Raw genomic sequence first — 56941 nt, forward strand, 5'->3', positions numbered from 1 at the left:
GGCCATCGCGTGGCACCTCTCTACGAGTTCCTTGGCGGGATCACGCAGAGACTCACGCGATGGCCTCTCCTACGCGCTACGACGCGCGGAACCGGCCCGGACTTACACCACCAGCAGGGACGTCACCCTTCGCGAGCCCCGCCACCCCTCGCAGACCCCCGACGCGCTTCGCAGAGCCCCGCCACCCCTCGCAGACCCCCGACCACCCCTTCGCAAAGCCCCGCCACCCCTCGCAGGCGCCGCAGCCCCTGCGAGGCGCGCCCAATCCCTGCGAACCGCGAGCCGCGGGGCGGCGACCCGAAGCGGGCCTGGCACGCCGAGCGGGACGGGAGCTGCGCGAGCCATCCGGCGCGGGCCGCAGGAGCCACCGGAACGGCGGGCCGGACAGCGAGGCCCGGCACTCCCCGCCGCTGCGGCAGGCGCCGAGCCGGCGGGCCCGGCCGGCGACCCGCTGCGCCGCCGCGGTGATCACCGAGCACAGCAACCCGTGATCACCCGGGTGGATCGACCCAAGTGATCACCCTGGGCGACGACCCGGGTGATCACCGAGCACGGCGACCCGGTAAGCACCGAGCGGGCCGACCCAGGTGATCACCGGGTGAGCCGACCCAGGTGATCACCGGGCAGGACGACATCCGTGACCACCCCCGCCGATCATCGGCGTGCGGCGACAGTCTCCGCGATCTCGTAGGTGTTGAGCGCTGCCCCCTTGCGCAGGTTGTCCCCGCACACGAACAGCTCCAGCGTGTTCGGGAAGTCCAGCGCCTGGCGGATCCGCCCGACCCAGGTGGGATCCCCACCGACGACGTCCGCGGGCGTCGGGAACTCGCCTACCGCCGGGTCGTCGCGCAGGACGATCGTCGGCTGGGCCGCGAGCACCTTGCGGGCCGCCTCCACCGAGACCTCGCGCGCGAACGTGGCGTGCACCGCCAGAGCGTGCGTGGTGACGACGGGGACCCGCACGCACGTGGCGGACACGCGCAGGTCCGGGATGCCGAGGATCTTGCGCGACTCGTTGCGGACCTTCAGCTCCTCGCTCGACCAGCCGTCGTCCTTCAGCGAGCCCGCCCAGGGCACGACGTTGAGCGCCAGCGGCGCGGGGAACGGCGAGCCGGCCGGCAGGTCGGCCAGCGCATCGCGCACGTCGCCCGCCCGGTTGCCGACGTCCTTGCCCGCGACGGCCGAGAGCTCGGCCTGCAGCCGGTCGATCCCGGCCTGCCCCGCCCCCGACGCGGCCTGGTACGAGGCCACGACCAGCGCCGTGAGTCCGAACTCGCGGTGCAGCGCACCCATCGCCGCCATCATCGACAGCGTCGTGCAGTTCGGGTTGGCGATGATCCCCTTCGGCCGGTCCGCCGCGGCCTCGGCGTTGCACTCGGGCACGACGAGCGGCACGTCCGGGTCCATGCGGAACGCGCCGGAGTTGTCGACGGCCACCGCGCCGCGGGCGGCCGCGACCGGCGCCCACTGCGCGGAGACCTCGTCCGGGACGTCGAAGAGCGCGATGTCCACGCCGTCGAACACCTCGGGCGCCAGCGCCTGCACGGTGACGTCCGCGCCGCGCACTTTCAGCACCTTGCCTGCCGAGCGCGGGGAGGCGATCAGCCGGATCTCGCTCCACGGCACGGACTCGCGCGCGTCGATGATGTCGATCATCGTCGTGCCGACGGCTCCGGTGGCGCCCACGATCGCCAGCACGGGCCCTCCGCTCGCGCGCTCGCTCATCGGCCGGTCCCCGCGTACACCACGGCCTGCTCCTCGCCGCCGAGCTCGAACGCCGCGTGCAGGGCGCGCACCGCGTCGTCGAGCTGCTCCACACGGCAGATCACCGAGATCCGGATCTCCGACGTGTTCATGGTCTCGATGTTGATCCCCGCGTCGGACAGCGCCTCGCAGAAGGTGGCCGTCACGCCCGGGTGGTTGCGCATGCCGGCGCCGACGAGGGAGACCTTGCCGACCGAGTCGTCCAGGATGAGGTCGGCGAACCCGATCTCCGCCTGGACCGCCCGCAGCGCGTCCACGGCGCGGGGGCCGTCCGAGCGGGGCAGCGTGAACGTGATGTCCGTGGTGCCGGCGCTACCGACGCTGATGTTCTGCAGCACCATGTCGATGTTGATCTCGGCGTCGGCGACCGTCCGGAAGATCCGCGCTGCCATGCCGGGGGTGTCCGGCACGCCGGTCACGGTGATCTTGGACTCGGACCGGTCGTGCGCGACGCCGGTGATGATCGCGTTCTCCAACGGGATCTCCTCGATCGAGCCGGTGACGAGCGATCCCGGCCTGTCGTTGTACGAGCTGCGCACCCGCAGCGGGACGTGGTAGCGGCGCGCGTACTCGACCGCGCGCAGGTGCAGGATCTTCGCCCCCGAGGCCGCGAGCTCCAGCATCTCCTCGTAGGTGACGGCGTCCAGCCGCTGGGCGTTCGGCACGATCCGTGGATCGGCGGTGAACACGCCGTCCACGTCGGAGTAGATCTCGCAGACGTCGGCCTCCAGGGCGGCGGCCAGTGCGACGGCGGTGGTGTCCGAGCCGCCGCGGCCCAGCGTCGTGACGTCCTTGGAGTCCTGGCTCACGCCCTGGAAGCCCGCGACCAGCACGATCGAGCCCTCGTCCAGCGCCGAGCGCAGGCGCTGCGGGTTCACGTGCACGATCCGGGCGTCCCCGTGCTTGGACGTGGTGACCATGCCCGCCTGCGACCCGGTGAACGACCGCGCCTCCACGCCGAGCGCGTGCACGGCCATCGCGACGAGCGCGTTGGAGATCCGCTCACCGGCGGTGAGCAGCATGTCCAGCTCGCGCGGCGGCGGGGCGGGGCTCACCTGCTCGGCGAGGTCGAACAGCTCGTCGGTGGTGTCACCCATCGCGGAGACCACCACGACGACGTCGTTGCCCTCCTTGTGTGTGCGGACGATCCGCTCGGCGACCTTCTTGATGCGGTCCGCGTCCTGCACGGACGATCCGCCGTACTTCTGGACGACGAGGGCCACCGCCGACCTCCTGCTTCCCGGCCCGTTCAGCACGGCCCCCCGCGCCGTCGGGCGTTCCTCGCCCGGGCGCGGGCGCTGGTCGGAAAGCCACAGTACCTGTGCGGGCCCGGTCGACCGAAGGGATTGCCGGAGGCCCGGCTGTGGCGGCCGTCTCGGCGCGTTCGTCGCGCGACAGGCGACGGTCACCGACACCACAGCCGCTCGACGCAACCTTTCGACGCGTTACTCGTCCGTGACCTCCCATTCCCGGCCGCTCGTCGCACAGGGCCACGGAGAGGCATCGGAGGACACTCGATCGTGGCTAGTTTCGGTGGCCGGTCCGCTCCCCCCGACGGACCGCGCCCGGCCGGTCCCCGCCTGCCACCGGCACTCCCCCGGGCGCCCGCTCCCCCCTCGGGCAGGCGGAGACCACAGGGAAGAACATGCCCGCACACCGAGCCCGGCACCGTGCATCGACGCCCGCGGTCGACGCCGCCGGTTCCCTCCTCGACGGCCCCACCGACCAGTGGGTCCCCGTCCAGCGCGACCGTGCGCTGCGCAGGCTGACCTACGTCTCCTGCGGCCTCGCCGCCGGCACCGTCCTGGTCACCGCCGGGATCACCGCGGCGATCGCCGACCTCCCCGCACCGGCCACCACCGTGGCGGTCGATCCCGCGGCCGCGGCCGCGCAGCTCGGTACCCCCGCACCCGCCGCGCCCGCGGAGCGCGCGACGACCGCGACGCCGCCGCCGAGAACCGAGGCCAGGCCCGTCCCGGCGCTCACACCGCCGCCCGCCGCACCCGAGGCCGTCCCGTCGCGGAAGGCGGGCGAGCCCACCGCCACGGCGACGCGCGCGAAGCCCACCGCCGCCGAGGACGCCTCCGACGACTCGGACTCCGCCGACACCCGATCGAGCGGCTCGTGACCCGGCAGGCCTCCACGTTTGGGGCTGCGGCCTTCCCAGCACTCGGCACCACCGCCGAGATCCTCGTGACCCGCCCCGGGGCGCTCACCGCCGCCGTCGCGCTGCTGCGAACCGAGCTCGCCGCCCTGGACCGCGCGTGCAGCCGCTTCCGTCCCGACTCCGAGCTCGTCGCGGTCAACTTAGGCGCGGGCTCCGCGGTCCCCGCGGGGTTGGTCCTGCGGCGCGCGGTGCGGGTCGCGCTGGTCGCGGCCGTCCAGACCCACGGCGACGTCGATCCCACGCTGGGCCGCTGCCTGCGGGACCTGGGCTACGACCGCGCCTTCGCCGACCTCCCCGCCGACGGGCCCGCGCGCCCGGTCGCGCACGACCCCGGCGCGTGGCGCCACATCGACCTGGACGACCGCGCAGGCACGATCACCGTTCCCGAGGGTGTCGAGCTCGATCTCGGTGCCACCGCCAAGGCGTTCGGCGCGGACCGCGCCAGCGCGCTCGTCTCGTCCGTCCTCGGCACCGGCGTGCTCGTCAACCTCGGCGGCGACATCGCCACCGCCGGGCCCGCCCCGGCGGGCGGCTGGCGCGTCCGGGTCGCCGATCATCCGCAGCAGACCCGACCGGGCGACCGCGAGCAGACCGTCGCGATCCGCGGTGGCGCCCTGGCCACGTCGTCCACGACGGTCCGCACCTGGACCCGCGGCGGCGTCCGCCACCACCACCTGCTGGATCCCCGCACCGGACGGCCCGCCGCCCCAGTGTGGCGCACCGTCACCGTCACCGCCGGGAGCTGCGTGGACGCCAACACCGCCGCCACCGCCGCGATCGTCGCGGGCGCCGACGCACCCGAATGGCTCGCCGCCGTCGGGCTGCCGGCCCGCCTCGTGTCCGCGGACGGCGCCGTCGTCACCCTCGGCGGCTGGCCCGCCGACGACGTCTCCTTGGCGGCCTGATGGGAGCGCTCCTCGCCGACCCCGGGCTCCTCTGGTACGTCTCCCGCTCGACCGGCGTCGTCTGCCTGATGCTGCTGACGGCCACCACCGCGCTCGGGCTCGCCTCCTCGGGGCGAGTGCGCACGCCGTGGCCCGGGTTCGTCACCCAGTCGCTGCACCGCACGCTCTCGCTGCTCGCCGTGCTGCTCCTCGCAGGCCACATCGCGGCCGTGGTGATCGACGGCACCGCCGCGATCCGGCTCGTCGACGCGTTCGTACCGTTCGTCGGCACCTACCGGCCGCTGTGGCTCGGCCTCGGTGCGATCGCGGCGGACCTCATCCTGCTCGTGGTCGTGACCAGCCTGGTGCGTACGCGGCTGCCGCACGCGCTCTGGCGCGGCGTGCACCTCACCGCCTACGCCCTGTGGCCCGTGTCGATGCTGCACGCGCTGGGCACCGGTTCGGACCCAGGTCGCGTGTGGTTCACCGCCCTCGCGCTGGTGTGCGCGGCGGTCGTCACCGGCGTGCTGCTGTGGCGGCTCACCGCGGCCACCGCGCGACCGGTCGCGTTGCGGGTCGCGGGGGCGGTGATGATCGCCGCGGCGCTCGCGGGCATCGCAGGCTGGGCCGAGAGCGGGCCGATGCGGCCCGGGTGGAGCGACCGCGCGGGCACGCCGGTACCAGCACCCGCTCCCGTGGACCCCGTGGCGGTCGAGGTGGGCGGATGAGCCGGTCGACACCCCCGCCGATCCCGGCCGACACCACCCGGCCGCTCCCGGTGCTCCGGGAACCCGGTCGGCACCGCGATCGCCGTGGCGACGGCGTCCCGCGCCCGCGGGAGGCCGCTCACAGCGGCGGGCTCCCCGCGGTCCGCCGGCACGAGGCGCCCGGCAACGGCCCGGCCGGCCCGGCCGGCCCGGCGACCCGGACCGGCGGCCACCGCGTGGCCGACGCCCCGCGGCACGCGGCGGCGCCGGGGCGGCCCGCGACGCGGACGGGCGAGCACCCCGTGGCGCGGCAGGCGGCGGCACCGGACCGGCCGGTCACGCGGACCGGCGGGCACCCCGTGGCGCCGGCGGTGGCTCCGGTCGCCGGGCTCACCGCGTTCGAGGGCCCCGTGACCGAGCGCCGCGGGGCACCCGACGGACCGGCATCGCGGACGGGCGGGCACCCCGTCCATCCGGGCGCGCTCCCGCTCCCCGACGGCCCGACCGGCACCGGCGGCATCCCCGCCCGCACCGGCGAACACCGCGTCCCCCGGCCACCCGGCGACCGGCTCCACGGACCCGTCACCCGCACCGGCAGCCACCCCGTCGCACCCCGCCCCGCCACACCTCCCGACCGGCCGGCCACGCGCACCGGCAACCACCCGCTCCACGCGCCGGTCGACGGACCGGGATCACGGACGGGCGGCCACCCCGTCCACCCGGGCGCGCTCCCGCTCCCCGACGGCCCGACCGGCACCGGCGGCATCCCCGCCCGCACCGGCGAACACCGCGTCCCCCGGCCACCCGCCGACCGGCTCCACGGACCCGTCACCCGCACCGGCAGCCACCCCGTCGCACCCCACCCCGCCACACCTCCCGACCGGCCGGCCACGCGCACCGGCAACCACCCGCTCCACGCGCCGGTCGACGGACCGGGATCGCGCACGGGCGGGCACCCCACCCACGCCGGGAGCCACCGCGTCCCGCGACCCGCCGACCGGCCGCACGGCCCCGTCACCCGCACCGGCAGCCACCCTCGCGTCCAACAGGTCGATCCCGACATCCCGACGCCCGCCCACGGCGTGGAGCAGGCCCCGCCGGAGACCGCGGGGCAGGAGACCGACCCGGCGCCGTCCACCGGGGTGGTCCGGACGTGCGGCTGCGAACCGGTGCTGACGGCCTCCTTCCGCACCGACGGGACGGCGGCCTCGCTGGCCGAGCACCGCGAGATCCACGGCGACCAGCCGCGGATGCGCCGCGGCGAGCTGACCGACCTCGTCGAGGCCGCGCTGATCCGCGGCCGGGGCGGCGCCGGGTTCCCGCTGGCGGACAAGCTGAAGGCAGCGGCCGGAGCCCGCAAGGCGCCGGAGGTCCTGGTGAACGGCGCGGAGAGCGAGCCGGCGAGCGTCAAGGACCGCATGCTGCTCAGCCGCGCCCCGCACCTCGTGCTGGACGGTGCTCAGCTGCTCGCCGACGAGATCGGCGCCCGGGGCATCACGGTGTGGGTGCACGACTTCGCGGCCGCCGACACCCTCGGCCAGGCGATCGGCGAACGCGACGACCCCGTGCCCGTCACGGTCGTCCGGGCCCCGGACGGCTACCTCGCCGGGGAGGCGACGGCGGCGCTCGCCCATCTCGGTGGCCGCGCGGCCGTGCCGGCGTTCACGCTGCGCCCGGCCGCGGAGCAGGGCCCCTACGGGCGGCCGGTCGTGGTGTCGAACGCGGAGTCGGTGGCAGCCGTGGCCGCGCTGGCGGCCGACGGCCTCGAACGGCACCGGTCCTTCGGCACGCCCGACGAGCCGGGCACCCGACTCCTGACGGTGCACCGCGCGCCGGGTGACCCGGTGCTGGTGGAGGCCGCGACCGGGGTGACGGTGCTCGACGCCCTCGCCGCGGCGGGCGCGCCGACAGGCGTGGCGGCGGTGCTGGTCGGCGGCTACTTCGGCCGCTGGCTGGACCCGGCCACCGGCCTGAACGCACCGCTGTCGCACGCCGGTCTCGGCGCGGCGGGCGGGACTCTCGGCGCCGGTCTGGTCATCGCCCCGGAGCCGGGGTCGTGCCTGCTGGGCGAGGTCGCGGAGGTGGTCGACCACCTCGCGGGGCAGAGCGCCGGCCAGTGCGGCCCGTGCCTGAACGGGCTGCCCGCACTCGCCCGGACCATCGATGCCATGGTGGCCGGGGACGCCGGCCCGCAGGAGGTGCGCAGGGTGCACGAGCTGGCCGCGACCGTCGCCGGGCGGGGCGCGTGCAAGCACCCGGACGGCGTGACGATGTTCGCGGCGAGCGCGGTGGACGTGCTCGCCACCGAGGTGGCGGCGCACATCGCCGGGAGCTGCACGTTGCCGCAGCGTGGCTGGCTGCCGCTGCCGGAGCCGTCGGAGGTTCAGGAATGAGCGGCAGGTTGGTCGTCGACCCGGTCCGGTGCACGGCCGCCCGGCTGTGCGCCGAGCTGCTGCCCGAGGCGGTCTCGCTCGACGAGTGGGGCTACCCGGTGGTGGACGGCCGCGCGCTGGACGGCCGCACCCTGCGGCTGGCGCGCAAGGCGGCCGCGGCGTGCCCGGTGCGGGCGCTGCTGCTGCTCGACGTGCCAGCGCCCCGCGCGGCCGCGGACTGACCGACCGCTGCCCACCACCCGCGCGTCCCTTCCGAGCGAACGGGGACGGCAGGTGAGGTCAGAAGCGCCGCACGAGCCGCGTGACCACCGTCGTGATCACGAGCCAGACGACGGCCGCGATGCCGTAGTTGAGCGCGACGGCGACCTTGGGATCGGGCTGCACGAACAGGTCGGACAGCCCCAGGTCGAACAGGTTGGCGAGGTAGGTGACCGCCTGCGTCAACGGGTTGGCCGGGTTCGCGTCCAGCACCGTCAGCACGATGAAGAGCACGAGCACGGCCACGATGAACAGCCCGATCGCCCGAAGCAGGCTCGCCAAGACGGGTCCGCCCCTGGTCGCCACGGCCACAGATCACCTCCGTCGGGGGGATGCCCGCCATCCTGGCATGCAGCGGGTGACCGCGCTCGGCACGACGTCTCACCCGATCGGGTGTCGTCTATGGACCTCCGCGCCCCCGAACACGATGTTGTCAGCCCGTCCGGCCGCGGCGTAGCGTCGGCTGTCCACGCGGCGCCGGAGCCGCCCGGGCCGCGCAGGCACCAAGGGGTCTGCCGCATGTCCGTGAACGCCGACGCGATCTTCGTCCAGCACCGGCGCAAGACCCCCGTCGTCTCCCGGTCGGCGTACGTCGCACCGAACGCGGTGCTCTGCGGTGACGTCGTCGTCGGCCCGCACAGCCGGATCCTGTTCGGCGCGGTCGTCACGGCCGAGGGCGGCCAGGTGGAGATCGGCGCGAACTGCATCGTGATGGAGAACTCCGTGATCAGGGGCGTGCCGGGCCATCCGGTGCGGCTCGGTGACCATGTGCTCGTCGGCCCGCACGCCGCGCTCACCGGCTGCCGGGTGGAGGGCGAGACCCGCATCGCGACCGGCGCCGTCGTCTTCAACGGCGCCCTGCTCGGCCGGGGCGCCGAGCTGGATTTCCACTCCGTCGTGCACGTCGACACCCAGGTACCGGCCGGGACGAGGGTGCCGATGGGCTGGTTCGCGGGCGGCGACCCGATGCAGCTCGTCCCACCCGGAGACGCGGAACGGATCGCCGAGATCGTGGGTACCTCGGGCTGGGAGGGCATCGTGTTCGGGGTGGGCCGGGGTGAGGCCGGAGCGTCGATGCCCGACATCACCAGCCGCTACGCACGCGGGCTCGCGATCCACGCCCGCGACCGGGTGCTCCCGGCGCGCCAGCACGACATCGTCCCCGAGCCTGCGGCGAGCGGCTGAGCACGCTGGACCCGGGGCCGCGACGCCTCGGGTGTGGCCTTCCCGACACCGCCTCGCGGAAAGGGCGGTTGCGGACGGCCCCCGCCGAGGGGCTACCCTCGGGTGCGTGGTGCACCTGCTCCTTCGCCGCCGCGGCGGGGTCTGACCGACCGGCCCCTCGTCGCGGGTCCTGGCGTGCGCCGGTCTCCCGCACCGGCCCACCCACAGGAGCACGAGCAATGACGACGTCCTCTGACGCGTTCACGTCCACCGCGGTCACCCGCCTGCACACCCCGTCCCGGCCCGCGCCGGACGACCAGCCGCCCTGGAACCGCCAGCGCGGCTCGCACATGGCCGTCCACCGCTACCGCCCGTTCCACGAGCTGGTCGAGCCGGTATCCCTGCCGGATCGCACCTGGCCCGACAAGCGGATCACGAAGGCGCCGCTGTGGTGCGCGGTCGACCTGCGCGACGGCAACCAGGCTCTGATCGACCCGATGAGCCCCGCCCGCAAGCGGCGGATGTTCGACCTGCTGGTCCGCATGGGTTACAAGGAGATCGAGGTCGGCTTCCCGGCAGCGAGCCAGACGGACTTCGACTTCGTCCGCGAGATCATCGAGCAGGACGCCATCCCGGAGGACGTCACGATCCAGGTCCTCACCCAGGCCCGCCCGGAGCTGATCGAGCGCACGTACGAGGCGTGCGAGGGCGCGCCGCGCGCGATCGTCCACCTCTACAACTCGACGTCGATCCTGCAGCGGCGCGTGGTGTTCCGGGCCGACCGCACGGGCATCGCCAAGATCGCTACGGACGGCGCCGAGGACGTGCTGCGGTTCAGCGAGAAGTACCCGCACACGGACTGGCGTTTCGAGTACTCCCCGGAGTCCTACACCGGCACCGAGCTGGAGTACGCCGTCGAGGTCTGCAACGCGGTGAGCGCGATCTGGCAGCCACGCCCCGAGTCGCCGATGATCGTCAACCTGCCCGCGACGGTCGAGATGGCCACCCCGAACGTCTACGCGGACTCCATCGAGTGGATGCACCGCAACCTGGAGCGCCGCGACGCCGTCGTGCTCTCGCTGCACCCGCACAACGACCGCGGCACCGCCGTCGCCGCCGCCGAGCTGGGCTTCCAGGCCGGGGCGAACCGCATCGAGGGGTGCCTGTTCGGCAACGGCGAGCGCACCGGCAACGTCGACCTGGTGACGCTCGGGATGAACCTGTTCACCCAGGGCATCGACCCGCAGATCGACTTCTCCGACATCGACGAGATCCGCCGCACCGTCGAGTACTGCAACCAGCTCGACGTCCACGAGCGCCACCCGTGGGGTGGCGACCTGGTGTTCACCGCGTTCTCCGGCAGCCACCAGGACGCGATCAACAAGGGCTTCGCAGCGATGCAGGCCGCGGCGTTCGACGCGGGGATGGGCGTCGACGTCTACCCGTGGGAGGTGCCGTACCTGCCGGTGGACCCGAAGGACATCGGCCGCACCTACGAGGCCGTGATCCGGGTGAACTCGCAGTCCGGCAAGGGCGGCGTCGCCTACATCATGAAGACCGAGCACCAGATGGACCTGCCGCGCCGGCTGCAGATCGAGTTCTCCCGGGTGATCCAGGAGACCTGCGACGCGCAGGGCGGCGAGGTCTCGCCCAAGGAGATGCACGACACCTTCGACGTCGAGTACCTCGGGCGGGTCACCCCGCTGAAGCTGATCCGCCACCGCCTCACCAGCGACGGCGAGGGCACCGACGAGATCGTCGCGACCGTGCGCGTCGAGAACGACGTGCACGAGATCCGCGGCAGCGGCAACGGCCCGATCGCCGCGTTCGTGGACGCGCTGGCCGGCATCGGCTTCGACGTGCGGGTGCTCGACTACCACGAGCACGCGCTGTCCTCCGGCGACGACGCCCGCGCCGCCGCCTACGTCGAGTGCGCGGTGGAGGACACCGTGCTCTGGGGCGTCGGGGTGGACTCCTCGATCGTCAGCGCCTCGCTCAAGGCCGTCGTGTCGGCGGTGAACCGGGCCATGCGCTGACCGCCGCCCGCACCCGGTCTCGCGCGAACGGCACGTACGGGAGCTAGGTTCTCCCGTACGTGCCGTTCGCGCGGTGTGGCCGGCACTCGGCACATGCGCATCGCTGTCCACCTTCCGAGGGTCACTCGATAGAGTCCGCCCACGTCACATCGGGCTGGGAGGGCGCCGTGGGGCCGATCGACTGGGGCAGCGAGTGGCTGACCAGCCTGCTGTGGATCTTCGAAGTCACGGCATACGTGCTGATCGGCTTCGTCGTCGTGGCGTGGATGCTGGTCACGCGCACTAACTGGGGCCGCCAGTTCTGGCGGATCTCCGGCGCCTACTTCACCCTGGACCGGCGGGACCCGTCCACCTGGCGACCGCTGCTGCTCGTGGCACTGCTCCTGCTGTTGACGGTGGCGTCCGTGCGCCTGGACGTGGTGCTGTCGTACTCCTCCAACGGCCTGTACACGGCGCTGCAGCAGCTCGATCCCGAGTCGTTCTGGCTCTACGTCGGCATCTTCTGCGTGCTCGCGACGATCCACGTCGTCCTGTCGCTGGTCACGTTCTACTTCGCCCAGCGGCAGATCCTGCAGTGGCGGGAATGGGTCAACGAGCGGATGCTCGACGACTGGCTGGCGGGCACCGCCTACCACCGCGGCCGCTTCGTCAAGGATCCGGTGGACAACCCGGACCAGCGCATCCAGGAGGACATCACGTCCTTCGCGAACGTCTCGCAGTCCCTCGCGCTGGGCGCCGTGTCGTCGATGGTGGCGCTGGTGTCGTTCACCTTCATCCTGTGGGAGCTCTCCGGGCCGCTCACGATGCTCGGTGTCGAGATCCCACGGGCGATGGTGTTCATCGCCTACATCTACGTGATCATCGCGACGGTCATCGCGTTCCGGATCGGCAAGCCGCTCATCCGGCTCAACTTCCTGCAGGAACGGCTGAGCGCGATCTACCGCTACTCGCTGATCCGGCTGCGGGAGAACTCCGAGAACGTCGCGTTCTACCGTGGCGAGCGCGTGGAGAACGCCGGCCTGATGTCGCGGTTCGCGAACGTCATCGCCAACGCGTGGGCGATCGTGTTCCGGAGCCTCAAGTTCCAGGGCTGGAACCTCGCGGTCAGCCAGGTCGCGGTCATCTTCCCGCTGATCATCCAGGCACCGCGGTTCTTCGCCCAGCAGATCACCCTCGGCGACGTCACGCAGACGGCCACCGCGTTCGGCCAGGTGCAGGCCGCGCTGTCGTTCTTCCGCACCGCCTACGACGACTTCGCGAGCTACCGCGCCGTCCTCATCCGCCTCACCGGCCTGCTCGACGCCGACGAGCAGGCTCGCGCCCTGCCCGGCGCGGACGTCACCGAGAGCGACGACGGCCTCGGTATCGACAGCCTCACCGTCAACCGCCCGGACGGCGCGCCGATGATCTCCGACCTGGACCTGACCGTGCCCTCGGGCTCGTCGCTGCTGGTCAAGGGCCCGTCCGGGTCCGGCAAGACCACGCTGCTGCGCACCCTCGCGGGGCTGTGGCCCAACGCGACAGGCACCATCGCGAAGCCGAGGGACGCCGTCCCGCTGTTCCTGCCGCAGCAGCCCTACCTGCCGCTCGGCACGCTGCGCGCCGCGCTCGCCTACCCCGACCCGGCCGGCGAGCTGGACGACGACGCCGCCCGCGCGATGCTGCGCGACGTCGCCCTGCCTCATCTCGTGGACCGGCTCGACGAGGAACGGGACTGGGCGCGCACGCTCTCCCCCGGCGAGCAGCAGCGTCTCGGGTTCGGCCGCGTGCTGCTCACCGAGCCCACCGTGCTGTTCCTCGACGAGGCCAGCTCCGCCCTCGACGAGGGCATGGAACGCACCATGTACGACCTCGTGCGTGATCGGCTGCCGGAGACCACGATCGTCAGCGTCGGGCACCGCACCACCCTGGAGGCGATGCACGACCAGCAGCTCGCCCTGCTCGGCGAGGGTCGCTGGGAGGCCTCGGCCATGACGCACTGAGCCGTGGGCCCGGCAGGTGGCGACACGTCCCCTGATCAAGCCCGCGGTAGCGTGCGCGCCGTGGCCGCGGACTACGAGTTCCTGACGGTGTGGCGGGTCGCCGGGACCGTCGACGAGGTGAAGGCGGTGCTCGGCGACGGCGCCTCGCTGCCACGTTGGTGGCCCGCGGTCTACCTCGACGTCGAGACCCTCGCACCGGGCGACGAGGACGGCCTCGGCTCCACCCTCGACCTGCACACCAAGGGCTGGCTGCCGTACACGCTGCGGTGGACGCTGCGGATCACCGAGCCGATCACCGACGCGGGGTTCGCGCTGACCGCGACCGGCGACCTGAACGGCACCGGGCGGTGGACCTTCGAGCAGGACGGCCCCGAGGTCGTCATCACCTACGACTGGCGGGTCAGCGCGGACAAGCCACTCCTGCGGCGGCTGACGTGGCTGCTGCGCCCGGTGTTCGCCGCCAACCACCGGTGGGCGATGGATCGCGGCGAGGAGAGCCTGCGGCTGGAGCTGCGCCGCCGCCGGGCCACGTCCGACGCCCGGCGCGACCGGGTCCCTCCCTCGCCCCCGGCGACATTCGCCTGGTTGCCGGGGGGTCGGCGGCCCGCCTGACCCGTGGCCCGGGTGCGGTCGGGCACGCGCAGACCCACACCCCGCCCCGCCCCGCCCCACCCCGGCCCGGCCTGGCCCCGGCCCCGGCCCCGGAGGCTCGAACACATGTGCGAGTGCCGACCCGACCTCGCACACACCGCACGGTGCTCACACACACCGCCGGCGGTATGTGCGAGTACCACGAGACATGTGCGAGCACCGAACACATGTGCCAGCGCCGACCCGGGAACGCACGCGGGCGCCGCGTCGGACGCGGGCCCGCCACCGCCACCGGCACGTTCGCCGGGCTGGCGTGTCGGCGTCCCGCCGAACCCGCGGCCCGGGCGCCGGTCGGGCACGCGGCGCAGACCCCGGGGCCCTCGCACACACCGCATGGTGTTCGCACATACCGCCGGCGGCATGTGCGAACACCACGGAACATGTGCGAACACCACGGGACACGTGCCAGCACCGAACACATGTGCGAGCGCCGACCCGAGCGCGTCCCGGAAGCTCCAACGTATGTGCGAGCGCCGTCCCGACCTCGCACACACCGCACGGCGCTGGCACACACCGCCGGCGGCATGTGCGAACACCACGGGACATGTGCCAGCACCGAACACATGTGCGAGCGCCCACCCCGGCACCCGCCACGGGCGTCCCGCACCGCACAGCGGCCCGCACCGCACAGCGTCCCGCCCGCCGGATCGGCCCACCCGCCGGATCGGCCGCCCGGCCTCAGCCCGCGGCGGCGCGCCCCTCGGCGAAGAACGCGGCCACGGCGTCCGCGTCCGGTAGCTCGGTCAGTGGGCGCAGCGCCCCGAACGGGGCGTTCCAGAAGCCGCCGCTGCGCCCGGTCATGTCCCAGGGGCCGACGTAGGCGTACGGTGCCGGATGGCCGGCGTCGCCGGGCGAGACACCGTAGTTGACCTCGTCCACCGCGATGCCGACGTCGAAGTGCTCGGGCCACAGCACGGGTGTCTCGGACGGGGCGAAGGCCCGCATCGCCGCGTCCCCCCGGGCGAAGGCGTCCTCGATGACGGCCGCCGCGGCGGCGTCGACGGCCAGCTCGTGGTCGGCCGGCAGGTTCGGCGAGTCGTGGTAGTTGCCGGACGTGCCGAGCTCGACCCCCGCCGCGGCAGCGAGCGCCCCGAGGGTGCCGGTGAGCGGGGCCCGGCCGCCGTCCCACACCAGGTCGGTCCCGTCGACCCGCAGCGGCAGCTTCACCCCGCCGAAGCCGCCGGGTGTGACGGCGAGCCGGATCGTGCCGTGCGCGCGGTACTGCGGTCCGGCGATCACGCTCTCGCCGACCCCGTGCAGGGACAACCGCGTGGCCGTGAGGGTGTGCTCGTCCATTTCGCACCTCCGTGTAACGCCGGGCGGGCGCCGCGGCACCGACATCGCGCAGGAGCCGTGTCACCGAACCCCCGGAGCGTTACATGGAACCCCACCACATCCCGGTCGCGCGCTGGTCCGAGATTCCCGACTCGACCCCGACGGGCGCCGAGGCGGACGGGATCGACCTGGTCGTCGTCCGCCGCGGGAGCGAGGTCTCGGTGTTCGAGGGGCGCTGTCCGCACCGCGGCGCGCTGCTGGCCGACGGCCGCGTCGAGGGCGAGAACCTGATCTGCGGTGTGCACGGCTGGGACTACCGGCTCGACTCCGGGATCAGCGCCTACAACCCGGCCGAGCGGCTGCACAAGTTCACCGCGCACGTCCGCGACGGCGAGGTGTGCGTCGACAAGGCCGAGCTCGCCGACTACCGCGCCGTGCGGCCGGAGCGGCGCGTGAAGTCCACCTACGACCGGCTGTTCGACGACCCCCACCAGGACACCGCCGAGGAGCCGTTCGTCTCCGAGATCCACGCCCTCGCCAAGCGTGGGCTGGTGGGGGCGCACGGGAAGGTCGCGGCGATGGGCGTGCCGCGCACCGAACTCCCGACCTGGGACGACCTGCAGGTCCTCACCGCCCAGTTGCACCGCTTCCCGCTGCTCGACGGCGCCCCGGTCGACACGTCGGTGGTGATCGGGCCCGTGGCCGCACGGCCGCTGCGGCTGGACATCCCGATCTTCGTCTCGGACATGAGCTTCGGGGCGCTCTCGGAGGAGGCGAAGGTCGCGCTCGCCCGCGGCGCCGAGGGCGCGGGCACGGCGATCGCGTCGGGCGAGGGCGGGATGCTGCCCGAGGAGCAGGCCGAGTGCACCCGCTACTTCTACGAGCTAGCCTCGGGCCGGTTCGGCTGGGACGAGATGCACCTCGACCGCGTGCAGGCCCTGCACCTCAAGCTGGGTCAGGGGGCCAAGACCGGTACCGGCGGGCACCTGCCGGGCAACAAGGTCGTGGGCCGGATCGCGGAGGTCCGCGGGCTGCCCGAGGGCACCTCGGCGGTGTCCCCGCCCCGGTTCGTCGACTGGACCACGCTGCTGGACGCGCGCGCCCTCATCGACCGGGTCCGCGAGCGCTCGGGCGGCATCCCGGTCGGGGTGAAGATGTCCGCCCAGCACGTGGAGGCCGATCTCGACGCCGCGCTCGACCTGGGCGTCGACTACGTCATCCTCGACGGGCGCGGCGGCGGCACCGGGGCCGCGCCGACGATCTTCCGGGACACGATCAGCGTGCCCACGATGGCCGCACTCGCCCGCGCCCGCCGCCACCTCGACCTCGCCGGTGCCCGGGACGTGACGCTGGTGGCCACCGGCGGGTTCCGCCGCGCGCAGGACATGGTCAAGGCCCTCGCCCTCGGCGCGAACGCGATCGCGGTGTCGAACGTGGCACTGCAGGCGATCGGCTGCGTCGGCATGCGCGCCTGCCACACCGACAACTGCCCGATGGGCATCGCGACGCAGAAGCCGCACCTGCGCGCGCGGCTGCCCGTCCAGCGGGCGTCCGAGCAGCTGACCCGCTACCTCGGGGCGGTCACCGAGCTGATGGTGGTGCTCGCGCGCGCCTGCGGGCACGACTCGCTCGGCCACTTCACCCCCCGCGACCTGACGTCGTGGAAGCGCGAGGTGGCCGAGCTGGTCGGCGTGAGCTACGCCGGCGTGCGGTAGTGGGCTACCGCCCGTACGGGTGCGGCCACAGCGGGATGCGCTCGCCGACGACCGGGATGACCGCAAGCGCCCAGGACAGGTAGAGCGCGACGATGCCGTCGAGGATCAGGACCCAGCCGCCGGCCAGCGCGAGCCCCGCCGAGCCGGTGAACTGGGCGAGCCCCAGCAGCAGGTACGCGAGCGCGAGCAGGGCGAAGGCGAGGAACGCCGGCATGTTGACGTGCCAGGCCGCCCAGGACAGACCCACCGTGAAGACGAACCAGAGCAGCAGCCACGTCCCGAAGGCGGGCGCGAAGTCCGCCCCCATCGGCTCGGCGTAGAAGCGGAGCATGATCGCGGTGGTGAGCAGGAACGCCGAATAGGCCAGCGCGAACGTCCCGCCGAACACGTTGTTCGCGCGAAGCTCGTACAGGCCCCCGATCCCCAGGCCGAACGCGCCCGTGCCGAACGCGACGGCCGCGAAGATCGCGGCCGCGCCCGGGGGGATCAGCCCCGCGGTGGGGAACCCCAGCATCAGTACCGCGAAACCGAACCCGCCGACGGCGAGCGGGGTGCCGATCCCGGCCTGGGGCGCGAACCCGGCGGCGGGCGCCGCCTCGGCCGGAGCGGCATTCGTGGACTCGGTCGACATGGCAGTCCTCCTAGCTGTCCAGAAGCTCCTTGAGTGCGGCGTCGATGAATGCGGTGTCGGCCGGGTTGGCCCCGCCCCCGGCGAAGTGGCCCCACACGCCGGGGATGACCCGCAGCTCGGCGTTCGGCATGTGGGAGACGGCGAACTCCTCGTCCTCCGGCGGGAAGTAGAGGTCCTTCTCCGCCGGCATGACGATCGCCTTGGCCCGGATCGAGGCGAGGGCCTTGACCTGGTCGCCGTCGAACCCGGGGGTCTTGCCGATGTCACCCTGCTGCCACGTCCACAGCATCGTGAGCAGATTGTTGGCGTCCTTGGCCAGGAAGAAGCCCTCCCAGAACCCGACGAGGAAATCCTCCAGCGTGGCGAAGTCGAAGGGGTCGCGCTTGTAGAGCTGCTGCCAGTAGAAGGCCTGCGAGAGCCCCCAGCCCGCGTACACCCGGCCCACCGCGCGCAGCCCCTTCACCGGCTGCTTCTCATACATCCCGTCCTGCCAGGCGGCGTCGGTGATGATCGCGTGCTTCACACCCTCCAGGAACACGATGTTGTGCTCGGAGGTCTTCGACGAGCCGCAGAACGGCATGATCCGCTTGACCATGTCCGGGAACGTGACGGCCCACTGGTAGGTCTGGCCCGCACCCATCGACCAGCCGGTGACGAGCTCGAGCGTCTCGATCCCGAACCGCTCGGTGACCAGCCGGTGCTGCTGGCGTACCTGGTCGTAGAACGTCACGTCCGGGAAGCGCGGCCCGTTGTGCGGCGGCGGGGTGTTGCTCGGTGACGACGAGAGCCCGTTGCCGAGCATGTTCGGGACGATGATGAAGTACTTCGCGGGATCGAGCGCCATCCCCTCGCCGATGAGCCACTCGTTGTCGTAGTGCTGCCCCGAGTACCAGGTGGGATAGACGATCGCGTTGGAGCGGTCCTCGTTGAGCGTGCCGTAGGTCTTGTACGCGAGCGTGGCGTCGCGCAGCGTCTGCCCGGTACTGAGCCTGACGTCGCCCAGCGGGAACAGCTCGTAGTCCATGATCAACCCCTCCACGTGGCTCGCTGCCGGATCGTGGCCCGGACGTCGACGGCTCCCCGGCTTGGATTCTGCACGGTTAAGATTCCGACGGGAATAGTTTTCCTTGAAACAATTCTCTGTCAATCCGCCTCCGGGCGTAACGCCGCACGGCATGGCCGACACCACGCAGGCATGACGACACGCTGGCACCGGATCGACGGGGAGCTGGACGACGGCCGCGTCCGCACCGTCGTGGTCAACGGCCGCACGATCGCGCTCAGCCGCTGCGGCGGGCGCTACGGGGCGCTGGACAACCACTGCCCGCACCAGGGCGGCCCGCTGGGCGAGGGCTCGATCGAGAACGGGTGGCTGCGCTGCCCGTGGCACGGCTACGACTACTCGCCACTCACCGGGCGCCCCCCGGAGGGCTTCTCCGATGCCCCGGACGCCTATCCCGTCGAGGAGCGCGTTGACGGCGTGTACGTGGCCGTGCCCGACCTGGACCCCCGGCCACACACTGTCTCCGACGTGCTGGTCGAGACCCTCGTGGCGTGGGGGATCGACACGGTGTTCGGGATGGTCGGGCACTCCAACCTCGGGTTCGCCGAGGCGCTGCGCCGCGCGGAGGAGCGCGGCGACCTGCGCTACGTCGGCATCCGCCACGAGGGCGCGGCGGCGTTCGCGGCGTCCGCGTACGGCAAGCTGACGGGCCGGCCTGCGGCGTGCGTCGCCATCGCGGGGCCGGGTTCGACGAACCTGCTCACCGGCCTCTACGACGCGAAGCTCGACGGTGCGCCGGTCGTCGCCGTCTCGGGACAGGTGCCGTCGTCGGTGCTGGGGCGGGGCGCGTTCCAGGACCTCGACCTGTCGGCCGTGTTCCGCGACGTGTCGGTCTCGACGGTCACCGTGCACGCCGGCTCGAACCACGCCGAGCTCGCCGCCACCGCCGTCAAGCACGCGATCGACGGGCGCGGCGTCGCCCACCTCGTACTCCCCGACGAGGTGCAGGACCAGCCGTCGGACGGCGCGGCGATGCAGCCGTCCGGGCGGCGGGCCGACCTGCGCACGAGCCCGTCGCGGGAGTCGATGGACGCGGCGCTCGCGAAGCTCGCCGCCGCCCGCCGGCCCGTGATCATCGCCGGTCAGGGCGCGCGCGGAGCGGTGGCGGAGCTGCGCGCGCTCGCCGAGCACCTGAACGCGCCCGTGATGACGACCTTCCGCGCGAAGGGCCTGGTCCCCGACACCCACCCGCTGGGCGCGGGCGTGCTCGGCCGCTCCGGCACGCCGGTGGCGTCCTGGCTGATGAACGAGGCCGACCTGCTGCTCGTCGTCGGCGCCTCCTTCGCCAACCACACCGGGATCGCGCCGTACAAGCCGATCGTGCAGGTCGACGACGCGCCGTCGGCGATCGGGCGGTTCCACGGCGTCGAGGTCGGCGTGCTGGGCGATGCGGCGGTCACGCTGGCGGCACTGCGCTCCGGGCTGGGCGCGACGGCCGCCGTCGACCAGCGCCCGGACGTCGCGGCCCGGCAGGCGATCTGGCGCGCCGAGAAGGCCCGCCGCGCCGCCGACGACCGCGGGCGCGGGGTGGCCTCGGCCGCCGTCTTCGCCGCGCTCTCGGCGCACTGCCCGGCCGACGCGGTGATCGCGGTCGACGTCGGCAACCACGCCTACTCGTTCGGCCGGTACTTCGAGAGCGCCGGCCAGCCCGTGCTGATGTCGGGTTACCTGGGCTCGATCGGGTTCGGCTACCCGGCCGCGATGGGGGCGTGGTGCGCCCTGCGCAGCGCAGGCGGAGCAGGCAGCGACGCGGACCCGGCGCCGGTCGTGGCCGTGACCGGCGACGGCGGGTTCGGCCAGTACCTCGCCGAGGTCACGACGGCGGTGAAGTACGGGATCGGAGTCCGCCACGTCCTGCTCGACAACGGCGCCCTCGGCAAGATCTCGAAGGAGCAGCTGGCCGGGCGCCTGCCCGTCTGGCAGACCTCGCTGGTCAACCCGGACTTCGCCGACTACGCGCGGCTGTGCGGGGCCACGGGGATCTCCGTGCGCCGCGCCGACGAGCTCGACGACGCGATGAAGGCACTCTTCGCCGCGGACGGCCCCGCGCTGCTGCACGTGCACGCCGACGGAGAGCTGGTGTGAGGTGTCCGGGTCGCTCGTGACGGTGCTGGCCGTCGCCGCCCTCGTCCCGCTGCTGCTCGGACTGGTCCCGCGGCTGCCGCTGCCCGGGCCGCTCGTGGAGATCGTGGCGGGCGTCGTGCTCGGGCCGTCCGTGCTGGGCTGGGTGCACGCCGACGAGACGGTGTCCGCAGTCGCCCTGCTCGGCCTGTCGTTCCTGCTGTTCCTGGCGGGGTCGGAGGTGGACCTGCGTCGGTTCCGCGGGACGACCGGGCGCCGCGTGGCGTTGTCGCTGCTGATCTCCGTCCTGGCCGCCGGGCTGGTGTCCGGAGTGCTCGTCGCGCTGGGGGTGGGCGGGGCACCGCTGCTCGGGGTGGCGCTGCTGGCCACCTCGCTCGGGCTGGTCGTGCCCGTGCTCGCGGACGCGGGCCGCCTCGCCGACCCCGTCGGCAGGCTCACCATCGCGGGGGCGTCGGCGGGCGAGATCGCGGCGGTCGTGCTGCTGTCGGTGGGGCTCGCCGGGATGGACACCCCGCTGGCCGGACGGCTGCTGCTGCTCGCGCTGCTGGTCGTGGCACTCGCGGCGATCGGGCTGACAGTGCTGGGTGCCGAACACTCGATGCGGATCACCGCGCTGATCGAGCGGCTGGCCGACACCAGCGCCCAGATCCGTGTCCGGCTCACCGTGCTGCTCGTCGCGGGGCTCGCGTTCGCCGCGGCGGCGCTCGGCTTCGAGGCGATCCTCGGCGCGTTCCTCGCCGGTGTGCTCGTGCGCGCGCTCGACCCCGAACCGGAACGGACCCACCCGCTCTACCCCGTCAAGCTCGACGCCGTCGGCTACGGGCTGCTGGTCCCCGTCTTCTTCGTGACCAGCGGGCTCACCCTGGACCTCGGCGGACTCGTCGAGCACCCGACCGCGCTCGCCCTCGTGCCGGCCTTCCTCGCCGCGCTGCTGCTCGTGCGGGGGCTCCCGGCGCTGGCTCTGCGCGGGCTGCTGTCCGGGCGCGAGACGGTCGCGGTCGCGCTGCTGCAGGCGACGTCGCTGCCGTTCCTGCTCGCGGCCACGGAGATCGGGGAGCGCACCGGCGTCCTCGATCCGGCCGTCGCCGCCGGGCTCGTCGCGGCGGGGCTGGTGTCGGTGCTGGTGTTCCCGGCCGCGGCGCTCGCGCTGCTCGCGCGCTCGCCGCGGGCCGCAGCGCCTGTCGGCGGACCGTAATGTCCGCCGCTGCGGGTCTGGCACCGAGCGGCAGTACGGTGCCCCGGTGCTGCCGCAGGATGCGGATCTGGTGGTCCGGTTGCAGGACGGGGACGAAGCCGCGTTCGTCACGGTCGTGCGGGCCTGGTCGCCGGCGATGCTGCGCGTGGCCCGCGGCCACGTCCGCACCCACGCCTCCGCCGAGGAGGTGGTGCAGGAGGCGTGGCTCGCCGTCGTCCGGGGGCTCAACGGGTTCCAGGGCCGTGCCTCGCTGCGCGGCTGGGTGCTCACGATCGTCGCCAACATCGCCCGCCGCCGCGGCCGGGCCGAGGCCCGGATCATGACCCTGGAGCACGAGCTGGCCGTCGACCCGTCCCGGTTCCGCGGGGAGGACGACCCGTGGCCCGGTCACTGGCGCGACGAGGCTGCGCCCATCGAGTGGGGACCCGAGCCCGCGCTGCTGTCCGCCGAGTTCCGTGCTGTGCTGGAGACCGCGCTCGCTGCGCTCCCGGCCCGGCAGCGCAGCGTCGTCGAGCTGCGCGACGTCCACGGCCTGGATGCGGAGGAGGTGTGCACCCTGCTGGATCTCAGCCCCGCGAACCAGCGTGTGCTCCTGCACCGGGGTCGATCCCGGCTGCGGTCCGCGCTGGAGGCGGTGATCGCATGACCGGTACTCGCGACGTGGCGTGCCGCGAGCTGGTCGAGCTGATCACCGAGTACCTCGAAGGCGCCCTGCCCCGCGACGAGGTCGCGGCGATCGAGGCCCACCTCGTGGACTGCCCCGGCTGCCAGGCCTATCTCGCCCAGATGCGCACGACGATCGCGGCGACCGGCAGCGTGGAGGTCGAGACGCTCCCCGACGACGTCGTCGACGCCCTGCTGCGCGCCTTCCGCCGCTCCCGCGACTGACCCGCGAGTTGCGCATCTCGTCAGCGCGAGTTGCGCATCTCGTCAGCGCGAGTTGCGCATCTCGTCAGCGCGAGTTGCGCATCTCGTCAGCGCGAGTTGCGCGTCCTGCCGCCGTCCTCGACCCGATCGAGGGCCGCTACGGGTTCAGGCCGCGAGTGCCGCCCGGACCTCCGCGGCCGTCGCGACCCGCCCGCCCGCGTCCTCGATCCGCCGTGCGGCGTCCCGGACGAGCTGCTCGTTGCTCTCCGAGCAGCCGAACGGCGCGTCCTCCAGCCCCACCCGGACGTGCCCGCCCAGCTCGACGGCGTCCGGGATCAGCGGGCGCACGTCCACCGCGAGGCCCGCGATCATCCACTGGGCCCCGGCGGCCGAGTCCGCGAGCAGCCGGCGGTGCGCCTCCAGCGCGTAGCGCCGCGGCGGGAAACCGAAGTGGAAGCCCTCGGTGAACATGAACCGGTAGACCGGCTCCGGCAAGCCGGGCACGGCGGCCGCGATCGCCGCGCCGAAGCGGGTGAACCCCGGTTCGTAACAGGCGTATGCGGGTCGCACCCCGGCGGCGGCGACCGTCGCCAGCCCGAAGCGGACGTGCGCGTCCGGGTTGAGATAGACGAACCCGTCGCGGCCCGCCGCGAGGTCGTCGAGGTGGGTGAGCGTGGTCGTCCCCGGGTCGACGACCGCCCATTCCAGCAGGCCACGGCGGCACAGCTCGGCAACCGCGGCGAAGCGCTCCTGCGGCGCCATGGGTTCGGGGGCGTCCGGGCTGCCCGCGAGCGGCAGCGTCGGGTAGACGACGGCGTCCACCTCGGCGCGGATGCCCTCGATGATCGGCTGGTAGATGTCGGGATCGTCGCGCTGGCGGCCGGTGGCGACGTCGTAGGGGTGCACGTGCACGATCGCCGCGCCCGCGCGGGCGCACGCGATCCCGTCCGCGACGATCTCGTCGACGCTGATCGGGATCCCCGGCTGCCGGGCCCGCGACCACGGACCGTTCACCGCCGCCTCGAGCCACACCGCCCGTGCCGCACCGCTGCCCGCCATGGGCCGATCCTGCCGCGCCCCGGCCCACCCCCGCGAGTTGCGCAATCCACCCGCGCGAGTTGCGGAAACCGTCAGCCCGCCCCGCGCAACGCCGCGAGCCGGTCCAGCTCCCGCAGCACCGCGTCCGTCCCCCGCCCGTCCCGCCCGGGCTCGGTCTCACCGAAGTCGGGGAGCTCGAACAGCACCCGGTCGAAGCCAGCCGCGGCGTACGACTCCAACGCCTGCGGCTTCGCCGCCGCCCCGTAGATCGTGACGGGCAGGTGCCCGCGCCCGGTGTCGGCGGCGCGGTGGCGCAATTCCTCGATCCGCGCACCGAAGACGTCCAGCTCGCTCGCCCGCACCCGCAGCGGGATCCATCCGTCGCCGTGCGACAGGACGCGGTCGAGCACCGTCGGCCCGGCCCCGGCGATGAGCACCGGCGGCACGCGCACGGGCTTGGGCCAGCACCAGATCGGATCGAAGTCGACGAACTCGCCGTGGAACTCGGCCTCGTCGTTCGTCCAGATGGTGCGCATGGCGTCGACGTGCTCGAGCATCCGGGCGGTCCGCCGGTCCGCGGCGCCGTGGTTGGCCGCCTCCTCGACGTTCCACCCGGGGCCGATGCCGAGCTCGAACCGCCCGCCCGCGATGCGGTCCAGGCTCGCCACCGCCTTGGCCTGGACGATCGGATCGTGCTGGGCGACGAGCGACACGGCCGTCCCCAGCGCGATCCGCTCGGTGACGGCGGCCATCGCGGCGAGCGCGACGAACGGGTCGAACGTGTGGGCGTACCGCTTCGGCAGGTCCCCGCCCGCGGGCCACGGCGACTCGCGGGAGGTGGGGATATGGGTGTGCTCGGTGAGGAACAGCGAGGAGAACCCGCGCTCCTCGACCGCCCGGGCGAGGACCACGCCGTCGATGCCGTAGTCGGTCAGGAAGGTCACGACGCCGTGCTCCATGACGCAGATCATGCCGCGCGGCACCCGTGCCCGGCCACAGCCGGGTCAGGAGGGGGCCGCGAGCCCGCCGTCCCGCAGCCGGCGGCGGGCGTGGTGGGCGGCGACCTTGCTGCGGTTGCCGCAGAGCTCCATGCTGCACCAGCGCCGGGTGTGGCTGCGCGAGGTGTCGAGGAACATCAGCACGCACGTGTCGCAGTTGGCACACCGCCGCAGGCGCCCGGCGTCCTCGCCCGCGAGCAGCGTCGCGGCCGCGTCGGCGAGCAGCCACGGCAGCGGTCCGGCGTCCGCGGCGAGGTCCACCCGCAGGACGTGCCGCAGGCCCTCGGGTCCGGACCTGCGCAGCTGCGAGCCCGGAGCGTTGCGCAGGATCGCGTTGAGCGTGGCCACCGTCGCGTCCGGTACGGGCTCCCCGACGACCAGCGCGTCGAGTCCCGCCTTCAGCGCGCCGCGCAGGCCGATCGCCTGGGCGTAGACGGCGGGCCCGATCGTGTCGGGCGTCCCGTACCGCGGCCCGAGGTCGGACACCGCGACCCAGGCCGCGAGGTCCCCTGGGGACGTGAGCCGGTCCACGACCTCACCGTTCTCGACCATGACGGTGTTGACGAAGTCCAGCGCGACGTGGCCCCCGAGGAAGAGGAACCGACGCTCGGCGGCGTCTCCGGCTTGATGCTCCACCCTTTAACCTGCAATAGTTCCTGACGACGGTTAACGGCCTCACTCGCGAATCTGGAGACATCATGGCACTCCGCACCGGGCACGTCGGCGTGAACGTCACCGATCTGGACCGCTCGCGCGCCTTCTACCAGGAGGTCTTCGGCCTGGAGCTGCTCGGACAGTCCACCGCCGATGGGCGCAGGTTCGCGTTCCTCGGCAACCCGGACGTCGCGTCGGACGACTTCCTCGACAAGCTCGCGATCACCCTGTGGGAGCAGAGCACGGGCGAGTTCGCCACGGCCACGCCGGGCCTGCACCACCTCGCGTTCCACGTCGGCTCGGTAGCGGAGGTGGAGCGCGTCCGCGACCGGGTACGCGACCTGGGCGCCACGCTGCTCTACGGCGGCGAGATCGTCCCGCACAGCGCCGAGTTCGAGTCGGGCGGCTTCTTCTTCCTCGACCCGGACGGCATCCGGCTCGAGATCTGCGCGCCCGCAGGCGTGGCGCGGGAACGCGCGGTCGCGGGCGCCGCGCCGTCCTGCGGCTTCTTCGCGTAGTCCCGGCTACGCACCGCTGCAGATCTGCGCCAGTACGTCGAACTCCAGCCCGTCCGCCCGCGCCAGGTAGATCCGCTGCACCAAGTGGCGGTCGCGGACGCGGACGACGCCGCGGGGGCCCTCGTAGCAGACGGTGTCGGCCACCTTGCTCATCCGTGGCACGTCGGTGGTGCGGGCCGCGGCGGCGAGCTGCGCGAACAGCGCGAGGCCCTCGTAGCAGGACTCCCCGGGCGAGGTCAGCGCCGGGGCACACGGGCCCATCACATCCACGTAGCGGCGCTCGAAGTCCAGGCCGTGGGCCGTGCCGAGGGTCTCGAAGTAGCCGGCGGCGGCGTAGATGTCGTGGATGTTGGCCGCACCGGTGGCCATGAGCATGTTCTCGTCCATCAGCGGGCTGAACCGGATGCAGCCCTCGTGCAGCCGCTGGTCGGTGAAGGCCCGGTTGAACCGCACCGCGTCCGATCCGAGCAGGAGCATCAGGACACCCTGGACGCGGGCCCGCCGGATCCGTTGCAGGACGTGGTCGAAGTCGGTGGCGGCCAGCGGGACGAACATCTCGTCGCGGATCTCGGCACCGACCTGGCGCGCGTAGCCGCGCGCCGCCCGGGCCGACGCCCGGGGCCAGACGTAGTCGCTGCCGACGACGGCCCAGGTCCGTACGCCCAGCTCGTCGGCCATCCAGCGCATCGCGGGCAGGATCTGGTCGACGGGCGTCTCCCCGGTCAGGAAGAGTCCTGGCGCGCGCTCGCCACCCTCGTAGACGGCGGTGTAGACGTACGGGACGCGCCCACGCAGGCGCGCGGCCAGCTGCCTGCGGACAGCGGAGGTGTGCCACCCCGTGACGGCGTCGACGAGCCCCCGATCGACCATCGCCTCGACCTGCTCGGCGACGCGGGCGGGATGACAGCCGCCGTCGACGGGGTGCAGTCGCACCTCGCGGCCCAGTATCCCGCCGGTCTGGTTCAGCTCGGTGGCCGCGAGCCGGCCGCTCGCCCGGCACGACGGCCCGTAGATGCCCGACGGGCCGCTCGACGGCACGACGAACGCGATGTCGATGACGTCCGCGGCCATCCGGTCCTCCCGTCTCCGGCCCCTGCCGGCATCCGCGGATCGGCGGCGACCGCTCCGATCCGCGTCCCACCGGCGTCAGGGCCATGGTCGGGCCTCGCGGCATGCGGCACAACACACGTCGTCTACTAACCTTTGTATGGCTATGATGACGGTTAGCCGACGAGCGGAGGTTCGACATGGTATTCGCCCGCGGGTTCCGCGCGTAGGCGGCGCGACGTGTCCTCCACCGGGGCCTTCCACGAGGGCGAGCTGCTCGTCCAACGTCGCGCCGAACTCACCGCCGAGGCGGCCCGCCTCGCGGGAATGCTGGGCCCGCCCGACCTCAACGGCGCGATGGGCCGGTTCGCCGCCGAGCGCAGGCTCGCCCTGCTCACCTCCCGGGACGGCGACGGGCGGCTGTGGACGTCAGCCGTCCACGGGCCGCAGGGCTTCCTGCGCGCCCGCGCGGCGACGCTCACCGTGGCCGCTCTCCCGCTCCCGGGCGACCCCCTGCACGAGCTGCAGGAGGGCGAGCAGGCCGGGCTGCTGCTCGTCGACTTCGACCGGCGCAGGCGCCTGCGCGTCAACGGCGTTCTGCGCAGGGTCGACGGCGACGGGTTCGAGGTCGCCGTCGACCAGGCGTTCGGCAACTGTCCGAAGTACATCCAGCAACGGCAGATCCGCGAGACCGCCGCCGTCGCAGAGGCCCGTCCCACCGTCACCCGCCATCGCGAGCTCGACCCCGCGCACGTCGCGCAGGTGCGGCGAGCCGACACCTTCGTCCTCGGCACCGCGCACCCGACGCGCGGCGCGGACACGTCCCACCGCGGCGGGGCGGCGGGGTTCGTCCGCGTCGAGCGCGACGGGCTGTGGTGGCCGGACTACCCCGGCAACAACATGTTCAACAGCCTGGGCAACATCGCGGCGAACCCCGTGGCGGCGCTGCTGTTCCTGGACTTCGGATCCGGGACGAGCCTGCAGGTGTCGGGGCCGGCGCGCCTCGACTGGACACCGCGCGGGGTCGGCGGCGACGACGGCGGGACCGGCAGGCGCGTGCACGTCCGCCCGGAGCGGGTCGTCCACACCGCGGGCCTGCCGATGCGGCTTCTCGCCCACCAGCCCTACGCGGGCAACCCGGTGCTGACCTGAGCGCCGAGGGCTAGGTTCGGCCCATGCGCGCCACACCGCCGTTCCGCGCCGACCACGTCGGGAGCCTCCTGCGCCCACCCGAGCTGCTCGCCGCTCGCGCCGCCCACGCCGAGGGCCGGCTCGATCCCGACGGCCTGCGCGCCGTCGAGGATGCCGCGATCCGCGACGTGGTGGCCGCCCAGGAACGGATCGGGCTGCAGTCGGTGACGGACGGGGAGTTCCGCCGCGCGTCCTGGCACATGGACTTCATCTACCGGCTGGGCGGCGTCGTGCAGACCGACCAGCGCATCGAGGTCCGGATGCGCAGCGACCGCGGCGAGACGGCGTTCACCGCCGCGGGCCTGGCCGTCGCCGAACGGGTGCACCTCGCCGAGCCGATCTTCGCCGAGGACTTCCGCTTCCTCGCCGCGCAGGCGAGCAGCGCCCTCCCGAAGCTGACGATCCCCTCGCCGAGCATGGTCCACTACCGCGGTGGCACGGCCGCGATCGACCGCTCCGTCTACCCGGAGATCGACGGCTTCTGGGACGACCTCTCCGCCGCCTACCGCGACGAGCTCCACGCCCTGTACGACCTGGGCTGCCGCTACCTGCAGCTGGACGACACGAGCCTGGCCTACCTCAACGACCCCGCCCAGCGGGCCGCGTTCGCCGCGCGGGGCGAGGACGCCGACGCCGCCCACCTGCGCTACATCCGCCAGATCAACGCCGCGATCGCGGACCGCCCGGCCGACATGGCCGTCACCACCCACATGTGCCGGGGCAACTACCGCTCCTCGTGGGCCGCGGAGGGCGGCTACGACTTCGTCGCCGAGGCGCTGTTCTCCGAGCTCGCCGTCGACGGCTTCTTCTGCGAGTTCGACGACGAGCGCTCGGGCGGGTTCGCGCCGTTGCGGTTCGTGCCACCGGGCACGATGGTCGTCCTCGGCCTGGTGACCACGAAGAACGGCCGGCTGGAGGACCCCGACGTGCTGAAACGACGCATCGACGACGCGGCTAAGCACGTCCCGCTGGAGCAGCTGTGCCTGTCGCCGCAGTGCGGGTTCTCCTCGACGGTCGAGGGCAACGTCCTCACCGCGGACGAGCAGTTCGCCAAGCTGCGGCTGATCGTCGAGGTCGCGCGGGACGTGTGGGGATGACCGACGGGCCACGCGGCTGGGGCCTGCCCCTGCACACCCACGTCCTGGACGTCACCGGCACCGGCGCGGGCACCGCGCTGCTGGACATCGGGTGCGGGCGCGGCGCGTTCGCGCGCGCGGCCACGGACCGGGGGGCGTCGGTCATCGGGATCGACACCGATGCGGACGCCGTCGCGGCGGCGGCGCGCGACGTGCCCGAGGGGGTGTTCCGAGTGGGTGACGCGGCCGCCCTCGGTGGCCCTGAGGCGGCGTACGACGTCGTCGCGGCGGTGCAGCTGCTCACCCACGTGCCGGATCCGCTCGCGGTGCTGCGCGAGGCGGCACGCGTCGTGCGTCCGGGCGGGGCGGTCGCCGTCACGGTGTGGGGGCGCGAGGACGAGTGCGACGTCCGCGCGTTCGGGGAGGCCCTCGGACGGTGGCTGCCACCGCGCCCTCCGGTGGGCCCGTCCATCAGCGATCCGGATCGGCTGCGCGGCCTCGCCGAACGCGCGGGCCTGACGGTGCGCGGCCTCGACGAGGTCGTGTGCCCGTTCGACTACCCCGACGAGGACGCCGTCATCGGGCCGCTGTTCGCGTCCGGCCTGGCGCGGATGGTGGGCCGGCAGGCGCATCCCGCGGCGGTGCGCGCGGCCGTGCTGGAGCGGTTGGAGCCCCTGCGGACGGTCGGGGGCGGGTACCGGTTGCGCAACCTGTTCCGGGTGCTGGTGGCCTACCCGACCTGACGAAAGGCGCAACTCGCGGACGCGGGATGCGGAACTCGCCGGCGCGGAATGCGCAACTCGCGGACACGGGATGCGGAACTCGCGCTGATGAGATGCGCAACTCGCGGATCTGGAACGGCGCGCCCGGGGAGCCCCCACACCCCGGGCGCGCCCCTCGCTCGGTGGGGAGCGGACCGGGCACCGGGGACGCGCACCGTGCGGCGCCTGCGGTCACCCGGGTCAACGCCGCGGTCCGCCGCTGGTCACTCCCCCGACCAGGGAGACCCCGACCGCACGCGGCCGGTCAGCGGTCCGCGTCCCGCGTCCAGCTGTGCTCGACGTCCAGACCCCGCGCCTGCGGCAGGCCCGTGGGCTCCGGACCGAGCAGCCGCCCGAGCGCGGGCGGGAGCTCCTCGGTGAGGAACCGCCGGGCGTCCTCGCGGGAGTCCCAGACCGCGACGATGCACAGTTTGCCGTCCACCGTGCCGGCGTAGCGGGCGACGAGGCCGTCCGGCTCTGCCGGGAACCCGGCCATCAGCTGCTCCAGGTTGGCGATGGTGCGCACGGGTGCGTCGTCGACGACGGTCACGTAGGTCACGGTGTCCTCCTCGGGTTTCTGGCGGCCGTCGGTGACCGCGGGAGGAACGCTAGGTCGGGGGGAACGGCCGCACATGGGGTGAACTGCTCATCGCGCTACCCGTCCGTCTCCCGGCGTGCGTTCCACGCCGCGATCTGACTGCGAGAGCTGAAGCCGAGCTTGGTGAGGACGTTCTGGACGTGGTTGCCCGCGGTGCGCTCGGAGATCACGAGACGCGCGGCGATCTGACGGTTGGTGAGGCCCTCGCCGACCAGCCGCGCCACCTCGCTCTCGCGGACGCTGAGCCCGCCGTCGCCGCCGCCGAGCCTGCGCCGCAGCTCCGCGCTCGCCCCGAGGTACGGCTCCATCCCCAGCGCCCGTAGCACCGGGTCGCTCTCCGCCGCCGCGCGCCGGGCGCGGTCGCGGTCACCGGGCGCCGCGCGGGCGAGCAGGGCGGCGGCCAGCAGGTGGCCGGCTTCGGCGGCGAACCCGGGCGCCGCGGCGCCGCGGGCGCGATCCAGCGCGACGACGAGGTCGTCGACGGCGGCGTCGAGCTCGCCCAGGGCCAGCGCGCCGAGGCCGAGCGTCAGCTCGACCGGGCCGTGGTAGTTCACCCCGCCGCCCGCGACGTGCTGACCGCGGAAGGCCGCGAGACCGGCCCGCGCGGCGCGCAGGTCTGCCGGTCGGCCGAGCCCGGCGGTGAGCAGGACGGCCAGAGTGAAACCCTGCGCGACGTAGAAGACCGGCCATGTCCAGGACTCCGGGGCGCCTGCCTGCACGTAGCGGGCGGCGGCCTCCTCGGCCCGCCCGGCGCGCAGCAGCAGGAAGGCCCGTGCCAGCTGCGCCAGCGTGACGAACCGGGGCGGCGGCGTCGCGGCGCTCAGGGCGAACCCCAGGCCGGCCTGCGAGGTGCCCGCATGCCGGGCGAGCGCGCTCAGCTGCCCCAGCCGGACGCCCAGCGCGGCGGCGGGCTCGATTGCGCGCATCCGCTCGAACGCCCGCGCCGACGACGCCTCGGCGTCCGCGAAGCGTCCCTGGGCCTGCGCGACGCAGCCGGCGACGCGGTCGCGGTGCCAGGCCGCGACCGGACCGCCCACCCGAGCGGCCGCCCGCCCCAGCGGCGCCACCTGCTCGGCAGCCGACGCGACCGCGCCCGCCTCCATGAGGGCGTCCACCCGCCACAGCCGGGCCCACAGCGCCGGGTAGGCGCCGCCGGTCCGGTCCGCGACCCCCGCCATCTCGTCGGCCAGCCGCAGCCGCTCGCCCACCCCCGCCACCCCCGGGCAGGCGTCGAGACGGGCGCGCAGCGCGGCGACCAGGGCCTCGTCGTCGCCCGCTGCGCGGGCCAGTCGCAGGGCCTCCGCGCTCGCCGTGGCGGTCGAATCGCGATCGCCCGCGTAGAAGGCGAGGCTGCTGCGCAGGGCCAGCAGCCGAGCCCGCGGTGCAGGTGCGTCGCCCGCGACGGCGAGCGCTTCCGTGCACAGCTCGGCGGTGGCGGCGTTGACGGCCGGGTCCGTCACCGCGTCGAGGACGAGCGCGGCCTCCGCGAGCAGGTCGGGCCGCGCGGCAGCACGTGCGGTGCGGGCCGCGGCCGCTGCGGCGGCCACGGCCGCGTCCAGATCGCCTGCGAGGTAGGCCGCGCGGCCGAGCGCGACCTCCGCGCCGTGGCGCTGCACGGGATCGGCCCAGGCGGCGGGCAGGGCGAGAGCCGTGCTGTACTGCCGGGCGGCCTGGTCGAAGGCGAGCCTGCGAGCCGCTTCCGTGGCGGCCCGCAGCACCCACTCCCGCGCGGTCTCCGCCTCGCCGTAGCCGGCCAGGGCGAGGCGGTGACGGGCGATCTCGTCGAGGTGGTCGGCGACGTCGCCCGCGTGCCGCGCCGCGAGCGCCTCGGCGGTCGCGCGGTGCAGGGCGAGCCGCTTCGCCGTGGGCACCGCCGCGACGACGGCGTCGCGGGTGAGCGCGTGGACGAACCGCAGCTCGCCGGTCCCGCCGTCGCGGTCGAGCAGACCCCGGGCCACCGCCTCGTCGACGTCGGCGCCGTCCAGCGGCCCGCCGAGCACGGCCGCCACGAGCGCGGGCGGGAAGCGCGTCCCGACGACGGCCGCGGCCTGGACGAACTCGCGGCACCCCGCCCCGAGCCGGGCCATCCGGGCCGCGACGACGTCGCGGACCGACCGCGGCACCCGGTCCTCGCGCCACGTGCCGTCCGCGACGGCACGGGCGATCTCGCGGACCAGCAGCGGGTTGCCGCCGGTGGCCTCCAGCACCGTCGCGGCCGCCACGCCGTCCGCCGCCCCGAACGCGTCGAGCTGCTCCCGCACGGCCGCGAGGTCCAGCCCCCGCACGTGCAGCTCCTCGGCCCGGGGCGCCCGCAACAGATCGGGGAGCAGCCCGGGAGCGTCCGGCTCCGTGTCGCGCCAGGTCGCACACACCAGCACCGGCACCGTGTCGAGCCGGTCCGCGAGATGACGCAGCACGGCGAGCGACGGCTCGTCGCACCACTGCAGATCGTCCAGCACGACGAGCAACGGCCTGCCGAACCCGGTCACCGCCTCGGCGATGCCGTCGCGGACCCGGAAGCGGTCCTGCGGCGATGCCGCCGGGACGGCGGCGAGCGCCGTCAGCGCGCCGCCGTCCACCGTGCGCAGCACCTGCTGCCAGGGCCAGTACGCGGGCGCACCCTCGTCCTCGACGCACCGGGCCCACGCCACAGCCGTCCCCCGCGCGAGGGCCGCGGCCGCGAGCTCCTGAGCGAGCCGCGTCTTGCCGATCCCCGGCTCACCCGAGCACACCAGAAGCCGGCCGTGGCCGCGGCCGGCCGACTCCAGCCGATCGCGCAGGACGGCGGTCTCCACCGCCCGCCCGACCAGCGCGTCCGGGCCCGGTTCGCTCACGCGCCAGAGCATCCCGCCTGCCCACCGCACAGGACCAGCCCACATGCGACGACGGCCGTGCCCCGTTGCCTGGGGCACGGCCGTCGGGCAGGTCGCGGCGTCACCGCGCCGTGGCGGCCTCCGAGTACCTGCTGTGCAAGAGGCTCTTGCAGTACTCGCCGTTGGACTCCATCCCGATGCGGGTCACGCGGGCCCGGCGCAGGTGCAGCGGCACCTGGGCGGAGGTCACGCGGGAACCGTCGGCGTGGATGAGCAGCGGCGCGTCGTCGTCGTGCGGGAGCCCCAGGGCCGACCGGCGCTGGCGCAACCGGTCGAGATCCTTCGACGGGGGCAGCGTGCCGAGGGTGCGCTCGGCGAGCTCCTCCGGGCCGACACCCGCGTCGACCAGCGGCCGGGCCACCCGGTCCTGGCCCGCGATCGCGGCCTTGGACAGGAACAGCTCCCGCAGCCCGTCGAGCTCTTCGACGGCCTCGCCCGCGAACGTCTGCACGAAGCCGGCGTGCGCGGCGACACCCCCGTTGATCTCGGCGGACGCGTGGTGGTCGGCGAGCTCCACCTCCGCGCGCGCCACTCCCGGGACCGCCGACACCGCGTCGTAGGCGTCGGCGACCATCAGGAAGGAGAAGTTCGGCGCGCAGAAGAAGGTGGGCAACCGCAGCCGGACGGCCGCCACGCCCTCGTCGTCGACGACGTAGGACTCGACGAAGTCCAGGTCGGTGATCGGCTCGTCGATCTCCGGATCGAGCACCGTGCCCAGGGCGGCCCAGACGGCGTCCTGCAACGCCGTCCGGCCCGCCTCCGGAGCGCGGGACTCGGTCACGCCTCCACCAGTTGCTCGCCCGGCGCGGACGGCGTCTCCACGGGCAGTCGGCACTCCGCCGGGACATCGAGGTCGTAGAGCTTGGCGGCGTTCAGACCCAGGATCTTCTTCTTGGTGGCGGTGGTCAGCCGCGGGTAGTCGGCGAACTGGTCGTCGTCGGGCATCTGGTAGTCCACGAAGCCCTCGACCTGCCACTTCGGCGTCCAGATGTTGTAGTCCGAACCGAAGGTCAGCCGGTCCTCACCCACCCAGAACAGCAGCTCGCCCAGCACCTTGGCGAAGAACTTCGGACGGGCGTGCATCAGCCCGCCGATGACCACCGAGCAACCCGCGTACACGTTGGGCTCCTGCACCGCCATGAAGCAGAAGTCCTCGATCCGCGGAATGCCCGCGTGCTCGATGATGAAGTTGAGGTCCTGGAAGTCGGTCGCCGCAGCGTCGACGTCGTCGGCGGAGAACGCGTCCTTGTTCAGCGGCCAGATCGTCGGGCCCTTGTGCGCGTGGATGTTCTTGATGCCCAGCTCCTGGGCCTTCTCCAGGAACCGGTAGGCCTCGGGGTCGGTCAGCTTGTAGCCGCGCGAACCGTTCTCGTGCCACTCGGCGGTGTAGAGCTTGACGCCCTTGAGCCCGTACTCCTTGGCGTCACGCTCCAACCGCTGCAGCCCCGCGTCGCCGTCGCGCGGGTCGAACGCCCCGTTGGCGATCAGCTTGTCCGGGTGCTTGCGGGCCAGCGCGCCGTTGCGCTCCAGCGTGTTGAAACCCTCCGTGTACCAGTACTTCAGGTACGTGGACTGGAAGATGGCGACGTCGACGTAGCCCTCCTCGAACACGTCCCGCATCAGGTCTTCCTCGGAGACCTTCAGGTAGTGCTCGTAGTCCCAGTGCGTCTCCGGCGGGGCGAGCTGGTGGTAGCCGTAGAAGCAGTCGATCCAGCCCTTCGCGTACTGCTCGCGACCCTCGCGCCAGTTCTCGCGGCTCGCGTCCCAGAAGTGCATGTGGGCGTCGACCACGAAGTACTTCTCGCCGTCCTTCTCGTACATGTGGTGGGCCTTTCGCGTCGATGCGACGTCGTTATCGCTGTCGGTTTCCGGTGTCGTTTCGAGTGAAGATCAAGGGACGAGGATCGCCCGCCCGCGGACGCGGACCTGGTCGAGATCGTGGAACGCGTCCAGGGCGTTCTCCAGCGAGTACTGCTTGGTGTGCAGGGTGACCTTGCCGGCCTGCGCCAGCACCATCAGCTCGGACAGGTCGGCGTAGGTGCCGACGATGTTGCCGATGACGTTCTTCTCCCCCGCGACGAAGTCCAGCGTCGGCGCCTTGAACTCGCCGCCGTAGCCGATCACGTACATCGAGCCGTCCGGGGCGGTCATCTGCCAGGCGTCCAGCTCCGCACCCTGCTCGGCCACGAAGTCGAACACCACCGTCGCACCCGCACCGTCGGTGAGGTCCTTGACCGCGTCCACGTGGTTGCCGTCAGCCAGCACGGTGTGGTCGGCGCCGATCTGCTTGGCCAGCGCCAACGCGTCGGCGTTGCGGTCCACGACGATGACGTCGGTCGCGCACAGCGCCTTGAGGCACTGGATGCCGATGTGCCCCAGGCCGCCCGCACCCTGCACCACCGCCGAGGTGCCCGGGTAGAGCCGCGGCACCGCCTTGCGCACCGCGTGATAGGCGGTGATACCCGCATCGGCCAGCGCGGCGACGTCCTGGGGCTTGGTCTCCGGCTTCAACTTCACACACGAGCGGGCACTCGTGCGCAGGTACTCCGCCATCCCTCCGTCGTTGTTCGACAGGCCCGGGAAATAGGCGTCACTGCACTGCATGTCCTTGCCGCGCCGGCACGCCGGACACAAACCGCAGGTCGCCAGCGGGTGCAGGATCACCGTGTCCCCGACCGCGACATTGGTGACCCCCTCACCGACCTCGGCGATCCAGCCCGCGTTCTCGTGCCCGATCACATACGGCAGAGCGGGGTCCATCGCCTCGGCCCAGTCGCCGTTGACGATGTGCAGATCGGTGCGGCACAGCCCGGCACCGCCCACCTTGACGATCACATCCAGTGGGCCTTGGAGCTTCGGCTCGGGAATGTCGTCGATCTGCGGATCCTGGTGGTACGCGTGTACCCGGACGGCCTTCACCGGCATACCTCCTCGACTGCGTTGTACGGCCCCGATCTCAACCCCGGGTGTCGGGGCTCACAACCCACCGGATTCCACGGAGCGATAAAACGGGCAGCTTCGGCGCACGACACCGTCGGCCACCCCGCTCACCTGCGGAGATGTGGCCGGCGCCGTCGTCGCCGTCTCAGATCGAGACCGCGCGAAGGGCTTCTCAGGCGGCCTGGGTGAGTGCTGCGGCCAGCCCGAGCGTCGCCGCCATGACCGCCACCTCCACCGGCGCCCACCGCAGCACGGGGGCCCTTCCGGCCGTGAGCCGTCGCCGCGCGACGCTCCCGAACGCCGCCGCGACGAGCAGCCCGGCCGCCTTGGCGAGCACGAGCGCGCCGTAGCCGGTGGTCCACAGGTCGGTCCACGACGTCAGCCGGACGGCCGCGCTCACCACCCCCGTCACGGCCACCGCGACGAGGCACGCCCCCGCGAGGGCCGAGTAGCGCGGCAGCACGGCGGCGAGGAGCTGGCGGCGCGCCGCGACGAGCACCAGCACCGCGCCCAGCCCACCGACCCACAGCGCCGCCGCACCGGCGTGCAGCGCGATCGCGATCACCGCGACCTGGTGGTCCGGCGAGGCGCTGGCGTGACCCGTGACCGCGGGCATCAGCACCCCCAGCAGGGCGGCCACCAGGGGCGCCCGCGCCGACACCCGCTCCGGGTCCCGCAGGCGGACCGCCACGCATCCGGCGACGACGAGCGCGCAGCACGCGGCGAGCAGCATCCCGCGACCCGCGGCGAGCTGGGTGCTCCAGCGCAGCAGCTGCGGAGCGGCCAGCTCCGTCACCGCGACGCCGTAGGCGTCGGCGGCGCGGAACGCGATGCCGACCAGCACGAGCGCCACCCAGACGCCTGCCGCGACGAGGACCGCCCGGTCCGCCCGAGCGCGCAACACCGCCGACTCCCGCCCACCCGGCAGCAGCACCCCCACCAGGGACAGGCCGACGCAGGCGACCCCCACCGCCGTCATGCCCGCCCGGCTCGACGCCGTGCCCAGCAGCACCCAGACGTCCGTGCCGGCGAGCGCACCGGCGGCGACGCTGGCCACGACGGCCGTCACGAGGGTGAGGAGGAACCATCCCGCGGGGACCCACCGCTCCCCCGTCGGCCGGGGTGCCGTCGCGCGCGTCACGTCAACGGGCCCCGTGCGGGACCGACACCGGCTGCGCGTCCACCGTCACGGGCATGACGGTATCCCTCGCCGTCGGGCCCGGGCACCACGGCGGGTGACGCGATTCTCAGGTGTCGACGCCCAACTGGGTGAGCAGGTCCGCCTCGATGCGGTCCAGCTCGTCACCGATCGCCCGGAACGCGGTGCGCCGCCGGGCGCTCGGCATCTGCTCCGCCGCGCGGACGGCCACCGCGAGATCGGCCAGCCGCGGACGGACGTCCGCCGCGAAGCGGCGTGCCTCGTCGCCCCGCTCGTCCAGCGCTGTGAGCGTCTCCGCGATCCGTGACAGCCGCGCGTGCAGCGCACCCCCGCGGCTGGCGTACGACACCAGCTGGTCCGGGGGCACGCCGAGCCGGGCCGCACGGTGGGCGTCCCAACGGGCCCGCGCGGCGCCCGCCGCGGCCATCGCGTACGGGGCGATCAGCGGTGCGACGGCCGTGCCGACGCCGATCAGCCGCTTCGCCTTCGCGGCGGTGAGGGGTTTGCGCTCCCTCGCGGGCTTGGACGCGCCGACGAGATCGGCGGCGGGGGGCCCGGCACCGAGGCTGCCCTCCGTACCCGGGTCGGGACCGGCGCCGTTCGCTCGCGATCCGGCACGTCGCCGCAGCCCCATCGTCCCGTCCTCCCCGTCCTCGCCGGTCCGGCAGCCGGAGCCTAGTGCAGACGCGGGTCCCGGCGCCCGGGCCGTGGCCTGCCCGTTCGGCGCGTCCTGCCGGTCGGACCCGCCGTGTGGACCGTGAGTTCGACGACGTTGTCGGTGCCGGTCATTACGCTCGCGGCGTGACGGCAGTGACGACGGCGACGGCGGGGGCGACGGCGGGGGCGACAGCGGGGGCGACAGCGGCGGTGCGGGAGCCCTCGAACCCCGCGGCGGGAGGTGCAGGGCGGGCCCGTCCCGTGTCGCTCGACGCCGCCGCCACCACCCGCTGCCGTCGGCGCGTCCACCTCGACCACGATCCGGCGGCCGTCGCCGCGCCCCGGGCGCTCCCCGATCCCGCGCTCGAGCAGCGCCGGGCCGACGCCGCGGCGCACCGCGAGCGGATCGCATCGCGGCTGGCCGAGGCGGTGGGATCCGGCTGGTACGCGGTCCCCACGGCGGGACCGCCCGCCGAGCGGGCGGCGGCCACGGCGGCCGCGGTCGCCGCGGGTGCGCCGCTGATCTGGGGCGGCGCGCTGCCCGCGTACGGGACCGGGGACGCGCCCGGGACGCCGGGAGTCGGCAGGCGCGGGTCCGCTGAGCTGCTCGTGCGGCTGCCCGACGGCGGCTACCTGCCCGTCATCGTCGTGCACCACCGGATCACCGATCCCGGGTCCGGGGCGCACACCACGCCGCTGCCGGACGTCGCGCCACACCGCGCCGGGCCCGACGGCGAGCGGCGGGTCCGCTCCCACGCGCGGGACCTGCTGCGCCTGGCCCACCTGCACCGGATGCTGCGGGCCTCGGGTTGGGCACCCGCCGAGGAAGCGCCCTTCGCCGCCCGCGCCGGTGTGATCGGCCTGGACGCGGACGTCGTCGTGTGGCACGACCTCGCCGCCGAGCACTGGCCCGGCGGGCGCACCACGATCGAGGAGTACGACCTGCGGTTCGCCGACCGTGCGGCCGTCGCGCTCGCCGCGCGGTCCGGTGGCCCGGCGCTCGCGGCCCCGTCGCGGATCAACGAGTGCCGGCGCTGCCCCTGGTGGCCCACCTGCGAGGCGGAGCTGTCGAGTGTGCAGGACGTCAGCCTCGTCGCCCGCGGCGAGTCGGCGGCCGCGCTGCGCGATCTCGGGGTGCGCAGCGTCCGGGAGCTGGCGGAGATCGACCTGGAGGTGCCGCCCGGGCCCGTGCCGGGGCCCCCGTTGGGCGATCTCGTGGCCCTCGCCCGCGCATGGCTGCGCGGCCTCGCCGTCGTCCGGCGGGTGGATCGGGTGCCGGTGCCGCGCGCCGACGTCGAGGTCGACGTGGACATGGAGAGCTTCGGCGAGTCCGGGGCGTACCTCTGGGGGGCGCTGCTGCGCCATCCCGGTGGGCACCGCGACGGCGACGAGGCGGACGGGTACCGCGCGTTCGCCACCTGGGAGCCGCTGCCGACGCGGGACGAGGCGCGCTCGTTCGCGGAGTTCTGGGCGTGGTTCCGCGGTGTGCGGCGGCGCGCCCACGCTTCGGGGCGCACGTTCGCGGCGTACTGCTACAACGCCGACGCCGAGAACCGCTGGCTGCTCGGCTCCGCCCGGCGGTTCGCGGGCCTGCCGGGCGTGCCGCCGGTCGACGAGATCGAGGAGTTCATCGGCTCCCCGGAGTGGGTGGACGTGTTCGCACTGGTCGGCGAGTGGTTCCTGTGCGCGCACGGCAAGGGGCTCAAGGTCGTCGCACCCGTGGCCGGTTTCGCGTGGCGTGATGCGGAGGCCGGCGGGGAGAACTCGATGCGCTGGTACCGGGACGCCGTCGGCGCGGACGGTGCGCCGCCCGACGCCCGGCAGCGGCAGCGGCTCCTCGACTACAACGCGGACGACGTGGCCGCCACCCTGGCGCTGCGGGAGTGGATGTGCTCCCCCGCCGTCGAGGCGGTGCCGCTCGCCGCCGAGCTGTAGCGGCGGGCTCTTACGCCCCCGACGCAACGAGCGGCGCGTTCGTCCAACTCAGTGGGACGAACGCGCCGCTCGTTCGCCCGGCACGGCGGCGGGCGGGGCGTGCGCGGCGGCCCCGGGGCGCGAAGGATCGGCCCATGGCACCCCGCACCCACGAGCGGCGCGGCCCGCACGGCGCAGCGTCCAGCACCCATCACCTCGCCACCACCACCGCGATGGGCGTCCTGGCCCGTGGCGGTAACGCGTTCGACGCGGCGGTGGCGGCGGGGTTCGTGCTGCAGGTCGTGGAGCCGCACATGTGCGGGCCGGGCGGCGAGGTCCCCGTCCTGTTCGTCACCGCCACGGACCCGGCACCGCGGGTGCTCTGCGGCCAGGGCCCGGCCCCCGCCGCGGCGACGATCGAGCGGATGCACGACGAGGGGGTCACCGAGGTACCGGGCACCGGCCTGCTCGCGGCCACCGTCCCCGGCGCGTGGGACGCGTGGCTCGTGCTGCTGCGCGACCACGGGACCTGGGAGCTCGCGGACGTCCTCGCCCCGGCCCTCGGCTACGCCGCGGGCGGCTTCCCGCTGGTACCGCAGATCGCGGCAGCGATCGGCGCCGTGGCCGGGCACTTCCGCACACACTGGCCGTCGTCGGCGGCGACCTGGCTGCCCGGCGGCGACGTTCCCACCACCCGGCACGCGCTCCCCGCGCTGGCCGCCACCTGGAAGCGGCTGCTCGACGCCGCCCGCGGCGCCACCCGAGAGCAGCGCATCGATGCTGCGCGGGACGCCTGGTACCGCGGGTTCGTCGCGGTGGAGATCGGCGCGTTCTGCGCCGGACCGGTCCGCGACGACACGGGCGCCGAGCATGCGGGCCTGCTCACCGCGCAGGACCTGGCGAGCTGGTCGGCGAGCTACGAGGCGCCCGTGCTCGTCGACGCGGGCGGCGGGTGGGCGCTCGCCAAGCCGGGCCCGTGGTCGCAGGGGCCCGTGCTCGCCCAGTCCGTGCAGCTCGTCGGGGAGCTCGGTGTGGACGCCTACGCGGACGGGATCGCCGCCGCGGACACCGTGCACCGGGTGGTCGAGGCCGCGAAGCTCGCGTTCGCCGACCGCGAGGCCTGGTACGGCGACACCGCACCCGTGCCGATGCAGGAGCTGCTCGATCCGGCCTACGCGGCGGCGCGGCGGGCGCTGATCGGGGACGACGCGTCGTGGGAGCTGCGGCCGGGTGCTCCCGGCGGGCTGCAGCCGCGGGTGCCCGCCGCCGCAGCAGCCTCCCCCGCGCGCGAACGGCACGTACGGGAAGACCTATTTCCCGAACGGGCCGTTCGCGCCGCGGGCGGGGCCGGCCTGGGCGAGCCCACCGCGACCACCGCCCCTGCGCGCGAACGGCACGTACGGGAAGACCTACTTCCCGAACGGGCCGTTCGCGGCGGGGGCGGGGGCGGGGGCGAGGGCGAGGGCGGGGGCGGGGGCGGGGGCGAAGTCGGGGGCGAGGGCGGCGGCGACCCGCTCCCCGAGCCGGACGGCCGCCACCGCGGCGACACCGTCCACGTCGACGTGGTGGACGCCGCCGGGAACATGGTGTCCGCGACGCCGTCGGGGGGCTGGCTGATGTCGTCGCCGACGATCCCAGCGCTCGGGTTCTGCCTGGGTACGCGCGCGCAGATGTTCTGGCTGGAACCGGGGCTGGCGTCGTCGCTCGCGCCGGGCCGCCGTCCCCGCACGACGCTCTCGCCCACCCTCGCCCTGCGCGACGGCGAGCCGTGGCTGGCCTTCGGCACCCCTGGCGGGGACCAGCAGGACCAGTGGCAACTCTGCTTCTGGCTCGCCCACACCGCCGGCGGGATGGACCTGCAGGCCGCGATCGACTCTCCCACCTGGCACACGACGGGCTTCCCCTCGTCGTTCGCCCCGCGCGGGTGGAAGCCGGGCGGCCTGGTGGTGGAGTCGCGGCTGGGGGCCGAGACACTTGCCGCGCTGCGCCGTCGCGGGCACGCCGTGACGGACGCGGGGCCCTGGGCGCTGGGCCGGTTGTGCGTCGTGGGCCGCGGCGACGGCCTGCTGCGGGCGGCCGCCGACACCCGCAGCGGGACCGGCGCTGCCGCGGCATGGTGATCGCCGGAACCGTCGGCCACCCACCCCTCAGCCTTGGCTCGCCACCCACTGCGCGAGCCGCTGCTGCGCCTCCTCCCTCGGCACGTCCTCGACGCGCGTCATGATCGCCCACCGGTGCCCGAACGGATCGACGACCGAGGCGAACCGGTCGCCGGTGACGAACGTGCTCGGCTTCTCCCGCACCGTCGCCCCGCGCTCGACCGCCGCAGCGAAGGCGGCGTCGACGTCGGGCACGTACACGCAGGTCGAGGAGCTGACGCAGGCGCGGTCGCCCTCCGGAGCCACCAGCCCGTACTCCGACGAGGGGTCGCCGAGCTGGAGGCGCCCCACCCCGAGGTCGAGCTCGGCGTGCAGCACGGTCCCGTCGGCGCCGTCCATCCGCTCGACGACGGTGGCGCCGAAGACGGCGCGGTAGAACTCGATCGCCTCGGCCGCCGGCCGGCACACGAGGAACGGCGTGAGCGTGGTGTAGCCCTCGGGCCTTCCTTCGATGATCGCCATGGCGTCCAGCGTGGCTACCTGCCGGTGTGGCGTCTTGGACGAACACGACACCGCCGCCCCTTTCCGCCTGCGCGAGTACGGGCGGGCCGAGGCCGTCGCGCGACACCGGGAGTGGCTGCTCGCCGATCCCGAACGGGTCGCGGAGGTCCGCCGCGAGCTGCGCGGGCGGGATCTGGCGTGCTGGTGCCCCACCCGCCCGTGCACACCGTCGGGTGCCGGCACACACCGTGGGCGGTCTGCACGGTGCCGCCGCGGTATGCACGCCCCGGAACGTGTGTTCGAGGCCACCGGGCGGGGCCGTGCGCCAGGATGGGCGTCGTGACGCGGGACGTGGCGTGGGGCCCGGTCGGTGCGCTCGCGGCGGCGTCGACGGCGGTCCTGCTCGCGACGGCGAGCCGCTACGGCTACCACCGCGACGAGCTCTACTTCCTGGAGGCGGGTCGGCATCCGGCGTTCGGCTATGTCGACCAGCCGCCGTTCACCCCGCTGGTCGCGCGGGTCGCGACCGAACTGTTCGGCGAGTCGCTGGTCGGGCTGCGCCTGTCCCCGGCGGTGGCGGCCGGGCTGACGGTGCTGGTGACAGCCCTGATCGCCGGCGAGCTGGGGGCGGGACGGGGCGCGCAGGCGTTCGCCGCGGCATGCACGGCGGCGGCGGCGTTCCCGCTCGCGGTGGGGCACCTGCTGTCGACCTCCACGTTCGACCTGCTCGCCTGGACGGCCGTCTGCTGGCTGGTGCTGCGCGCGCTGCGCGGCTGCTCGTGGCTACCGGTGGGGCTCGTCGTGGGCGTGGGCCTGCAGAACAAGGCGCTGCTGGCGTTCCTGCTCGCCGCGCTGCTGGCGGGGCTGCTGCTCGCCGGGCCGCGCTCGGTGCTCCGCTCGCCCGGGCCATGGCTGGCCGGGCTCGTGGCGCTGCTGCTGTGGACGCCGTTCCTCGTCTGGCAGGCGCTGCACGGGTGGCCGTTGCTGGAGCTGTCCTCGGCGATCGCCGAGGGGAGCTCGGGGTCGAGCGAGCCGTGGTGGCTGTTCGTGCCGTTCCAGCTCGTCCTGGTGGGCCTGCTGCTGGTGCCGGTGTGGGTGACGGGCTGGTGGCGGCTCGCCCGCGAGCCCGATCACCGCGCGTTCGCGGTGGCGTACGTCCTGCTCGCCCTGGTGTTCCTGGTGACCGGCGGAAAGCCCTACTACCTGGCCGGGATGTACCCGCTGCTGCTGGCGGCCGGGGCGGAGCCGGTACTCGCGTGGCTGCGGCACCGCTGGGTGGCGTGGACGGCGGTGGCGGTGACGGCGGTGGCGTCCGCGGTGCTGATGCTGCCGCTGGTACCGGCCCGCGACCTCGCGGCCACGCCCGTCCCGCAGATCTACGGGGAGGCGGGCGAGCAGGTGGGCTGGCCGGAGCTGGCCGCGACGGTCGCGGCCGTGCAGGCGGGCGTCCCGGGCTCGGTCGTGCTCACCGCCAACTATGGCCAGGCCGGCGCGGTGGACCGGTTCGGGCCGGGCCCTGCCTACAGCGGGCACAACGCGTACGCGGACTGGCGCGTGCCGCCCGAGGAGGCGCGGTCGGCGGTCGTCGTCGGGTACGACGAGGCGGGGCTTCGACGATGGTGCGGCGTTGTCGAACCGGCCGCCCGGATCGACAACGGCGTGGGCCTGGACAACGACGAGCAGGGCACCCCGGTGTGGATCTGCCGCGAGCGGGTCGCGCCCTGGGCGCAGCTGTGGCCGCAGGTCCGCCACATCAGCTGAGCAGGCCCGCGAGTCCGTCGAGCAACCGGGGCAGGCCGAAGGCGTAGGCGCGCTCCGGGTCGTACATCGCGTCCTGGGCCTCGCCCGCCGCGGCGCCGATCCGCACCGCGCGCGGGTACGCCGCCGCGTCCAGCACCCGCGCCAGCAACGGGGCGTTCGCAGCCCACCACTGCGCGTCGGTGGTGGCCGCGGCCTGGCGGACGGCGCGCGCGTCGGCGGCGTCACGCGCCAGCGCGCGGACGAAGTTGAGCAGGTGGGTGAGCGCGGCGTCGACCGCGACGTCGTCGAGGCCGAGCCCGTCGAACACGGCCAGCTCGTGCTCGTACTTGGCCATCAGGCCGGGCCCGAGCGGCGGGCGGACGGTGGCGACGGTGGCGGCCCACGGGTGCGCGTCGTAGAGGGCCTTGTTCTCCGCGGCCACGGCCTCGGCGCGCTCGCGCCAGGGGCGGCCGGTGGTGTCGGAGCGCGGCATCGCGAGCAGGACGGCGTCGAGCATCAGGTCCAGCAGCTCGGCCTTGCCCGGGACGTAGGTGTAGAGCGTCATCGGTGCGACGCCGAGGTGGTCGGCGACCCGGCGCATCGTGACGGCGTCCAGGCCCGCGGCGTCGGCGATCGCGATGCCCGCGTCGACGACGGCGTCCACGCTGAGCCCGGGGCGCGGTCCGCGGCGCGTCCCGGCTCCCTCGCGCCAGAGCAGTCGCAGCAGGTCGTCCATCGCCGCCCTTTCTCTGTACTATGTACAGAGTACAAGGTACAAGGAAGGAGTCTCCGTGCAGATCACCGCGTCCGCCGTGTCCCTGAACGTCGACGACGTGCCGGCGTCCGCCACGTTCCTCGCCCGGCACTTCGGGTTCACCGAGCAGATGGCCGCCGACGGGTTCGCCTCGCTGACCCGGCCCGATGCCGGCATGAGCGTGGTCTTCCTGCGCCGCGGCCTGCCGACGCTCCCCGCCGACCAGCGCGACGACCACGCGTCCGGGCTGATCCTCGCGTTCGTCGTCGAGGACCTGGAGGGCGAGCTGGCGCGGCTGCAGGCCGAGGGCGTCGCGATCACGATGCCGCTCATCGAGGAGGAGTGGGGCGAGCGCGCGTTCCAGGTGCGCGACCCCAACGGCGTGATCGTGCAGCTCGTCGACTGGAAGGGGGCCGCCGCGGGCTGAGCAGATGCGCAACTCGGCCTGACGGAATCCGCAACTCGCGGCGGCGAGATGCGGAACTCGCGGGTAAGACGGCACCGTGGACATCGACGTCTTCGATCCCCGTGTCTTCGCCCGCGGCATCCCGCACGACGCCCTGCGCCGCCTGCGCGACGCCGATCCCGTGAGCTGGCAGGACGAGCACGAGGTCGGGAGCTGGCCCGCCGGGCCGGGGTTCCACGCCGTCACCCGCTACGACGACGTCCGCCGTGTCCTGCGCACCCCGCAGGACTTCTCCTCCTGGCTCGGCGCCACCCAGATCCGCGACCCCGACCCGGCGGACCTGCCGTTCATCCGCCGCATGATCCTCAACATGGACCCGCCGGAGCAGCTGCGCCTGCGCAGGCTCGTCACCCCGGCGTTCACCCGCCGCCGCCTCGAGCGGTTCGCGGGCACCGTCCGCGACCGCGCGCGCACGCTGCTGGAGGCAGTGCGCGGGCGCCCGTTCGACCTGGCGAGAGAGGTCACCGACGACCTGCCGCTGCAGAACCTCGCCGACCTGCTCGGCGTCCCACCCGCCGACCGGGGCCTCCTCCTGGAGTGGACCAACCGGGTCATCGGCTACCAGGACCCCGAGCACGCGGTGCCCGTCCACGACGCTGGCGGGAGGCCGGTCAACCCGCGCTCGCCTGCGCAGCTCGCCGACATGTTCGGCTACGCCCGCGAGCTGACCACGCGCAAGCGCGTCGAACCCGCCGACGACGTGTGGACCGCACTCGTCCACGCCGAGGTCGACGGCGAGCGCCTGTCCCCCACCGAGCTGGAGATGTTCTTCTTCCTGCTGGTGGTCGCGGGCAACGACACCGTCCGCAGCGCCCTGCCCGGCGGGGTGCTGCTGCTCGCCGAGCACCCCGACGCCGACCGGCGGGTGCGCGCCGACCCCCGCCTGCTGCCGTCCGCGATCGAGGAGATGCTGCGGCTGCACCCGCCGGTGCTGACGTTCCGCCGCACCGCCACCCGCGACGTCGACCTGGCGGGCACACGGATCGCCCGCGGCGACAAGGTCGTCGTCTACCACGTGTCGGCCAACGTCGACGAGCGCCACTTCGCCGACCCGTTCACGTTCGACCCCGCCCGCGAGCCCAACGACCACCTCGCGTTCGGCCAGGGGCCGCACCTGTGCCTCGGCGCGACCTTCGCGCGGATGCAGATGCTGGCGTTCTTCGCCGAGCTGCTCGCGCTCCCGCCGGTGGCGCTGCACGGCACCCCGCGCCGGCTCACGTCCAACTTCATCAACGGGCTCACCTCGCTGCCCCTGACCTGGGCGCGCTGAGCCGCGCCGGCACCCGTCCCGGCCCCGGTTGTGCCAGAGTGGAAAGGTCCGGCCGCCGCGGCCGGGCACGAGACGCGGACGGCGAGAGAAGAGATGTCCCGCAAGGTCTTCGACCTGTACCGGCGCGAGTGGATCCTGCGTCGCAGCATCGAGTGGCGTCCGCCCTACAACGAGGCGGAGCAGTTCGAGCACGACGTCGACGGCGGCCGCGGCGCCGCCATCTTCATCCTCTCGTCGCTGCTGCTCATGTGGATCGTGTTCTTCTTCTGGCTGCCGCAGAACGCCCACTTCCCGTGGTTCTTCTGGCTGATCATCATCGTGATCATCGGGTTCTTCCCGGTGCGGTGGGTGCTGCGGCGGCAGTGGAAGGTCGTCGCCGAGACGGTGGGCGCCTACGACCAGCCCGCCGAGCGCTGGCAGGGCCTCGTGCGCGGCTGGACCCGCTCCAACGACGAGATGAAGATCATCAAGCGGCAGCTCGAGACCCAGGGCACCCCGGGCCACACCGACAGCCCCCTGCAACCCATGAACTAGCCATGCCCGAGCTTCCCGAGGTCGAGGCCCTGGCCCATCACCTGCGCGAACACGCGATCTACCGCCCGGTCGCGCGGGTCGACATCGCGAGCATGAGCGTGCTCAAGACCTTCGACCCGCCCGTCACGGCGCTGGCGGGGCGGGTCGTCACGGGCGCGGCGCGGTACGGCAAGTTCCTCGCCGTCGAGTTCGCCGACCGTCCGGCCGATTCGCTGCACCTGATCACCCACCTCTCCCGGGCGGGCTGGCTGCGCTGGCACGACCAGGCCGCCGCCACCCCGCCGAGGCCGGGGCGCGGCCCGCTCGCGCTGCGCGTGCACCTGGACTCCGTCGGCGGGCCGGGGTTCGACCTCACCGAGGCGGGCACGCAGAAGCGGCTCTCGGTCTACCTCGTGGCGGACCCGCAGGAGGTCCCCGGCATCGCCCGGCTGGGCCCGGACGCGCTCGCGCTCACCCGCGACGAGTTCGCCGCGCTGCTGCACGGGCGCACCGAGCGGATCAAGAACCTGCTCACGGATCAGACGGTCCTCGCGGGCATCGGCAACGCCTACAGCGACGAGATCCTGCACACCGCGAAGCTCTCGCCGTACGCGGTCGCCGGGCGCCTGGACGCCGAGCGCGTCGATGCGCTCTTCGCGGCCACCCGGGACGTGCTCACCGACGCCGTCGAGCGCTCCGTGGGGATGCGTGCCGCCGAGCTGAAGAGCGAGAAGCGCTCGGGCCTGCGCGTGCACGCCCGCGCCGGCCTGCCCTGTCCCGTCTGCGGGGACGTGATCAGGGAGGTGTCGTTCGCGTCGAAGTCCTTCCAGTACTGTCCCGGGTGTCAGACGGGGGGACGACCGCTGGCGGACCGGCGGCTGTCTCGCCTGGTCAAATAGGTCGCAGAGCCCTGGACGAGGAGGTCGGCGGATGGGCGGGCTGATCGCGTCGCCGGTCGCGCTGATCGTCCTGGTCGGCCTGCTGGTCCTCGTGCTCGTCCTGGGCGTACTGCTGCTGCGCACCCGCCGCCAGGCGTTCGGCACGCCGCTGGAGCGGGCCACGTTCGGCACCCTGCACACCGTCTCGCTGGCCAACCCGGCGCTGCGCGAGGGGCTCTCCCGCTCCTCGGCGGAGGCCGCGCTGCCGTACCTGCGCACGCTGCTGGAGGCGAGCGCCCTCGCGATCACCGACGACAAGGCGGAGACGCTCGGCTGGGACGGCGATGCCGACCAGCACCAGCCCGACGTGCGCGCGCTCGCCGAGGACGTCATCACGACCGGTCGCCAGCAGGTGCAGTCGCACTCCCAGCTCGGCCGCTGCGACCACCCGAACTGCGAGGTCAAGGGCATCGTCGTGGTGCCGCTGGAGAACCAGGACAGCATCATCGGCACGCTCGCCGCCGTCGCGAACTCCACGGCGGGGCCCACCCTGCTGCGGGCCACCGCCGAGGTCGCACGGTACGTGTCGGGGCAGCTGGAGCTGGCCGAGCTGGACGAGTCGCGGGCCCGGCTCAACCGCGCCGAACTGGTCGCGCTGCGCGCCCAGATCTCGCCGCACTTCGTCTACAACGCGCTCACGACGATCGCCACCTTCATCCGCACCGATCCGCACCGCGCGCGCGAGCTGCTTCTGGACTTCGCGGACTTCACCCGCTATTCGTTCCGCACCGCGGGTGAGTACACGACGCTCAAGGACGAGCTCGACAACATCAACCGCTACTACCGGCTGGAGAAGGCCCGCTTCGGCAACCGGCTCAACATCAAGCTGCAGGTCGCGCCCGAGGTGCTGCCGGTCGTCCTGCCGTTCCTCGCGCTGCAGCCGCTGGTGGAGAACGCGGTGCGCCACGGCCTGTCCGGCAAGCCCAACGGCGGCACGATCACCATCACTGCCGAGAACGCCGGGTCCGAGTGCGTCATCGTCGTGGAGGACGACGGGGTCGGCATGGACCCGGCGCGGCTCACCGAGGACCTCGACGACGCCCACCTCTCGGGCGCGCACGTCGGCCTCGGCAACGTCGACGACCGGATGCGGTCGGTCTTCGGCGCGGACTTCGGCCTCGTCGTGGACACCGCTCCCGGGCACGGCATGAAGATCACTCTTCGGGTGCCCAAGTTCCGCGCGGGCGTGCGCGCGTCCTGAGCGGCCCGTGATCGCGGTCCACGCGTAACGTGCAGGCCATGACGTCCCTGCGACTGCCCGATGCGCTCTCCTCCAGGCTGCCCGGCGGCCTCGGGGAACGCGACCGCCCGGTCGTCTCGATGGTGAAGCTGCACGGGGTGATCACCCCCATCACCGGGCCCGTCCCGCGTTCGGTGATCAACGCCTCGGTGGTCGACAAGGTGCTGGAGCGGGCGTTCGCCCCGTCGACACTCGCCGCCGTCGCGCTGCTGGTGAACTCCCCCGGCGGCTCGGCCACCCAGTCCGCGCTGGTCGCGGACCGGATCCGGGGCCTCGCCGCGGAGAAGGACGTGCCGGTGCTCGCGTTCTGCGAGGACGTCGCGGCCTCCGGCGGGTACTGGCTGGCCTGCGCGGCGGACGAGATCTACGCCCACCCGACCTCGATCGTCGGCTCGATCGGCGTGATCAGCGCGGGCTTCGGCCTGGAGGGGCTCATCGACCGGCTCGGCGTGCAACGCCGCCTGCACACCGCGGGCGCATCGAAGTCCCGGCTGGACCCGTTCCTGCCCGAGAAGCCCGAGGACGTCGCCTGGCTGCGCGGGCTGCAGGACCAGCTGCACGTCCTGTTCCAGGAATGGGTGCAGGAGCGCCGGGGGGAGCGCCTGCGCGGGACCGCCGAGAACCTCTTCACCGGCGAGGTGTGGACCGGCGCCGCCGCGCTGGAGCTCGGGCTGATCGACGGGCTGGGCACCCCGCGCGGCATCCTGAAGGCGCGATTCGGTGACGCCGAACTCGTGGGGGTGGAGGGACGGAAGCCGCTTCTCGCTCGGCTGGGGCTGGGCGCCGCCCCTGCTGCTAGACGCTCCGTCACCGACAGCCTCCTCGACGTCGCCCAGGCGGCTGAGATCAGGGCCACATGGGCAAGGTACGGTCTGTAGTTCCACCGTCGGCGGCGGACCCGATCGGTGCCGGGCCCTGGCACTCGCTCGGTTTCCCCGCCACGATGGTCGTCGGGACGGCATCCGGCTCGGCGTGAGTTCGTGTGACAGATGAGGGGATCGTGGACACCAACGACAGCTCCGGTCTGGTCGTGCTCGCAGTGGACGACGAGGAACCCGCCCTCGAGGAACTGGCCTACCTGCTGGGTGAGGACCCTCGGGTGGGCGTGGTCCTCAAGGCGTCCGACGCCACGGATGCGCTGCGGATCCTCAACGGGCGCCAGGGGGTGCGCGGCCCCGCAGCCGCCGCCCACCAGAACGGCAGCGCCCGCGCCACCGCCGTCAACCCGATGACCGGCACGAGCGTCGTCGAGCGCACCGACGTCGACGTCGTCTTCCTCGACATCCGCATGCCCGGGTTGGACGGGCTGGAGCTCGCGCGCGTCTTCTCGTCGATGGCGGTCCCGCCCGAGGTCGTGTTCGTCACCGCGCACGACGACCGCGCCGTGGACGCCTACGAGGTCGGGGCGAAGGACTACCTGCTCAAGCCGCTGCGCGCCGAGCGGCTGAGCGCCGCCATCGACCGCATCCTCGCCAACCGCACCATCCATGCCGCAGAGCCCGCCCGCGAGGAGGGCAGCGAGGACGAGGTCATCCCCGTCGAGCTGGCCGGCACCACCAAGCTCGTGCCGCGGTCGGCCGTGCGCTACGTCGAGGCCCAGGGCGACTACGCGCGCCTGCACACCCACGAGGGCAGCCACCTCGTCCGCATCCCGCTGTCGGTGCTGGAGGACCGCTGGCGCGACGCCGGGTTCGTCCGCATCCACCGGTCGTTCCTGGTCGCGCTACCGCTCGTCACCGAGCTGCGGCTCTCCGGCTCGGGGTACGTGGTGCGCGTGGGCAGCGGGCCGGACTGCGCGGAGCTCCCCGTCAGCCGCCGCCACACCCGCGAGCTGAAGGACCGTCTCGTCCGCGCCACCAAGCAGGCCTGGAGCCAGCGTTGACCCTGCCCCCGAGGGCGCGATGAGTACCGACACCGACGGCGCGCCGTCGGTGTCACCCCCGGATCCGGCCGATCGGCACGGATCCAGCGGGCCACGGATGCCGGACGCGCGGGGCGAACCCGCGGGCCGGCCGGGGCCACCGCCACGACGCCGACGACACGGCGACGGCAACGGGACGTCCGCGTGGCTGCGCAAGGAGATCGAACGACGCATTGCCGAGAACCGCGCCGCCGAGAGCCGCACCGCCGGCCGCGGTCGCCACGCGGCGCCGGACGCGGAGCAGCATGCGGGTGGGCCGCTTCCGCCCGCCGAGCGCACAGGCGGCGCACCGGCCGCCGGTCCGGGTGATCTCCCGCCATCGGCGGGAACCGTACCGCGCTCCGTCGCCGGCCCCCCGTTGGGTTCCACCCCACGCCGTCCGGCACGGGGTCCTGCCGCACCGGGACATCCGGTCGACGCGGACGGCCCCCGGCCCGCACCGGCCCCGCCGCCGCCCGGGGCGCCCGCGCCCCCGCCGCCCCTCGGCGGACCCGCCCCCGGCGCCCCGCACGTCGCCGCACCCGGTGTGCCGGCAGGCCCGTCGCTCCCGCCGAGGCGTATGCGTCGCCCGGTCCGCGGCGCGGGGCAGGCCGCGCGCAGGCTCGGCACGCCGCCCAGGCCGCTGCGGACGCCGGGGGCCGCCCCGTCGACGTGGTTCGCCCCCACGGGCCCCACCGACACCGGCAGCGAGGCGACCGCCGTCCGGCCCCCGCTCAGCGCGCTGTCCGCGCCGCGGGATCCGCGGGCGGGAACGTCGAACGTCGGCCTCGCGCCGGTGGCGCTGCCCGCGTCCGCCCCGTCGCGGCCGCCAGGCGCCGGAGGTCCCGGGCCGCTCACGGGTCCCTTCGCCGAGCCGCAGCAGGCCGCCCGCCGTCCGGGCGACGTGGCGGACCCCGACACATCGGCCCCGGCCGGGGAGCGGGTCCGGGTGGTGCTCTCCGAGCGCAGGCGCCCGCGGACGCCGGTCCGCACCGTGGAGATCGTCCAGGAGGGCACGGGCGTCGGCAGGCTGCTGCGCAGCAGCCTCATCCGCTCGCAGCTCGTGATCGCGGTGGGGTTCGCCGCGGCCGCCGCGCTCACGCTGGGCGCGCTGCCACTGCTGTTCGTGCTGTTCCCCGTGATCGGGCGCGCCGAGGTGTTCGGGCTGCGCTTGCCGTGGTTGATGCTCGGGTTGCTCGTCTACCCGTTCCTGCTCGGCCTCGGCTGGTGGCACACCCGCACCGCCGAGAACGTGGAGCAGAACTTCGCCGACCACGTCCAGGACTGACATCCGGTGCATGTGGCCAGCGACAGCCGCCGAACGGCGGTACGCCCGTTGCTGCGCGTGACGCGCGGCGCTGCGGGGACCAGACTGTCGCCCGTGGACGGGCCGCACGGTGTGACGCGGGAGATGTCGTGAGCATCGCCGCGATCGTCGCGCTGTCGGCGATGGCGGGGGTCGCGGTCGCCACCGTGGTACTGGGCGCTCTCGCCCACCGGGCGCGCAGCACGTCGGACTTCCTGGCGGCGGCGCGGCCCGTCACCGTGGTCGCCAACGCGCGCGCGATCTCCGGCGAGTACCTGTCGGCCGCGTCGTTCCTCGGGGTCGCCGGGCTGATCCTGCGCGACGGCGCGGACGCGCTGTGGTATCCGGTCGGGTTCACGGGCGGCTACCTGGCGTTCTCCCTGTTCGTCGCCGCACCGATGCGCCGCTCGGGCGCGTACACGGTCGCCGACTTCGCCGACGCCCGGCTGGCCTCGCCGCCGCTGCGGCGGGTGTGCACTGCATTCGTGCTGATCATCGCGCTGCTCTACCTGCTGCCCCAGCTGCAGGGCGCGGGCCTCACGGTCGCGACGATCAGCGGGCTGCCCTCCTGGGTGGGGGTCGTGTCGGCCGCGGTGGTCGTGGCGGGCACGGTCGTCGCGGGCGGCATGCGGTCGGTGACGTTCGTGCAGGCATTCCAGTACTGGCTGAAGCTCACCGCGCTCGCGGTGCCGGCGATCCTGCTCATCTCCTACTTCTTCACCACGAACCGCACCCTGGAGGCGCCGCAGGCGCCGCAGTTCGTGGAGCGCACGGTGGTGGACGTCCGCACCGACGTCGTCCTGGAGGTCACGGAGGCCGTCTCGCTCGTCGCGACCGGGGTCGTGGACGGCCTCGTGGTCCACGCCACCCCGCTCACGTGGGTGCCGGGCGAGCACCGCGTCGAGGGGGGATCGGAGCTGGTCTTCGAGGCCGGCGACCCGGTGCCGACGGTCGCGGGCGCGCCGTCCACGGACGCGGCGTGGGTGGCGCCGCTGTCGACGCCCGGCGGCTACGGGCTGCTCGAGACGTACTCCTTGATCATCGCGCTGTTCCTCGGCACGATGGGCCTGCCGCACGTGCTGGCGCGCTTCTACACCAACCCCGACGGGCGAACGGCCCGCCGCACCGCGGTGGGGGCGCTCGCATTCGTCGGCGGCTTCTACATCGTGGTCGTGCTGTTGGGGGCGCTGTCGCGGCTCTACACCCCGCACCTGCTCGTGAGCGGCGACACGGACGCGGCGGTGCTGCTGCTCCCGTCGGCCGTGTTCGGCAGCGGGTGGCTCGGAGCCACGCTGGCGGCGCTCGTCGCCGCGGGTGCCTGGGCGGCGTTCCTGTCGACGTCGTCGGGGCTGCTCGCGAGCGTGGCCGGGGTGATCTCCACGGACGTGTTCGGCAGCGGCAAGGTCCGGGACTTCCGCATCGCGGCGGCGGCGGCGTGCGTCGTGCCGCTGTTCCTCGCGCTGACGGTGACACGGCTGGACTTCTCCGAAGCGGTCGCGCTGGCGTTCGCGGTCGCCGCGTCGACGTTCTGCCCGCTCCTCGTGCTGGGCATCTGGTGGCGAGGCCTCACCGATCACGGCGCGGTCGCCGGCGTGCTGGTCGGCGGGGTGCTGTCCGCGGGTGCGGTGGCGATCGCGATGACCGGGATGGTGGACGAGCAGACCTGGGTCGGGGTGCTGCTGAACCGGCCGGCCATCGTCAGCGTGCCGGCGGCGTTCCTGGTCATGGTGCTGGTGAGCCTGCGGACGGCGCGGCGGCGGCCGATGAGTGCCGAGCAGGACCTGCTGCGCCTGCACGCGCCCGAGCGGCTGGGGCTGAGCCTCGGCAAGCCGCCGGGCACCGCGCAGCGGCGGGCGTGAGGATCTGCCACCCACAAGGGTGTACACCTCGCCACCCTGACGGTACGGCGGTGACGCACAGCGATCGCGGCTGACCGATCGACCGCTCGTCGACCGTTCGTCGTGTTTACCTACCGTTGAACTGCCTCCCGTCCACCCTCCGTCGAGGGATCCCGCCGCTCACGGACGAAGTACCACCCGTCGCTCCAGTCACCGTTTGGTGGTGCGCCTCGTTGGTCACCCGACCGGTCACACCCGAAGGGAGAGTGGACGCGCGATGAGCACCACGGGCGAGCGATCGACGGCAACCATCTACGAAGAGGTCCAGGCGAGCGAGGAGTTCGCCGACCTGCGCTCGCGGCTGCGCAGGTTCGTGTTCCCGATGAGCGCGGCCTTTCTGATCTGGTACCTCGCCTACGTGCTGCTGGCGTCCTTCGCGCCGTCCTTCATGGCGATCAAGCTGTGGGGCAACGTCAACGTGGGGCTGGTGGTCGGGCTGCTCCAGTTCGTCACGACCTTCCTCATCACGACGCTCTACGTGCGCTACGCGAACAACCACCTCGACCCGGCCGCTGAGCGGCTGCGAGAGCGGATCGAGGCGGAGATCTGATGCTCCCGCTCGCCCAGGCCCCTACCACCGCGATCGGCAACCCCACGCTCAACATCGGCATCTTCGCCGCGTTCGTGCTGGTCACACTGTATTTCGTCTACCGGGCCAGCCGCACCAACAAGACCGCGTCGGACTACTACGCCGCGGGGCGCGCCTTCACCGGCCCCCAGAACGGGGTCGCCATCGCAGGCGACTACCTGTCCGCCGCGTCGTTCCTCGGGATCGCGGGTGCCATCGCCATCAACGGCTACGACGGCTTCCTCTACTCGATCGGCTTCCTCGTCGCCTGGCTCGTCGCGCTGCTGCTGGTCGCTGAGCTGCTGCGCAACACCGGCAAGTTCACCATGGGCGACGTGCTGGCGTTCCGCATGCGCCAGCGCCCGGTCCGCGCGGCCGCGGCCACGTCGACCCTCGTGGTGTCGTTCTTCTACCTGCTCGCGCAGATGGCGGGCGCGGGCGGCCTGATCGCGCTGCTGCTGCAGATCCCGAACTCCAACCGCCTCGGCCAGAGCGTCGTGATCGCGATCGTCGGTGCGCTGATGATCGTCTACGTGCTCGTCGGTGGGATGAAGGGCACCACCTACGTGCAGATCATCAAGGCCGTGCTGCTGATCGTCGGCGCCGCCGTGATGACGTTCTGGGTGCTGGGCAAGTTCGGCTTCAACCTCTCGGCCCTGCTCGGCCAGGCAGTGGCGCAGAGCCCGAAGGGCGAGGCGATCCTCGCGCCCGGCCTGCAGTACACGAACAAGATCGACTTCATCTCGCTGGCCCTCGCCCTGGTGCTCGGCACGGCGGGCCTGCCGCACATCCTCATGCGCTTCTACACCGTGCCGACGTCCAAGGAGGCGCGCCGCTCGGTGGTGTGGGCGATCTGGCTGATCGGCCTGTTCTACCTGTTCACGCTCGTGCTGGGCTACGGGGCCACCGCGCTCGTCGGGCCAGCGGCGATCAGCGCCGCACCGGGCGGGCAGAACTCGGCCGCCCCGCTGCTCGCCTTCGAGCTCGGCGGGGAGCTGCTGCTCGGCCTCATCTCGGCGGTCGCGTTCGCGACGATCCTCGCCGTCGTCGCCGGGCTCACGATCACGGCCTCCGCGTCGTTCGCCCACGACGTGTACGCCAACGTCCTGCGCAGCGGCACGGTCGAGCCGGACGCCGAGGTGCGGGTCGCGCGGATCACCGCCGTCGTCATCGGCATCGTCGCGATCGCGGGCGGCATCCTCGCCAACGGCCAGAACATCGCCTTCCTCGTCGCACTCGCGTTCGCGGTCGCGGCCTCGGCGAACCTGCCGACGATCCTCTATTCGCTGTTCTGGAAGCGGTTCAACACCACCGGCGCACTCTGGAGCATCTACGGTGGGCTCGCGATCTGCGTCGTCCTGATCGTCTTCTCGCCCGCGGTGTCCGGCAAGCCGGTCAACCCGGCCACCGGGCGTAGCACGTCGATGATCCAGGGCGTGGACTTCCACTGGTTCCCGCTGGAGAACCCGGGCCTCGTGTCGATCCCGGCG

At 73.7% G+C, this 56941-nt stretch carries 52 protein-coding genes (1 of these 52 cut by a window edge); 33 read left to right on the plus strand and 19 right to left on the minus strand.

The annotated features are described in order from the left end of the window. Positions 1 to 654: 654 nt before the first annotated feature. Both AB7J25_RS00005 and AB7J25_RS00010 read right to left on the minus strand, forming a co-directional pair. Positions 655 to 1725, minus strand: a complete 1071-nt coding sequence (locus tag AB7J25_RS00005) for an aspartate-semialdehyde dehydrogenase (RefSeq protein ID WP_428503573.1) — start codon at positions 1723 to 1725, stop codon at positions 655 to 657. Continuing rightward, a complete protein-coding gene (locus tag AB7J25_RS00010; RefSeq protein ID WP_428503575.1) occupies positions 1722 to 2987 on the minus strand; it encodes an aspartate kinase in 1266 nt (421 codons plus the stop codon). The genes AB7J25_RS00005 and AB7J25_RS00010 overlap by 4 nt, the downstream gene beginning before the upstream one ends. Positions 2988 to 3409: 422 nt before the next feature. On the opposite strand from AB7J25_RS00010, the gene AB7J25_RS00015 reads away from it, so the two are divergent. From AB7J25_RS00015 to AB7J25_RS00035, 5 genes are read left to right on the plus strand one after another with little or no spacing between them, the layout of a single operon-like run. After that, positions 3410 to 3892: a hypothetical protein gene (locus AB7J25_RS00015; protein WP_428503577.1), complete on the plus strand. Its 483-nt coding sequence runs from the start codon at positions 3410 to 3412 to the stop codon at positions 3890 to 3892. Further along, positions 3889 to 4836, plus strand: a complete 948-nt coding sequence (locus AB7J25_RS00020; protein ID WP_428503579.1) for an FAD:protein FMN transferase — start codon at positions 3889 to 3891, stop codon at positions 4834 to 4836. Before AB7J25_RS00015 ends, AB7J25_RS00020 begins: the two co-directional genes overlap by 4 nt. Next, positions 4836 to 5543, plus strand: a complete 708-nt coding sequence (locus AB7J25_RS00025) for a ferric reductase (protein ID WP_428503581.1) — start codon at positions 4836 to 4838, stop codon at positions 5541 to 5543. Before AB7J25_RS00020 ends, AB7J25_RS00025 begins: the two co-directional genes overlap by 1 nt. Further along, positions 5540 to 7915, plus strand: a complete 2376-nt coding sequence (locus AB7J25_RS00030; RefSeq protein ID WP_428503584.1) for an NADH-ubiquinone oxidoreductase-F iron-sulfur binding region domain-containing protein — start codon at positions 5540 to 5542, stop codon at positions 7913 to 7915. Before AB7J25_RS00025 ends, AB7J25_RS00030 begins: the two co-directional genes overlap by 4 nt. Further along, positions 7912 to 8136 (plus strand): ferredoxin, encoded by a 225-nt coding sequence (locus tag AB7J25_RS00035; protein WP_428503586.1) that lies wholly within the window; start codon positions 7912 to 7914, stop codon positions 8134 to 8136. The genes AB7J25_RS00030 and AB7J25_RS00035 overlap by 4 nt, the downstream gene beginning before the upstream one ends. A 58-nt stretch (positions 8137 to 8194) precedes the next feature. Here the strand turns inward: AB7J25_RS00035 and AB7J25_RS00040 are convergent, their stop codons facing one another. Further along, on the minus strand, positions 8195 to 8455 hold the full coding sequence (locus tag AB7J25_RS00040) for a hypothetical protein (RefSeq protein ID WP_428503588.1): 261 nt from the start codon (positions 8453 to 8455) through the stop codon (positions 8195 to 8197). A 237-nt stretch (positions 8456 to 8692) separates the two neighbouring features. Here AB7J25_RS00040 and AB7J25_RS00045 point away from each other — a divergent pair, with 237 nt between their 5' ends. The 4 genes from AB7J25_RS00045 to AB7J25_RS00060 all read left to right on the plus strand — a co-directional run bounded on the left by AB7J25_RS00045 (position 8693) and on the right by AB7J25_RS00060 (position 13967). Then, entirely contained in the window at positions 8693 to 9358 is a 666-nt protein-coding gene (locus tag AB7J25_RS00045; RefSeq protein ID WP_428503590.1) for a gamma carbonic anhydrase family protein, read from the plus strand. A gap of 218 nt (positions 9359 to 9576) precedes the next feature. Continuing rightward, positions 9577 to 11373 carry a 2-isopropylmalate synthase gene (leuA, locus tag AB7J25_RS00050; RefSeq protein WP_428503592.1) on the plus strand — a complete coding sequence of 599 codons (1797 nt, stop codon included), beginning with the start codon at positions 9577 to 9579 and terminating at the stop codon, positions 11371 to 11373. A gap of 167 nt (positions 11374 to 11540) precedes the next feature. Beyond that, on the plus strand, positions 11541 to 13355 hold the full coding sequence (locus AB7J25_RS00055) for an ABC transporter ATP-binding protein/permease (protein WP_428503594.1): 1815 nt from the start codon (positions 11541 to 11543) through the stop codon (positions 13353 to 13355). 60 nt (positions 13356 to 13415) lie between these two features. Next, the gene (locus tag AB7J25_RS00060; RefSeq protein WP_428503596.1) at positions 13416 to 13967 is read left to right on the plus strand and encodes an SRPBCC family protein; all 552 of its coding nucleotides are present in this window, start codon (positions 13416 to 13418) and stop codon (positions 13965 to 13967) included. 717 nt (positions 13968 to 14684) lie between these two features. Here AB7J25_RS00060 and AB7J25_RS00065 read toward each other — a convergent pair. After that, entirely contained in the window at positions 14685 to 15302 is a 618-nt protein-coding gene (locus AB7J25_RS00065; RefSeq protein WP_428503597.1) for a hypothetical protein, read from the minus strand. An 83-nt stretch (positions 15303 to 15385) separates the two neighbouring features. On the opposite strand from AB7J25_RS00065, the gene AB7J25_RS00070 reads away from it, so the two are divergent. Then, on the plus strand, positions 15386 to 16996 hold the full coding sequence (locus AB7J25_RS00070; RefSeq protein WP_428503599.1) for a glutamate synthase-related protein: 1611 nt from the start codon (positions 15386 to 15388) through the stop codon (positions 16994 to 16996). 4 nt (positions 16997 to 17000) lie between these two features. Here AB7J25_RS00070 and AB7J25_RS00075 read toward each other — a convergent pair whose 3' ends face one another. Together AB7J25_RS00075 and AB7J25_RS00080 are read right to left on the minus strand one after the other, a co-directional pair. Then, entirely contained in the window at positions 17001 to 17627 is a 627-nt protein-coding gene (locus AB7J25_RS00075) for an acetate uptake transporter (RefSeq protein WP_428503601.1), read from the minus strand. Between the two features lie 10 nt (positions 17628 to 17637). After that, positions 17638 to 18651: an alpha/beta fold hydrolase gene (locus AB7J25_RS00080; RefSeq protein WP_428503603.1), complete on the minus strand. Its 1014-nt coding sequence runs from the start codon at positions 18649 to 18651 to the stop codon at positions 17638 to 17640. A gap of 171 nt (positions 18652 to 18822) precedes the next feature. Between AB7J25_RS00080 and AB7J25_RS00085 the strand changes: the two genes are divergently transcribed. The 4 genes from AB7J25_RS00085 to AB7J25_RS00100 are packed head-to-tail and all read left to right on the plus strand — an operon-like array spanning position 18823 to position 22855. Next, positions 18823 to 20775, plus strand: coding sequence for a thiamine pyrophosphate-binding protein (locus AB7J25_RS00085; RefSeq protein ID WP_428503605.1), 1953 nt, complete (start codon positions 18823 to 18825; stop codon positions 20773 to 20775). 1 nt (position 20776) lies between these two features. Next, positions 20777 to 21967: a cation:proton antiporter gene (locus AB7J25_RS00090; RefSeq protein ID WP_428503607.1), complete on the plus strand. Its 1191-nt coding sequence runs from the start codon at positions 20777 to 20779 to the stop codon at positions 21965 to 21967. Positions 21968 to 22013: 46 nt separating this feature from the next. After that, positions 22014 to 22613, plus strand: a complete 600-nt coding sequence (locus AB7J25_RS00095; protein WP_428503609.1) for an RNA polymerase sigma factor — start codon at positions 22014 to 22016, stop codon at positions 22611 to 22613. After that, positions 22610 to 22855, plus strand: a complete 246-nt coding sequence (locus AB7J25_RS00100; RefSeq protein WP_428503611.1) for an anti-sigma factor family protein — start codon at positions 22610 to 22612, stop codon at positions 22853 to 22855. Before AB7J25_RS00095 ends, AB7J25_RS00100 begins: the two co-directional genes overlap by 4 nt. A gap of 144 nt (positions 22856 to 22999) precedes the next feature. Here the strand turns inward: AB7J25_RS00100 and AB7J25_RS00105 are convergent, their stop codons facing one another. From AB7J25_RS00105 to AB7J25_RS00115, 3 genes are all read right to left on the minus strand, one after another. Beyond that, complete coding sequence (locus AB7J25_RS00105; RefSeq protein WP_428503614.1) at positions 23000 to 23893, minus strand: 3-keto-5-aminohexanoate cleavage protein; 894 nt, start codon at positions 23891 to 23893, stop codon at positions 23000 to 23002. Between the two features lie 71 nt (positions 23894 to 23964). Then, positions 23965 to 24831: an LLM class F420-dependent oxidoreductase gene (locus tag AB7J25_RS00110; protein WP_428503616.1), complete on the minus strand. Its 867-nt coding sequence runs from the start codon at positions 24829 to 24831 to the stop codon at positions 23965 to 23967. Positions 24832 to 24876: 45 nt separating this feature from the next. After that, positions 24877 to 25506: a CGNR zinc finger domain-containing protein gene (locus AB7J25_RS00115; protein ID WP_428503618.1), complete on the minus strand. Its 630-nt coding sequence runs from the start codon at positions 25504 to 25506 to the stop codon at positions 24877 to 24879. A 62-nt stretch (positions 25507 to 25568) separates the two neighbouring features. Here AB7J25_RS00115 and AB7J25_RS00120 point away from each other — a divergent pair, with 62 nt between their 5' ends. Then, a complete protein-coding gene (locus AB7J25_RS00120; protein ID WP_428503620.1) occupies positions 25569 to 26042 on the plus strand; it encodes a VOC family protein in 474 nt (157 codons plus the stop codon). A 6-nt stretch (positions 26043 to 26048) separates the two neighbouring features. Here AB7J25_RS00120 and AB7J25_RS00125 read toward each other — a convergent pair whose 3' ends face one another. Further along, on the minus strand, positions 26049 to 27113 hold the full coding sequence (locus AB7J25_RS00125; protein WP_428503622.1) for a substrate-binding domain-containing protein: 1065 nt from the start codon (positions 27111 to 27113) through the stop codon (positions 26049 to 26051). A gap of 216 nt (positions 27114 to 27329) precedes the next feature. On the opposite strand from AB7J25_RS00125, the gene AB7J25_RS00130 reads away from it, so the two are divergent. From AB7J25_RS00130 to AB7J25_RS00140, 3 genes are read left to right on the plus strand one after another with little or no spacing between them, the layout of a single operon-like run. Further along, positions 27330 to 28241, plus strand: coding sequence for a pyridoxamine 5'-phosphate oxidase family protein (locus tag AB7J25_RS00130; RefSeq protein WP_428503624.1), 912 nt, complete (start codon positions 27330 to 27332; stop codon positions 28239 to 28241). 23 nt (positions 28242 to 28264) lie between these two features. Further along, a complete protein-coding gene (locus AB7J25_RS00135) occupies positions 28265 to 29377 on the plus strand; it encodes a 5-methyltetrahydropteroyltriglutamate--homocysteine S-methyltransferase (RefSeq protein ID WP_428503626.1) in 1113 nt (370 codons plus the stop codon). After that, complete coding sequence (locus tag AB7J25_RS00140) at positions 29374 to 30099, plus strand: class I SAM-dependent methyltransferase (protein ID WP_428503628.1); 726 nt, start codon at positions 29374 to 29376, stop codon at positions 30097 to 30099. Before AB7J25_RS00135 ends, AB7J25_RS00140 begins: the two co-directional genes overlap by 4 nt. Positions 30100 to 30382: 283 nt before the next feature. Here the strand turns inward: AB7J25_RS00140 and AB7J25_RS00145 are convergent, their stop codons facing one another. The 7 genes from AB7J25_RS00145 to AB7J25_RS00175 all read right to left on the minus strand — a co-directional run bounded on the left by AB7J25_RS00145 (position 30383) and on the right by AB7J25_RS00175 (position 38321). Beyond that, positions 30383 to 30676, minus strand: coding sequence for a hypothetical protein (locus AB7J25_RS00145; protein ID WP_428503630.1), 294 nt, complete (start codon positions 30674 to 30676; stop codon positions 30383 to 30385). Between the two features lie 95 nt (positions 30677 to 30771). Beyond that, on the minus strand, positions 30772 to 33549 hold the full coding sequence (locus tag AB7J25_RS00150) for an ATP-binding protein (RefSeq protein WP_428503632.1): 2778 nt from the start codon (positions 33547 to 33549) through the stop codon (positions 30772 to 30774). Between the two features lie 100 nt (positions 33550 to 33649). Continuing rightward, entirely contained in the window at positions 33650 to 34369 is a 720-nt protein-coding gene (locus AB7J25_RS00155) for a metal-sulfur cluster assembly factor (protein WP_428503634.1), read from the minus strand. Beyond that, on the minus strand, positions 34366 to 35409 hold the full coding sequence (locus AB7J25_RS00160) for an amidohydrolase family protein (RefSeq protein WP_428503636.1): 1044 nt from the start codon (positions 35407 to 35409) through the stop codon (positions 34366 to 34368). Before AB7J25_RS00160 ends, AB7J25_RS00155 begins: the two co-directional genes overlap by 4 nt. 69 nt (positions 35410 to 35478) lie before the next feature. After that, entirely contained in the window at positions 35479 to 36507 is a 1029-nt protein-coding gene (locus tag AB7J25_RS00165) for an NAD(P)-dependent alcohol dehydrogenase (protein WP_428503638.1), read from the minus strand. Between the two features lie 193 nt (positions 36508 to 36700). Further along, positions 36701 to 37669 (minus strand): copper resistance D family protein, encoded by a 969-nt coding sequence (locus tag AB7J25_RS00170; protein WP_428503640.1) that lies wholly within the window; start codon positions 37667 to 37669, stop codon positions 36701 to 36703. Positions 37670 to 37775: 106 nt separating this feature from the next. Next, complete coding sequence (locus AB7J25_RS00175) at positions 37776 to 38321, minus strand: DUF6474 family protein (RefSeq protein WP_428503642.1); 546 nt, start codon at positions 38319 to 38321, stop codon at positions 37776 to 37778. Positions 38322 to 38605: 284 nt separating this feature from the next. Here AB7J25_RS00175 and AB7J25_RS00180 point away from each other — a divergent pair, with 284 nt between their 5' ends. Continuing rightward, positions 38606 to 40279: a TM0106 family RecB-like putative nuclease gene (locus AB7J25_RS00180; RefSeq protein WP_428503872.1), complete on the plus strand. Its 1674-nt coding sequence runs from the start codon at positions 38606 to 38608 to the stop codon at positions 40277 to 40279. Between the two features lie 134 nt (positions 40280 to 40413). Beyond that, positions 40414 to 42378 (plus strand): gamma-glutamyltransferase family protein, encoded by a 1965-nt coding sequence (locus AB7J25_RS00185; protein WP_428503644.1) that lies wholly within the window; start codon positions 40414 to 40416, stop codon positions 42376 to 42378. A 27-nt stretch (positions 42379 to 42405) separates the two neighbouring features. Here AB7J25_RS00185 and AB7J25_RS00190 read toward each other — a convergent pair whose 3' ends face one another. Continuing rightward, positions 42406 to 42879 (minus strand): VOC family protein, encoded by a 474-nt coding sequence (locus tag AB7J25_RS00190; RefSeq protein WP_428503646.1) that lies wholly within the window; start codon positions 42877 to 42879, stop codon positions 42406 to 42408. On the opposite strand from AB7J25_RS00190, the gene AB7J25_RS00195 reads away from it, so the two are divergent. Both AB7J25_RS00195 and AB7J25_RS00200 read left to right on the plus strand, forming a co-directional pair. Continuing rightward, the gene (locus tag AB7J25_RS00195; RefSeq protein WP_428503648.1) at positions 42878 to 43201 is read left to right on the plus strand and encodes a DUF4326 domain-containing protein; all 324 of its coding nucleotides are present in this window, start codon (positions 42878 to 42880) and stop codon (positions 43199 to 43201) included. The genes AB7J25_RS00190 and AB7J25_RS00195 overlap by 2 nt on opposite strands. Next, positions 43198 to 44619 carry a glycosyltransferase family 39 protein gene (locus AB7J25_RS00200; protein ID WP_428503650.1) on the plus strand — a complete coding sequence of 474 codons (1422 nt, stop codon included), beginning with the start codon at positions 43198 to 43200 and terminating at the stop codon, positions 44617 to 44619. The genes AB7J25_RS00195 and AB7J25_RS00200 overlap by 4 nt, the downstream gene beginning before the upstream one ends. Here AB7J25_RS00200 and AB7J25_RS00205 read toward each other — a convergent pair. Beyond that, complete coding sequence (locus AB7J25_RS00205) at positions 44612 to 45334, minus strand: TetR/AcrR family transcriptional regulator C-terminal domain-containing protein (RefSeq protein WP_428503652.1); 723 nt, start codon at positions 45332 to 45334, stop codon at positions 44612 to 44614. The two genes, AB7J25_RS00200 and AB7J25_RS00205, sit on opposite strands and share 8 nt — an antisense overlap. Before the next feature lie 55 nt (positions 45335 to 45389). Here AB7J25_RS00205 and AB7J25_RS00210 point away from each other — a divergent pair, with 55 nt between their 5' ends. From AB7J25_RS00210 to AB7J25_RS00260, 11 genes are all read left to right on the plus strand, one after another. Next, positions 45390 to 45779, plus strand: a complete 390-nt coding sequence (locus AB7J25_RS00210) for a VOC family protein (RefSeq protein WP_428503654.1) — start codon at positions 45390 to 45392, stop codon at positions 45777 to 45779. A gap of 82 nt (positions 45780 to 45861) precedes the next feature. Continuing rightward, positions 45862 to 47088 carry a cytochrome P450 gene (locus tag AB7J25_RS00215; RefSeq protein WP_428503874.1) on the plus strand — a complete coding sequence of 409 codons (1227 nt, stop codon included), beginning with the start codon at positions 45862 to 45864 and terminating at the stop codon, positions 47086 to 47088. A 93-nt stretch (positions 47089 to 47181) separates the two neighbouring features. Next, a complete protein-coding gene (locus tag AB7J25_RS00220) occupies positions 47182 to 47622 on the plus strand; it encodes a hypothetical protein (RefSeq protein ID WP_428503656.1) in 441 nt (146 codons plus the stop codon). A 2-nt stretch (positions 47623 to 47624) separates the two neighbouring features. Next, a complete protein-coding gene (locus AB7J25_RS00225) occupies positions 47625 to 48500 on the plus strand; it encodes an Fpg/Nei family DNA glycosylase (protein WP_428503658.1) in 876 nt (291 codons plus the stop codon). Positions 48501 to 48531: 31 nt separating this feature from the next. Beyond that, entirely contained in the window at positions 48532 to 49740 is a 1209-nt protein-coding gene (locus tag AB7J25_RS00230; protein ID WP_428503660.1) for a sensor histidine kinase, read from the plus strand. Positions 49741 to 49787: 47 nt separating this feature from the next. Beyond that, positions 49788 to 50657 carry a S49 family peptidase gene (locus AB7J25_RS00235; RefSeq protein WP_428503876.1) on the plus strand — a complete coding sequence of 290 codons (870 nt, stop codon included), beginning with the start codon at positions 49788 to 49790 and terminating at the stop codon, positions 50655 to 50657. A 122-nt stretch (positions 50658 to 50779) separates the two neighbouring features. Further along, on the plus strand, positions 50780 to 51661 hold the full coding sequence (locus AB7J25_RS00240) for a LytR/AlgR family response regulator transcription factor (RefSeq protein WP_428503661.1): 882 nt from the start codon (positions 50780 to 50782) through the stop codon (positions 51659 to 51661). Positions 51662 to 52259: 598 nt separating this feature from the next. Further along, complete coding sequence (locus AB7J25_RS00245; RefSeq protein WP_428503662.1) at positions 52260 to 52967, plus strand: hypothetical protein; 708 nt, start codon at positions 52260 to 52262, stop codon at positions 52965 to 52967. Between the two features lie 128 nt (positions 52968 to 53095). Then, positions 53096 to 54844, plus strand: coding sequence for a cation acetate symporter (locus tag AB7J25_RS00250; RefSeq protein WP_428503664.1), 1749 nt, complete (start codon positions 53096 to 53098; stop codon positions 54842 to 54844). Positions 54845 to 55100: 256 nt separating this feature from the next. Next, positions 55101 to 55433: a DUF485 domain-containing protein gene (locus AB7J25_RS00255; protein WP_428503666.1), complete on the plus strand. Its 333-nt coding sequence runs from the start codon at positions 55101 to 55103 to the stop codon at positions 55431 to 55433. Then, positions 55433 to 56941: the 5' portion of a solute symporter family protein gene (locus AB7J25_RS00260; protein ID WP_428503668.1), read on the plus strand. Its footprint extends 126 nt past the window's final position; only the first 1509 of its 1635 coding nucleotides appear in the window; the start codon lies at positions 55433 to 55435; its stop codon lies beyond the right edge, outside the window. Before AB7J25_RS00255 ends, AB7J25_RS00260 begins: the two co-directional genes overlap by 1 nt.

The organism is Pseudonocardia sp. (assembly GCF_050246655.1).
Taxonomy (GTDB): Bacteria; Actinomycetota; Actinomycetes; order Mycobacteriales; family Pseudonocardiaceae; genus Pseudonocardia.

Coding starts and splice junctions, on each gene's coding strand:
- AB7J25_RS00005 (WP_428503573.1), bottom strand. CDS start 1,725: ATGAGCGAGCGCGCGAGCGGAGGGCCCGTGCTGGCGATCGTGGGCGCC.
- AB7J25_RS00015 (WP_428503577.1), top strand. CDS start 3,410: ATGCCCGCACACCGAGCCCGGCACCGTGCATCGACGCCCGCGGTCGAC.
- AB7J25_RS00025 (WP_428503581.1), top strand. CDS start 4,836: ATGGGAGCGCTCCTCGCCGACCCCGGGCTCCTCTGGTACGTCTCCCGC.
- AB7J25_RS00030 (WP_428503584.1), top strand. CDS start 5,540: ATGAGCCGGTCGACACCCCCGCCGATCCCGGCCGACACCACCCGGCCG.
- AB7J25_RS00035 (WP_428503586.1), top strand. CDS start 7,912: ATGAGCGGCAGGTTGGTCGTCGACCCGGTCCGGTGCACGGCCGCCCGG.
- AB7J25_RS00045 (WP_428503590.1), top strand. CDS start 8,693: ATGTCCGTGAACGCCGACGCGATCTTCGTCCAGCACCGGCGCAAGACC.
- leuA (WP_428503592.1), top strand. CDS start 9,577: ATGACGACGTCCTCTGACGCGTTCACGTCCACCGCGGTCACCCGCCTG.
- AB7J25_RS00065 (WP_428503597.1), bottom strand. CDS start 15,302: ATGGACGAGCACACCCTCACGGCCACGCGGTTGTCCCTGCACGGGGTC.
- AB7J25_RS00070 (WP_428503599.1), top strand. CDS start 15,386: ATGGAACCCCACCACATCCCGGTCGCGCGCTGGTCCGAGATTCCCGAC.
- AB7J25_RS00075 (WP_428503601.1), bottom strand. CDS start 17,627: ATGTCGACCGAGTCCACGAATGCCGCTCCGGCCGAGGCGGCGCCCGCC.
- AB7J25_RS00080 (WP_428503603.1), bottom strand. CDS start 18,651: ATGGACTACGAGCTGTTCCCGCTGGGCGACGTCAGGCTCAGTACCGGG.
- AB7J25_RS00085 (WP_428503605.1), top strand. CDS start 18,823: ATGACGACACGCTGGCACCGGATCGACGGGGAGCTGGACGACGGCCGC.
- AB7J25_RS00100 (WP_428503611.1), top strand. CDS start 22,610: ATGACCGGTACTCGCGACGTGGCGTGCCGCGAGCTGGTCGAGCTGATC.
- AB7J25_RS00105 (WP_428503614.1), bottom strand. CDS start 23,893: ATGGCGGGCAGCGGTGCGGCACGGGCGGTGTGGCTCGAGGCGGCGGTG.
- AB7J25_RS00110 (WP_428503616.1), bottom strand. CDS start 24,831: ATGGAGCACGGCGTCGTGACCTTCCTGACCGACTACGGCATCGACGGC.
- AB7J25_RS00120 (WP_428503620.1), top strand. CDS start 25,569: ATGGCACTCCGCACCGGGCACGTCGGCGTGAACGTCACCGATCTGGAC.
- AB7J25_RS00125 (WP_428503622.1), bottom strand. CDS start 27,113: ATGGCCGCGGACGTCATCGACATCGCGTTCGTCGTGCCGTCGAGCGGC.
- AB7J25_RS00135 (WP_428503626.1), top strand. CDS start 28,265: ATGCGCGCCACACCGCCGTTCCGCGCCGACCACGTCGGGAGCCTCCTG.
- AB7J25_RS00140 (WP_428503628.1), top strand. CDS start 29,374: ATGACCGACGGGCCACGCGGCTGGGGCCTGCCCCTGCACACCCACGTC.
- AB7J25_RS00160 (WP_428503636.1), bottom strand. CDS start 35,409: ATGTACGAGAAGGACGGCGAGAAGTACTTCGTGGTCGACGCCCACATG.
- AB7J25_RS00175 (WP_428503642.1), bottom strand. CDS start 38,321: ATGGGGCTGCGGCGACGTGCCGGATCGCGAGCGAACGGCGCCGGTCCC.
- AB7J25_RS00185 (WP_428503644.1), top strand. CDS start 40,414: ATGGCACCCCGCACCCACGAGCGGCGCGGCCCGCACGGCGCAGCGTCC.
- AB7J25_RS00195 (WP_428503648.1), top strand. CDS start 42,878: ATGGCGTCCAGCGTGGCTACCTGCCGGTGTGGCGTCTTGGACGAACAC.
- AB7J25_RS00190 (WP_428503646.1), bottom strand. CDS start 42,879: ATGGCGATCATCGAAGGAAGGCCCGAGGGCTACACCACGCTCACGCCG.
- AB7J25_RS00205 (WP_428503652.1), bottom strand. CDS start 45,334: ATGGACGACCTGCTGCGACTGCTCTGGCGCGAGGGAGCCGGGACGCGC.
- AB7J25_RS00220 (WP_428503656.1), top strand. CDS start 47,182: ATGTCCCGCAAGGTCTTCGACCTGTACCGGCGCGAGTGGATCCTGCGT.
- AB7J25_RS00225 (WP_428503658.1), top strand. CDS start 47,625: ATGCCCGAGCTTCCCGAGGTCGAGGCCCTGGCCCATCACCTGCGCGAA.
- AB7J25_RS00230 (WP_428503660.1), top strand. CDS start 48,532: ATGGGCGGGCTGATCGCGTCGCCGGTCGCGCTGATCGTCCTGGTCGGC.
- AB7J25_RS00245 (WP_428503662.1), top strand. CDS start 52,260: ATGCGTCGCCCGGTCCGCGGCGCGGGGCAGGCCGCGCGCAGGCTCGGC.
- AB7J25_RS00255 (WP_428503666.1), top strand. CDS start 55,101: ATGAGCACCACGGGCGAGCGATCGACGGCAACCATCTACGAAGAGGTC.